Raw genomic sequence first — 55,054 nt, forward strand, 5'->3', positions numbered from 1 at the left:
AAAATCAGAATTGTTATCACATTGATTTCTGTTTGATTGCCCGTTAAAATTGCCATTAAATCTTTCATTAACAGATATAATACACTGACACCACCCATAACAACAATATTAACGATGACTGTCCAAAATGTTCCTTTTTTAACATTCTGAACGCCTTTATCTGTTAAGGCATATTTACGCTTAAAATTTGTCCCAAACATCTATAATGCCTCCTTTCCACTTGTGATTTTCCATTTGACTGCCTGATTATAATCAGTCCACATCTTATGATACAGACCATTTTGATTCAACAGTTCTTTATGAGTCCCTTCTTCCACAATATGTCCATCTTCTAAAACAATGATTTTATCCGCATTAACAACAGTTGACAAACGATGAGCAATCATAATAACTGTATGATCCTTACATAAAACACTGAGTGCCTTTTGGATAAGAACTTCATTTTCAGGATCTGCAAAAGCAGTGGCTTCGTCCAATACAACAATAGGAGCATTTTTCAAAATAGCACGTGCCAAAGCAATACGTTGCTGTTCTCCTCCCGAAAGGTATGTGCCTTCATTTCCAATAACTGTATCAACGCCACGAGGCAATTTTTCAATGATGTCCTCACATCTTGCCGCTTTCAAAGCACGCATAACGTCATCATTTGAAGCATTTGGATTAGCAATTTTTACATTTTCTAAGATTGATGTTTTAAAAAGTCTTGTATTTTGAAAAACAAAAGCAACTTGATCCATCAAAACATGTTGATCGATTTCTTTAACATTCACATGTCCAACTTCAACAACACCGCTGTCTACATCCCAAAAACGTGGTATCAGACTGGCTGCAGTTGTTTTTCCTCCACCAGATGGTCCAACAAGTGCAACTGTCTGACCCGGTTCTACTTGAAAAGAAATATGTGATAATGCAGGAACACAAGAATCCTGGTAAGTGAAACTGACATTCTTAAAAACAACGCTATTGTCTATTGGCATTTTCGGATGAACACATTTTTCAAGCGTTGGAGCTTTCATAACCAAATCGATACGGCTTAAAGCTATATTTGCCAACATAATACCTGATGAAGCAAACATGATTTTTGCGAGTGAAGTTGAAATGATTGCTGAAAAAACAGCATAAAATACAAAGTTTGTCACTAACTCACTCAAACGTCCAGTTTGTAATGCACTTGGAAATAGAAAAATGACAACAGGTACCAAAAAGATAAAAGCTCCTTCTGTAAAAGTCAAATTCAATGATTGAGGAATACGACAAACTTTTCCCTGATAGTATTCAGCTTTATCACTGTATTCTTCTATAGCTTTTTTAAAAGTTTTAAACGAATAAACTGTCTGTTGAAAAATTTTCACAACGGGAATTCCTCTAACATACTCTGTTCCAGCTTTTGTCATTCTATCCTGAGCAGCCTGATATTCTTCCATAATTTTAGCATTTTTGCCACCCATCATGGAAAACATAGCCATGATGGAAATAACCGCTGATAAAAGACATGCCACCCCCATACGCCAATCAAATACAAACATTAAGATGATCATCCCAACAAATAAGACGATGGTTCCCACAATATCAGCAAGATTATGTGCTAAAAGTGTTTCTGTATCATTAGCAGCACTATCCAGTCTTCCTCTAATGAGTCCTGAAGCATTGTTATCAAAATAACCAAGTGGTGCTTTCATAATATGATTCATTCCTATTTTTCGAATATTTTCAGCCGTTCTAAAAGCTGCCAAATGCGTACATAATAAACCAACAAAATACAGTCCAATACCTAGCACAGCAAAACCAAAAGCAATCCATCCATATGTTTCTACATTTTGAACTTGACTGAAATTTGGCATCGCTGCAATCAAATCTCTTACAACAAGCCAAATACAAACATATGGCACAATACTACAAAGCATTGAGATTGCAGATAAAGCAAGACCAATAAAAGTCAAAGCTTTATAGTTTCCAGCATACGCCAATAAAGTCGTAAGTGCACTCTTTTTCTTTTCTTCCATCTTAACCCTCCTCTATCAATATTCACAGTTGTTAGTATAAGCTAACTTCAGAGGTAAAAAATTGCAGGTTGCTGCATTTATTTTTCTCCCATTAATGCTAGCCAACCAGCAGTATAAAATGCTCGAAGCTGTCCTACATCACGCATAGCTTGATCTTTAGGAATATCATGAATAACAACTTCAAAAATCCCTCCAAACATACCACTTGCAATAATATGACATAAAGTTCTATCCAGTTGAGGTACTGTGTGTCCTAACTCCCTTAAAACATCCATATATTTAAGAGTATATTCGACTTCAACTTCAACAATATTATGAACAAAATTTTCATAACTCGTTCCTTCAGCTTTTAATAATAAAAGTTTAACAGGCTCACGATGGTCACAGATATAATCAACCATCCAGTTCACACATGAACTTGATTCAATTCCTATATGTGAAGGTTGTTCATCTTTTGGTAAGTCAGCAAACTGAAGCTGAGCTTGCATAAAATGTTCCATTAAAGTCTGTGCATGTGGTTCCACAATCGAAGCGAACAAAGCTTCCTTACTGGAAAAATAACCATAAAAAGCTCCTGTCGTCACTCCTGCATGTTTAACAATTTGACGTAAAGAAGCACCTCTAAATCCTTTCTCCAAAAATTCATCAATGGCTGCCTGTTGAATTTTATTCAGTGTTACATTTGATGTATCTTGCATTTTTACCTCCTTATATAACAGTGTTATATAACACTGTTATAATACACCCATAGGCTTCCTATTGTCAATATCAATATAGTTATCTCTATAAAATTATAAATCATCTCATCTATCATCATATTTCATATCTATCATAATCGTTAACTTATTATCTTCTATACAGGCATTAATAGACCAACCGTGAATTTCAGCAATCTGTTTCACAATTGACAACCCTAATCCAGTAGAATTCTGATGTCTTGATAAATCTGCTTGATAGAATCTATCAAATAAGCGATCGACTTCAATTTGTTCACAATTTTGTACTTTATTGATAAAGAAGATCTTGTTATCTATTTCTTTAATTTCAAAGTCATCACAACCATGCTTTAATACATTATTGACCAGATTATGAATCATTCTGATCAACATATCCTGATTGGCCGTGACTCTCAAGTGTTCATTTGAAAAATGAATGATGGGCTCTATATTTTTCTTTTCGAAATCATCATAAAATGATGCCACGACCTTACAAATTATTGGAAATATTTCAACACTTTCTTTTTTTAATTCATATTCGCTATCACTTATCTTTGAATGGACAAATAAATCTTCCAGCATTGACCCTAATGTATCCAACCTATATTCAACAATATCATAATATTTTTTTCTTTCTTGATCATCATCGGCTTCCTCTATCAGTTTCAGATAGCCTTTGATACTTGTCAGAGGTGTTCTTATATCATGAGATATACCCGACATCAGTGTTCTCATTTCTTTTTCTTTTTTAGAGGCTCGTTCTTCAACTTCATTGATATTTTCATAAAGCTCATTGATTTCCAGCTGTAGTTTTTTGATGGAAGGAAGACTACTTTGAGTAGAAATCTCAAAATGACTATTGGTCTTATTCTTATAATCAATTTGTTTGAGCATATCTTTTATATCACCTAAAAAAATAAAAAGAGATATCAGACTTATAACAGTCATTATTCCAAAAACAAGACATAACACCATCATACCCTAACACCTCCATAGATAATCAATTTATATAACAAGTATACTATAAAATAGATAACTTCACTATCATTAACAATTATCAATTGATTTTTATTTAAATATCTCTCTTTTGCGTAATAGCTATACTTATAGCATTATAAACTATGACATAGCACAAAGAAGTGAAAATGACTTTGATAATATTATTCTCTTCCACCAAAGCACTATTTAAAAAAAGCGAAGATAATGTATACTCTGATAAAAATGATAGATGAATGAAATCAAATAATGATGTCAAAAAAGGCTGTAACATACCTGATGAAATTAATAATACCAAAATGATACCTGCTATTTTATTTCTAAATACAGTTGTTATAACAATAATCAGACTAAACAACGCTAAAGTCATAACGAACATGACTGTTGAAGATTTCAGTAGAACATCCATAGATTCAACAATAAACCCATCGATAAGGATATGACCAAGTATCAAGCCAATTCCATAACATAATAAAATAATAATGAAATCAATAAATGCCGCTACAACAATTTTTGAAATAATGATTGCAAGTCTACCATTAGGTAAAGTCACAACATTCTTAATATAACCACTGCTGTATTCATTACATACAAAGATAGCCAAGTAGATACCTAAAATTAAAGTGCCAAAAGAATGACCAAACATTGTTGCAAAAGAATTTAATGATTTGACCACGATATCAATAGAAATATAAAATCCTGGTTCTGGTGCACTATTTGTTGGAGAAAATGTGCCTGTTTCCTGTGCTGAAGTTTGCATAAAAATCGATATAACATAAATGAAAATGAATATAACTAAAGAAAACCAGAAACCTTTACTTTTCAGTAATCTTTTGATATCAGATTTTATCATATTAATCATGATTGTTCACCTCCACATTTCTCTAGAAAATAAGATTCTAAATCCTGTTTTTGATAATAAATTTGATTAACTTCTACACCATTTTGTGCAAGTTGCATTGAAACATCAGAACTTTTCACATTATCATAAATCCATATCTCATTATTTTCATGAACAGTATAGTCTTTTATATTCAAATTCTTTTCAAGCAAAGGTATAGCCTTTTCCGCCTGATTGACTTTCAATGACAAATAATTTCTACAGCGTTTATCCAATTCTTTAGCTGTGATTTCTTCTACCACATGACCATCTCGAATGATTCCATATTTCGTGGCAATCTTGCTGAGCTCTCCTAATATATGACTGCTGATAATGATTGTCATTTTCTTCGTATCGTTCAGATATTGAATAATTTCTCTCACTTCTCTAATTCCTTCTGGATCCAAACCATTAATAGGTTCATCTAATATCAGCAAATCTGGATTTCCTAATAGTGCCAAAGCAATTCCTAATCGTTGTTTCATACCCAACGAAAACTTTTTCACAACTTTCTTACTCTTTGCATCAAGTCTTACCAAACTTAACAACTCATTGATTTTATTTTTACTATCAATCCCCATTGCAATAGCTTTTAACTCCATATTGTCATAAGCCGAAAGATTTGGATATAATCCAGCCGTTTCAATCAATGATCCGATTCTTCGAGACGTCAATGCATTGCGTTCTTCACCAAACAACTTGACTTCACCAGATGTTGGAAAAATCAAACCTGTAATCATTTTTAATGTTGTTGATTTCCCTGCACCATTTTTCCCAATAAAGCCATATATATCACCCTTTTTAATGTTCATATTCAGATGAGATACAGCTTTTGTATCTTTATATGTTTTACATAAATCATAAAGCTCCAATACGTTTTCTTCCATATCATGATACCTCCTTCATACAATTATGATTATAAAAATCAAAGTTAAAAAAAGTGCCAAGCAAATATAAAGAAAGTATAAAGAAAAAACTGAATATTATTCAGCCATTTTAAATCCAATACCCCACACTGTTTTGATATATTCATCATTAGTATATTGTTTTATCTTTTTTCTAATATTGCTAATATGAACATTGATAGTCTTATCATCACCATAATAATCATCATTCCATACATATTCATAAATTTCCTGTTTGGTAAAAACTCTTTTGATATTCTTCATCAAAAGTTCTAAAATCAAATATTCATGTTTTGTTAAATGAAGGGGTTGATGATCAATAAACCCATCATAAAGAGATTGATTGAGAATCAAATTCTTAAATGTTATATTCTCATAATTGTTTTTATTTCTTTTTCTTAATTGGACTTGTACTCGTGCTAAAAGTTCTTCCAGTTCAAATGGTTTGCAAAGATAATCATCTGCTCCTGCACCCAAGACTTCAACTTTACTATCTAATGTATCTTTAGCAGTTAAAATAATGACAGGCAAATCAGAACTTTGACGTATATTTTCTAAAAGAGATTCTCCAGTCATTCCTGGTAACATCAAATCTAAAATAATCAGATCATATGTATTCATTTGAAAATACATCAACGCTTCTGTACCAGAAAAAGCCTGTTCACAATGATATCCAGCTTTCATCAAATAATTCTTAATCATATGATTAATATCAGTATTATCTTCCACAATCAATATATTCATCATTTCTATTCTCCTTATCATCTGCCATTTTCTCTTTGAAAACATTTTCCATACTCACATCAATCTTTATTTATTAAATATACTTACTTGCTTCCTTAATGCTTAATTTATTCATCTGTCCTTCATATTTATTTATAAATTCTTTGACCCATGCAGGATTAGTCTTAGAATAATCTCTTAAAGCCCAACCAATAGCCTTATTTATAAAAAACTCATCACTTCCAAAATTATTCACTATGATTTGTTCTAATAGGGCTGGGTTTGTTTTTTCTTTTCTGCATAATTGATGATCAATAGCGAGTCTTCTGATCCAAAAATCCTTATCTTGGGACCATTCTAACATCAAAGCATTGACTCTCTCATCTCTCAGTCCAATTTCTCCAATGACTCTATCTAAACTATCTATGGTATCCCACCACTGTTTGATTTTTGCATATCTTTTGATTTTTGGAATATCTTCATAGCTTAAATATTTGTTCATCACCATCAAATAATCACAAACAAAATATTGAAATTCTCTATGTTCATCTTCGTAACATATATCTAGAAAATGCCAATCAATCTTTTTTTGTTTCTTCTCATTCTTCATAAATTCTTTATAGATAGCTTTTCTTTTTGAAGCAGGTAATCCATAAAAGGAAAATAGATTTCTCATATACTTTGACATAGATATAGCATTATCTTTATCTTCATTGGCTTCAAACTCTTTTTTTATTTCTAAATATTTGTCCATCATTATCTCCTTTTATCTACATTATCATTCTATTGATATCTTTACATTCTTTAATATTGTAACGATTTTATTCTTTCTTCAATGTCTTTTATAACTTTTATAAACTCATCATCACTTTTCCCAGTAGGATCATCTAAATGCCAATTATCATCAAAATCTTTCCCTATATATGGACAACTCACATTGCATCCCATAGAAATAGCAATATCCACTTGAGGAATATCCTGGACTAATTTACTATATTGATCTTTTTCCATATCAATTTGGTACATGTCTTTAATCAATCTGACAGCATCTTGATTAATTTGAGGCTTTAATTCTGTTCCACATGAATAGAAATCGTATTGATCACCCATAAACTTTTTCCCTAATGCTTCAGCTACCTGACTACGACATGAATTATGAACACACACAAATGCAATTTTGAGTTTTCTTTTCATCTATTGATCATCCTTTCATCTTTGTTCATCATATATGTTTGACTTCACTTTTCAAAAAACTTCTCTCATACTCATACGAGTATTCACATAAGATTCTTCATCTATAACTTAGATATTACGATAAAATACAAAAGCAATAAAAATTATAAGAATTGATATCTTTTTCAAGATAAGATGTATTCATACAATGTGAATGAATTGTTTATAATCATTTTTTCCCATTTCTTATAAACTCTATAATCTCATCTTCCGTATCAAACTGATCATAATCTCCTATATGCTTGTTCTTATAATGATATTTAATTCCCTTTTTATGATTGTCTGCTAAATGCTTTTTTAAATCTTTTTCTCCATATCTTTGAATATATTGACAAAATGTTCTCACTCTTAACTTATGTAAAATACTATCATGGCATGGAAAATCCGGACATTCAAAACAATACTGATAATTTTGAGATGTGCAACATTGATAGTTTTTACAAGAATCTTTTTCAGGACATCCGCCTTTTTTACAACCTACACAACCTGGAGTATCTTGACAATAATCACAAGCTAACCCACAATAGCCAAATCCTTTTGTATTCATAATATCTCACTTCCTTAAGGAATATTATAGCATATTCTTCAAATGACGAATATATTTCCTCCACAGGTAGATATTCTTTTGCGATCAACTTCATTATTTTATATAACTCATTGAACAAAAAAAGAGCGATAAATCGCTCTTACTTTCTCATGGCAGGGGCGGCAGGAATCGAACCCGCGTCCACGGTTTTGGAGACCGATGCTCTACCATTGAACCACGCCCCTATATTGGTGACCTGTACGGGATTCGAACCCGTGAATGCATGCGTGAAAGGCATGTGAGTTAACCGTTTCTCCAACAGGCCAATTGATTTTGCCATGTAATAATAACACAGAAAATATAGAAAAGCAATAGAAAAAAGAAAGAAATAATGATATTATAGTTAGGTATTGGAGGATAAAGATATGTTTGGTTTTGGAAAAAAAATAGAAATTAAAAAAATAGATATTAATGAAGGATTTCGTCAATACGAAAAAAGTCCTGATCAAATCACAATTATCTGTGTAGATGAATTAAAAGACTATGACGATTTGCATATTGCAGGTGCAGAATGTTTCCCATTACGTCTTATAGATAGGTTTGAGGAAAATTATCCTGATAAAAGTAAAAAATATTTTATTTATGCAGTTAATAAAGCAATTAGTGAAAAAGCATGTAAAAAACTCATTCAAAAAAATTATACAGTTTTTGATTTAGGAAGTTTTTTAGATTATCGCGAAAGAGAAGAAGGTCTTCTTGCGACAAGAAAAAATCGCAGAAGAAAGAAATAATCAAAACATTTCTTATAGTAGAAAATGAAAATAATTTATCAAGATATACTGATTCGTGATGCCAAAGAAAAGGATGTCTCTATTCTTACACAATGGCGAAATGACGGAAAAGTGATGGCTCATGCCGGATTTCCAAATGATATCAATACAACAATTCAAAAAGTTAAAGAACAACTACAAGAAGAACTCAAAAATTATAAACAACGCCTTATTATTGAATATAAACATCAGCCAATTGGAGAAATGTGCTTTTTCCCGTTTGATGACGCAATTGAAATTGGTATCAAAATATGTGAAATAAATATGCAAAATCATGGATTAGGTCAAAACATACTCACATTATTTATTCAAGAACTATTTCATATGGGCTATTCAAAAATTATTTTAAGTACAGATTTGAATAATCTTCGTGCTCAACATGTTTATGAAAAACTTGGTTTTAAAAAATATGATATTCAATACAATAGTTGGCAAGATCCTCAAGGGGATATGCACTCAACTATTTTTTATGAACTCTTTCCTCAGAACTTTATTCAACAACTTAAATAATAAAAAAGAGAACAGCTCAAATCGATTCTTTTTGACTTTAGTGTTATACTGACAAGGAGAAATTCTTATACTATTGATGAAAACAATAATATGAGAATTCTCCTATTTTTATATATCTATTAGTAACTAAAAAATCTGAAATTGCTATTCTCTTATTTGTATTTATGCATAAAAAAAGCCCTTGAAATAAGGGGCAGTTTTTATAACACTTTTTGTCCGTTGTAAGTTCCGCAATGTTTGCATACTCTATGAGATAATTTATATTCTCCACATTCAGGGCAAACAACTACAGCTGGTACTGTTAACTTGTCATGTGTTCTTCTTTTGTTTCTTCTTGTTTTAGAAACTCTTCTTTGTGGTACTGCCATAGGTACACCTCCTTATTCCTTATCCTTAAAATAATCTTTAAGCTTCGCTAAACGAGGATCAATATAATCCTCATCCTCACGTTCATCTTCTTCACTTAATACTTTCCATCCATTACCCTCTGTTTTCAAAGAAGCCCCCTCTTTAACAACTCTCATAGGAACTTCCATCATAATTTCTTGAAAAACAACAGGTGTCAAATCAACAGTGTTTCTCTTGACTTCAATAACCTCTTCATTTTCTTGAGGTTTATAAAAAGCAAATATAGCACTTGATTCAATCTCAAATGGATAATCGACATCTTCCAAAGATATGGCACATGGTAAAATCATGAGTCCATGAATTTGAAAATCAACGTATAATTGATGATTTCTCATATCCAAACGACCATCTCCCTCAACACGAATATCTTTCAATCCATTAATTTGGGATAAATTATGGAACATTTCAGGTGGAAAATTCAATGTTTCGTCAAAATGAAAACATCCATCTTTCTGTTTAATAATCCATTGTAAATTCCATTTCAAGAAAATCACCCTTTACATCGCATAGCCAATTATATATAAAAGTCAGAAATATGTCAATTGAATTTTAAATTTTTCGTTGAATATTTCTTATCTTTTCAAGTAAAACTATGTTTATTTCTCAAACTATGCTAAACTATCTCAAGGAGGTTAAACATATGAAAGTACTAGGATTAATCGTTGAATACAATCCATTTCATAATGGACATATTTATCATATTCAAAAAGCAAAATCATTGGATCAGTTTGATTATACAATTGCTGTGATGTCTTCATCCTTTGTTCAAAGAGGTGAACCGGCTATCATTGATAAATGGAAACGTAGTCAGCTGGCCATCGAATTTGGTGTGGATTTAGTCATTGAGCTTCCTTTTGTCTATGCCTGTCAAAGTGCTGATTATTTTGCGAAAGGTGCTATTGAATTACTGGCTGCTATTGGAGTTACTGATATCTGTTTTGGAAGTGAAGATGGACGCATTTCGACTTTTATTGATATTGCAACAACAATTTTCACACACCAGCAAACCTATGATGCATATGTTAAAAATGCTATGAAATCAGGTTTACGTTATGCTGATGCCTGTAATCAGGCTCTTTCGCATATTATGGGCAAAGAAATTCGAACACCCAATGATCTTTTAGGACTCAGTTATGTGAAAGAAATTATCGCTCATCAATATCCTATAACACCCCATTGTCTACAAAGGACCAACACTTATCATGGACTTGATTTAAATAATATTGCCAGTGCTTCTGCAATTAGAAAAGCTATTTTTAGCTATCAGGAATACGCTCATACATTACCTCATCCTCATCTCTATCAAAATGAAATCTATCAGCTCCAAGATTTTTTTCCATATTTACGTTATCAGATTCTGACATCATCACTAAAAGAGCTTAAAAACTATCATATGGTAGAAGAAGGTTTAGAACATTTATTATATAAACATATTTCGAGCTGTTCAACGATTGAAGAATTCATTGATTGCTTATCTTCTAAAAGATATACACGTCCTCGTATTTCAAGAATGCTGATTCACATTTTAATGAAAAACACAAAAGAAGATATCAAAAACGCCATAAATGTTGACTATTTGCGTATTTTGGCTATGAATCAAAAAGGAAGAGAATATTTATCTCGCATCAAAAAAACATGTGCCTATGTCTTAGTGACCAATTTTGCCCGTCATCACCACCCTGCTTTAGATATTGAACTCAAGGCTACACGTTTATTATCATTATTATCATCTTCGCCAGAAACACTTATACACGAAGAATTTTCACATATTCCCCTAATTGATTCATTTCATGATGAAATTTCATAAGATTTATGTTATAACTGTTTATTGCGAGGTGAAAACATGAATGAATTAGAAATTCTCCAACAAATTAATAAAATTGGTCAACTTCTTTTAAAACATGGTGCAGAAATTTATCGTGTTGAAGAATCATTAAAAAGAATGTGTGAAGGATTTGGTTTTCAGGATATAGAAGTTTTTGCTATTCCTTCTTATTTTACATTATCATTAACACTCCATGACGGAACACCTTATCAATCTTCAAGACGCTCTCGTAGCAATCGTACACATTTAGATCATTTATATGAATTAAATTGTCTTGTCCGTCAAATCAGTAATCAGGAATTGACTTTAGATGAAATCAAAACAATCATCCATAAAATAGAATCTGAAAAACTGAACTATCGTTTAATATTGATTGGATACGTTGTATCTGCAGCTATGTTTTGTGCCTTTTTTGGTGGACATCTCACTGAAATGCTTGTTTCTGCATTGATTGGCTTGATTTTATATTATTTTATCTATCTTTTAGAAAGACTTGATGTCAACGTCATTGTTCGTACAATTCTTTCTAGTATGGTTTTGGCCAGCATTGCGATTATTGCCCAAAAAACACAATTCATCACCAACCAGCAATCTGTTATTACTGGAACATTAATGTTATTGGTTCCCGGTATTGCCATTACAAATAGTTTAAGAGATATCATCGGAGGAGATTTCGTCTCAGGACTTTCCCGTATGATTGAAGCTATTTTACTTGCTGCCAGCATTGCCATTGGTGTGGGAATTATGATGATGGTCTTGAAAGGAGTCTAACATGGAAGGATTTATACAATGTTTATCTGCCTTTATAGGATGTTTTGGTTTCACCTTTATCTTTAGAATTCAAAAAAACATACGTTTTTCATTGATAGGTTCTTTTCTAGGAACTTTAGGATGGTTTGTTTATTTAGTTTTTGCATCATTAGATAATATTTTCTTACAGAGCTTTATCGCTATGTTATGTGTTTCATTGTTATCAGAAATCATGGCGAGAGTTTTTAAAGCACCTGCAACAATTTTCATTATTATTGGATGTTTCCCATTAGTACCTGGAAGTGGTATTTATTATACAATGCTATATGCTGTTCAAGGAATGAATGATTTATTTATGGAAAGTTTCTTATCAACTTTAGGAATCAGTATTTCTCTAGCTTTAGCTATCTTGATCTCATCAACAGCTTTTCAAGTCTATAAACGCATCAAAACAAAAAATTATATCGACATGGGTTAACAAATAAAAAGAGTTATTTAAAAAATGAAATCTATAAATATCATTTTTCTAAGATAACTCTTTTTTATTATAATGTCTAATCATATCATCAATAAAACGACAAGATTGTTCTTGATTCACAATAATATCTTCATATAAGTTTTCTATTTGTAAAAGCTTCATATAATCGAATAATTGTTCAATGATACTCTGCTCTTTAAAATTGATATATTTTAAAGAACTTTGATAATCCGATAATAATATATACCCAAATACAGGTGTCACAAAGATATGAAGATTTTCACTCATTTTTTCATATTTTTCCGTCAAAATCTTGACATTTCCAGATTTTATTTGCTCTTTTAATCTTTGCATCAAAGCAAATCTATCCTTTAAATCTACTGTTTTCAAACAATATTCAGGAAATTCTTGTACACGACCAGTTTCTATAAAGTTTTGAATGCCAGATAGAGTCCTATAATAATAAATTTTATCCTTATTAATAAATGTTTGAACAGTTTCAATATATTCTTGAAGTTGCATATATAAATTCTGATTTTCTTTTAAAATTGGTTGAACATATTTCATCAACATATCTTTATCAATCAACGCTACTAGGCAAGGTTCTTTAGACAAAAAATATCCCTCTTCTATCTTTTCTTTCATAATCAGTTGTCCAACAACTTCATATTGGTCATCTAAAGAAGTGACAATATCTATTAATGGTTGTGTCTCCATTTCATATTGGTAATAGATATTCATCAAAAAATCAATAACCTCTTTTTGTGTATAAAACAAGCCATATTGAAAATCATCAGTAAAAGTGATTCCTCCACATGAGCATACCAACATATGATTAAAAAGATTCATATTCCTAAAATGCGAACATGTATTATCATAATAAAATCTAGGAAAATAATGAGGAATATGGTTAGACAGTAAGATTGATTTTTCTATTTCCTGCATATTTTTCATCATCATTTCATTTTGATTATCTAAACATAAAATTTGATAGAATGAAAAACATTCATGTGTATAGCCAACATTCATCAAAAAATCCAATAAAAAATCATACTGATTTTGTCCTATATAATAAATTTGAGGATGCTCCAACAATAATTCCTGTTCTAATAAGTATTGCATATAATAATTTAAAGATTCCTTACCTTTAATGACAATTATGTCCTTCATTTTATTATCTTTATCATGAGATATTCCTTCCCATTTTAAATATTGTGGAATCTTATAGTGTAACAAGAAACTTTCAATTTCTTTATACTGTCTATATCTCCTCTCCCCAATAAGAGTACAGTAGTATGAATAAAAATATTTTTGCCTTTCTTGAGGCGATAATTTAAAGAAATAAGCGATATTATCAACAAGTTCTTTGTTTGATGGATTTCGTTTCCCATTAATGATTTTATACATTGTTGATCTATCAATATGTAAATACTCTATCAAAGAAGCAACCTTAATATTGTTTTCATGTATATATCTTCGTAAATATTCTGAATAAAGTGACATAAATAACTCCTTTATAAAAAAAACGAAAAGTGAAACACTTACGTTTCACTTTATTATCTTATTTTTTCATCAATTTTCTACGATTTATCATAACACATCCTACACTTGCAAGCAATAATCCACCATATAAATAAGGTAAAGATGTATCAGATGTTTGAGGCACATCCTTTTGAACCTGTGTTTCTTGTGGTTGATCTGTTTGTGTTGTCGTTGTAGGTTTTTCTTGAACAGATTGGCTAGGTTGAGTTTCTTCTTTTGAAGGTGTAGATGTTTCTGATTGTGATGGAGTCTGTTGCTTATTAATATCTACAGTGATTGTAAAAGAAATCACACCATTTTCATTAAGACTATATGTTGCTGCTTTTGGTGTTCCTGTAATAGTTGCTTGTCCATCTCCTACAAAAACAAGTTCATCACCATCTACTTTGATAACTTTTTCATCACTACTTTCCCATGTATAGTTGGAAACAGTCCATAATGCACTATCTGGTTCTAAGAAATCTAAAATATTCTGTCTTGCATTAATATTGACTTTCACATTTGTATCCTTAGCAACAACATCACCAACAGTTGCCTCTGGATTTCCTACATGGACATGGATAGTATGTTTTTCATTTCCGTGATAAATGTACACATTTGTTTCTCCTGCCTTTTTTCCGGCAATTAAAAAATTATCTACTCCAGTAAAACCAAAACGTGCTATACTCTCATCATCACTTTTAAAATCTGAAAATCCAAATGCCGCATTTAGATCTCCTTGTTCTACAAATCCATATGGATTCACAAACATCAAATTTTCCATACTTTGATGTTCATCTGTTGAAGCTGGTAAATAAAGTTCAGATGGCAAGTTCCATGCCTTAAAATATTCATCAGCTGAAGCAGGGTTACCAGAATATGCTACTGAATATAAATTACATTGTGATAATAATGAAAAATCTGTAATTTGATTATTTCTTAAATCAATATGCATATTCTTTTTTATTGCCGGTATTATAGGTGAAATATCACTAATTTGATTATCAGAAAAATCATATCCTCTTCCTGCACCAGGATCCGCTACTAAATCTGCATTCTCCATCCCAACTAAACTTTTTATACCTTGTCCAGATGCATCTAGCGTATGAAGATTCTTCATTTCTTCCTTAGATACCTTTCCATCTCCATTGTTATCAACTTGTTGTAAAACAAGCTTCTCGAGAGTCTTATCTTCAAAATAAACCATATCAGATTGATCTTCAGCAAATACAAACTGACAAGACATACTTGTACAAATTGCAAATGCACATAGCATTCCTATAATCTTCTTCATAAATCTTTGTCTCCCTTCTTTTGAATATTTTTGTATTATAACATACCTATTTTCAAGAAAATAGAGTGGCAAAAATTGTGGACAACAAAAAAGGAGAACTAATTTCTCCTTAATCATCAATCATAATAGCTTGAGATTCCATATCTTCAAATGCTATTTCAAAAGCATCGCGTTCCCAAATAGTTAATCCTTGTAAAGGATTGTTTAAAACAACATGTTCTTCGTCAAAACCAATCAGCACAAGACAATGTTCACTCACTGGAAAAGTCACCGTTTCATCAGTATACTCACCATCAAGTGTCTTAATATACCATTCCTGTTTCCCTGATTGTTCATAAGTCTGTAAGGATGCTGTTGCCCATATTTGAATAGGATGCCCCATTTCGACATAAACCAACAAATCTTCCAGTGAGGATCCCGTCAGATTTGTGACAGTATGTTGCCCATTCTGTTCATCAATCATATTTTCTAGAACTTCAACCATCGGTTCTACATAAATGCCATAACCACGTGAGGACATACTCCCTGTAAAAGCTTCATGTGGATTAGCTCCATATAAACGTCCATCTTTATATTCTAGAGGAATTATAGGAACTTCTGCGATGACATCTTCAATGGTCACATCATATCCATAATATTGTAATAACATTGTTGATGAAGCCGACTCACAACCATTGTAATAATCAGGCAACTGCAAGACCATAGGAACATCTGATATACGATAAGACGTTTCTCTTTCTTTAACAACGACGTCTCTCTCTACAGTGGTCTCATTGCCAGATTGATCACTGACTGTATAAGTCAGTGAGTATGTCCCTGCCTGTTGTGTATTTACTTCACCAGAAACTTCTATTTGATCTGTACAGTCTCCATCAACATCATCAGTTGCAGAAACTTCATATAAAGGATCAAATGTTTCATTTAAATAAGCAATCTGAGGTTTTATACTTATTTCAGGCGCTTTTAAATCCAATACTTCCACTTCGAATGTTTCTTCCTGAACATTCTCATAGGGATCTTCAGCACGGACATGAACCGTATATGTTCCCATCTTTGAAACATCTACATCTCCATCAATTTGAATATCACATTCCTCCTGTGAATTATCGCTCACAGTGATGAGATCTTCTATTTGAAAAGATGATGTGCCATAAGCAACTGATTCCTGACATTCCACAACTGGAGGTGTATCATCTGAAACTTGAATCGAAATAGGATAAGTTTCATCATGATATGTAATCGTTCCTTCATACTCTCCAATTTGAGGACATCGGTTTTCAGAATCCATATATTTGATTTCACTAAAAGTCAACTGACATTCTGAAATAATATTTTCTCTTTCAAAAGGTAAATACCAGGTTAAATTCAAATAATCCTCAACATCTTGACTTAATTCTTCCCCAACCTGCATTGTTATTGTTCCACCATCAACCAGCTTTAATCCAAGTCTCCAGATCATGATATACACAGCCATAAAAAGCAGTAGTACACCAAATACAGCAATGCCAACACGTTTTTTTGAAAGTTTTCTCATATAATAGGCAATTAAGCTCTTAAATAAGCATTATAATCTTTTTTCACCACATTTAAAATGTGTTCGATTGCAGCATTAATTGTTGCTTCATCCAAAGTCTTTGAAGCATCCTGGAATGTTAAAGCAATGGCTACAGATTTTTTACCAGATTCAATATGTTCCCCTTCATAAACATCAAAAATCTTTGTATCAACGATTAAACGACTTGCTTTACAGATAGAGCGTACCACATCATAAACAGGTATATCTTTATCCATAACTAATGCAATATCTCTTGTAACAGCTGGATATTGTGGTATAGCTGTGAAATGAATCGCGCGTTTTTTCAGATTTAATAATATAGATAAATTCAACTCTGCAACGTATACATCTTTCACATCATATTTTTTTGCAAGACGAGGATGGACTTTGCCAATGACACCTACAATATCTTGACCCATCATCAGATATCCACTTCTTCCAGGATGGAAATTCTGATTATCTTCTTCTACAGGTTTCAATGTATAACGTGATTCTTCAATTCCCAATTTTTTAAAGATTGTTTCCACCAATCCTTTCACAAAATAGAAATCAGCTTTTTGTTGTAGCTGTTGCCATGCCACATCATGATACATACCGGAACATGCAATAGCTAAATTTTGAATTTCACTATCTTGTGAATAGGTATGTGAAATCTCATAAATAAAGACATCTTTTTGGGCATGAGCCAAATTATAGTTAACAGCTTGCAATAATGAAGGAATCAATGATTTTCTTGTCACACTTCTTTCTTCACCTAATGGCAACATTAAAGAAATAGAGTCACCCTGATGGAAAAGATTGAAATCATTAACCATAGATGGTGAAGTTAATGTATATGTAATGACTTCATGCAATCCTAAATCAGCAAGTAAATGTCTGATCCATCTTGTCTGACTTTGAACAGGTGTTAAAGCCCCTTTTGTCATTTCCATCAGTGGTAATGTTGATGGAATAGAATTATAACCAATCATTCTTGCAATTTCTTCAATAACATCAGCATCCATACTCATATCATTACGATATGTTGGAACTGTAACATGAAATAACTCATCTTCCAATGTATATTGGAAATGTAATCGATCTAAAATATGTGATATATCTTCTGTTTGAATAGATGTTCCTAATAAATCATTAACTCTTGAAGTTGATAATGTAATCACTTTTTCTTCAACTTGGTATGGTGTCATCACACTTTGATAAATTTCTTGAGCATCAGCCAATTCCTGAAGTAATGCCGCACAACGATTCAACACTCTTGGTGTATTTGCTGTATCAATAGCACCTTTAATATAATGCTGTGAAGCATCTGTTAAAAGATTTAAACGACGTGCCGTATTTCTTAAGCTTGCTCCATGGAAAGTGGCAGCTTCAACGACAATATTCACTGTATTGTCATCAATCTTTGTATCATCTCCACCCATCACACCAGCAACACAGCCAATTCCTTCATCTGTAGAAACAATGATATCTTCTGGTAAAATTTCATATTCTTTACCATCAAGTAATTTTGCTTTTTGATGGAAACCTGTTTTAATAACAAAACGTTTTTCTTTTAATTTATCATAATCATACATATGAATAGGTTGACCTGTTTCCAACATCACAAAATTAGAAATATCAACAACATTATTAATTGGTTTAATACCACTTGCCATCAAAAATGTTCTTAACCATTCAGGTGATTCTTTTGTTGTGACACCTTTCACTAATTTTGCACCAAAGAATGGACATAAATCTGTTTCCACATCAATTTGAATATCACTTTCTTTTTCATTCAAATCTTTTAATGGTGGAATCTGAACTTCACGACTTAATAAAGCACCAACTTCATAAGCTAAAGAAATCATAGCCATACAATCAGCTCTATTTGGTGTTAATCCAATTTCCAAAACAGTATCATCATATCCCATATATTTTAAGGCATCTTCACCAACTGGCGCATCATCATCTAAGACATGAATTCCAGCCTTATCTTCCTCACGTAATAATCGCTGATCAATACCTAATTCAGCAATGGAACAGATCATACCATTAGATTCAACACCACGGATTTTTGTTTCCTTGATTTTAAATCCATCCCCTAAATCACATCCTGGTAAAGCCACAATGACTTTTTGCCCAGCATCAACATTAGGCGCACCACAAACAATCTGTTGAACCTGACCATTTCCTATGTCCACCTGACAAACATTCAGATGATCACTATCAGGATGGGCTACTTTTTCTTGAACATACCCCACAACAAGCTTATCCCCTCTTGCAAAAGCATGCATTCCTTCAACTTCATGACCAATTGATGTTAACTGATCAGCAATTTCCTTTGCTGATAAATCATCAACTTTGACATATTGATTTAATAATTTTAAACTCGCTTCCATATGTTTAATCCTTTCTTACAAATTGATTCAAGAATCTTAAATCACCACTATAAAAATCTCTAATATTATCAATACCATATTTCAACATGGCTACACGTTCTAATCCAATACCAAATGCAAATCCTTGATAGACTTGACTATCAAATCCACACATTTCCAAAACTTTAGGATTAACCATTCCAGCTCCTAAAATTTCAATCCATCCTGTATGCTTACACATGGCACATCCTTTTCCATTACAGTTATGACATGAAATATCAACTTCTACACTTGGTTCTGTAAATGGGAAATATGATGGTCTTAAACGAATTTCACGTTTTTCACCAAACATCTTTTTCGCAAATAATTCTAATGTTCCTTTTAAATCTGCCATCGTAATATTTTTATCGATAACCAATCCTTCACATTGACTGAACTGATGTGAATGTGTTGCATCATCATCATCACGACGATATGTTTTTCCTGGACAAATGACCTTGATTGGCCCTTTTCCATTTGCTGCCAGCATGACATGAGCCTGTACTGGCGAAGTATGTGTTCTCAACAATGTATTTTCATCGATATAAAAAGTATCTTGCATATCTCTGGCTGGATGATCTTTTGGCAAATTCATCAATTCAAAGTTAAAATGATCAGATTCTACTTCTGGCCCCTCTGCCACACTATATCCCATACCTATAAATAAATCTTCCAATTCTTCTCTAATCATAGAAAGTGGATGAATTGTTCCTAAAGGCAAATGACTTCCTGGTAAACTAATATCAATTCTTTCATTTTTAATTTTTTCAAGCATTTCTTTTTCTTCCAAGATTTTTTTCTTATCTTCAATAGCTTGCGTTATATCTTGTTTGACTTTATTAGAAACCTGCCCAAAAGAAGCACGTTCTTCCTTTGACATATCTTTCATTGACTTCATTGCAGATTGCATTGGGCCTTTTTTCCCTAAATAAAAAACCCTTAAATCATTCAATTCTTTCAATGATGAACAATCTTGAATTTTCAATAAAGCTTCCTCTTTAATCTTTAATAATTCGTCCATAATTTCCTCCTTAAAATAAAAAAATCGTTCCACATAGGAACGATTAATCGCGGTACCATCCTAATTCATAACCAAAGTTATGCCCTTTAATGCAGTAACGTTGCATAACGGCGATGATTAGTCGCACTCCAAGGTGAATTCAATAAATGCATTGTAAGAAAACTTTCAGCATATGTTTTCCTCTCTGATACAAATTCTTTATTTACTTGTCCTCTTCATCGTGTTAACGCTATTATTATAACCAACTTTTTTTAGAAAAACAAGTTTTTTATCACCGATATTCTTGAAACATATTTATTCTTTTAACGCCTCTACTGTATTCATTTTCAAAATATAAAGAAGTGGTGGAATCTGACTGCATAAAACAAGAATATCACTGATTAAAAAAACAAATAACATCAATGGCCAATCTAATTCTACTCTTAATGTCTCTATTTCAAACATTTGTTTGATAAAAGAATTGATGATTTGAATCACCTGATAATAAAATAGGAAACACAATATCTGTGAACAAATAACAATCTGTATTGATTCATATAAAACAATTCTTAAAATATCAAATGTTCCTGCTCCAAAACATTTCATCACTGCTAAATCTTTTTTCTTTTGAATCACATTCAAAAACATAATTTCACCAATCAAAAATAAAGATGATAAAATAGCCAGACATGAAAATAAAAATAAAATCATATTCACCTGTTCAATAGTTTGTGAAACATTTTGTGATGTAGACTCTCCAATAGCCATAAACCGATAGTCTGGATATTGTTTTTCCAGTTGTTTGATAATATCTTGTCTTTGATAATCGGGATGAACATATAAAATCCCTAAATGTGATGAGATTTGATCCAATTGATAATGATAGACGTCTTTCAACAAATAAATATAAGCATGATCCATCTGATAGAATGTATCTAATGTTGTTGTCTGCGTGGTAATACCCACAATATGATAACAGATGGATTTCACTTCCCATTCATGCTGATACCAGGCATAAATAGATTTTCCAATCAGTGAAGAGACATCCTGTGTATCTACAAGATGCTGAGCGGTTGATAAAGAGAGGACAATCTCATTATGTGATTGAGGCAATCTCCCATATTTTAATGAAAGATAAGTATATGGAGAAGTGTCATCACCGATAAATAAAGTCTGTGATTGTTCGTATCTTTCCTCGTGAAAACCTATTCCTAGACACTCATAATCATCTAGAAACATTTCTGCTTTTAAAATACCTTCCTGTCCTTTCATCTGTGATAAAAGTTCCAAAGACAAGGACTGTTGATAACGTGACTGAAAACTAATACCAGAAGCAGGTACCATGGAATAAATGTATTGATGAAACTGTTTTTCAAGATGACGTGTTAAAGTCAAAGCAACAACGATGCATAACAACGATAATAAAATGCCTATCATTAATTGAAAAGAACGTCCTTTATGAGAACACAATGAGGCAAAAGAAAGACGCAAATGAGGAAAAAGATATTTTCTGCTTCTTTCTTGTTGAGGTAATATCTGGGGACTTTGTGAAAGAATCTGATGAGCAACAATTTCTCCATCTTTCATCGTATAGATTTCATCACTATATTTTTTAACCAGACATTCATCATGAGAAACCAAAATAACCAGACGCGTTTGTGATTCTTCCTTTAATAATTGCATAACACTATCAGCATATTGAGGGTCCAATGAACCTGTTGGCTCATCACACAAAAGGATATCACTGCGATGAAAATGGCTACGCAAATAAGCCAATCTTTGTCTTTGTCCCATTGAAAGAGAAGCCATGGACTGATGTTGCAATTCTTGTAACGATAGAGATAAAGACATTCGAGGTTGACGATGAAAAAAGCGTGGTAAGCTGACATTGTGTTTCATAGAAAGCCACATAATCAAATGAAACTGTTGAAAAATAAAACTGACATGTCGGCGACGATAACGTGTTAAATGTCGTTTAACACTTTTGTGATTCCATAAAAGATCTCCTTGAAAATCTTTATCAAGTCCACCCAATATATGCAATAAAGTTGTTTTACCACAACCCGATGGTCCTACAATAGAAATCAACCCACTGTCAGGAAAACATAAATGAATATCTTTAAGAACTTTTTGATAATGATATCTTTTATTTAATCGACAAACTTCAAGCATGTTATTCCTCCCTCAATACTTCAATCTTATGCACTTTCATCATTTTATGAATGGGATGCAAAACAGATAAAATACTCATGCAAAGATAGATAAAGAAAATAAAAAAATATATATCATATTTTGAAAAAAAGACAGGCTTTAATGATAATGAAAAAGATAACAATGACTCTATATCAATCACACTATTCAAATAGATATAAACAACAACGGATAAAAAAGAACCACCTACAGAAATAATCATTCCTAATAAAAAAGCTTCTATTAATGATAGACACAATAATCTTTGCGAAGATATTCCCAGTGACAACAAATAAGCAACATCATGCTTTCTTTCAAAATAAATGATAGATTCAACCAATCCCAGCAATAACAACGAAATAATGAGACTTATGCCAATAAAAAACACAGCAACAAGCTGTGCTAAAGAAAGCAATGTCTGATAACTTTCAATACGTTCTATGATTTCACTATAAACGTGATAATCCACTGATAATTTCTGATATAAATCCTTATTTTTCATTGGTGAACTTTCTACAATCAATTCTCTAGAATTCATCAGTTCTGGAATGTCTTGTTGAAAAGATGGCTCCAGATAAATGTCTTCTTGCGTAAAAAAATCTTTTTGAAGCACTCCAACAACAGATAATGTCAGATGTTTTTGTTGGTATGTTATTTCTATTTTTTGATTAGGATGTTTCTGATCAAATGAATAACTGACAATGACTTCATATTTTGTTTGTGGAAATCGTCCTTCCTTTAAAACGATATGTGATGTCTGATCAGGCAAAAAGAATAGCGTTCCTTCCCATTCTTTTTGTGACACATAAACCTGACATTGTTCTAACTGATAATTATAACCAATAGAAGCAATATCCTGATCAACAGGCATTGTTTCAAAGGGTCTACCATCTTTGTTTTCTAAGTACATGACATTCTTTAAAACAGCTTGTTGTTCACTATCTTCAATCGCATCAAAAACACCAAACATAGCTGTCACAATAACAAAAAAGGCGACAATGACAATCCACTGAAATAAAAAAAGAAACATTAATTTGTTTCTTTGAAAGAAAAGCTGTCGCAAAGGATAAAACCAAAGGCTATGATGTTGATGTTTCTTTGAATATGATAATGATTTTTTTGTTTTTGGCAGACGACCTTTTAAGACTCCTTTTTCTAAAGTCAAAACACTATCACAATAATCCTGTATCAATTGAGAGTCATGTGAAACAATAATAACCAAAGCATTTTGAGATATTTTTTTCAAATATTTCATAACTTCTTTAGCTTGTTCATGATAAAGAGCACCTGTTGGTTCATCACATAATATAATGTCAGATTGTTTTAATAATGTTTTGGCTAACGAAGCTCTTTTCCTTTGTCCGCCTGAAAGTTGAAAAGGATAGCGTGATAACAAATCCTGAATATCTAATTGAGAAACAATTTTTTTAAGCATTGCTGGTGTATAGTATATATGACTGATATGATTAGGTAAAATAATATTTTCCTTTACGGTTAATGAAGAAATAAAATCTTTATTTTGCATCATAAAAGAAATATGTTCACATATAAATGCTTTTTTATCTTTGATTTTCTCACCATTATAAACAATATCACCCTGATAATCATCATCTAATAACCCTATAATATATAACAGTGTACTCTTGCCACATCCGCTCGTTCCCTGAATACCAATCAAACCTGTATCAGGAAAACTTATGGATATATGATCAAGTATCACTTTTTCATCATATTGCTTGCAAATATCTTTTAACTCTAACATTATGTCCTCCTTTATGTTATAATTCTTCTCGGGTGAAAATATGAACAAATTTCCATATACATTTGATAATAAACGTTATCATACATATAACTATTTTTTAAAAACAAAATATCATCATAAAGTTGCGAAAGTCTCACTCAACGCTGGCTTTACTTGTCCTAATCGTGATGGCACATGTGGCTATGGGGGCTGCATTTTCTGTTCCGATAAAGGCTCTGGAGATTTTGCTGGTGATGTTCAGGATTCTTTGCAAAAACAATTTCAGGATATTTCCTCACTGATGCGCCAAAAATGGCCGGATTGTCAATTTATTGCCTATTTTCAGGCTAATACAAACACATATGGAACCATCCAGCAGCTTCAGGAAAGATTTGAACCTTTTGTCTGCATGAAAGATGTTGTAGGGATTGCTATTGCGACTCGTCCTGATTGCTTAAGCGAAGAAATCTGTGATTATCTTTATCAGTTATCACAACGCTGTGATCTTTATATTGAACTGGGCTTACAGACCATTCATGATGAAACTGCTCGTTTGATCAATCGCGGGCATGATTATCAGACTTTTTTAGATGGCCTTTCACGTTTAAGACAAAGACATCTGGACGTATGTGTTCACATCATCAATGGCCTACCTTTTGAAACCTATGATATGATGCTTGAAACAGCCAAACAGGTAGGACAATTAGATATTCAAGGATTAAAGATTCATAATCTTTATATGTTGAAAAATACAGCACTTCATAGATTATATCAACAAAAACCATTTCCAATATTATCACGTGATGAATATATTTCCTTAGTTGTCGATCAGCTACAATATATTCCTCCTCATGTTGTTATTGAAAGATTGACTGGTGATGCTCCTATTGATGATCTTATTGAACCTTTATGGTCTATAAAAAAAGTCACGATCTTAAATGATATTGATAAATTAATGAAAGAAAAAGATATCCACCAGGGATATCTTCTCTCAAGCTCTTTATAGAGCTTTTTATTGTGTTTCAATTAATCCATAACCACCATTATGTCTCTTATAAACAACGCTGATAGAATTTGTTTCAACATCACGATATACGAAAAATGAATGTCCGATTAATTCCATCTGCATAATCGCTTCTTCCATATCCATTGGTTTAGGACTAATTGTTTTTGTTTTGACAATAACGTCTTCCTCTTCATGTTCTAAAGGTTCAATAGAAGCAATATTAAATGCGAGTTTATTATCTTTAGATTTACGACTTAATCTCGTCTTATATTTTCTAATTTGTCCTTCTAGTTTGTCGATAACCAAGTCAATAGCATTATAAAGATCATTATCAACAACCTCAGCTCTTAATAATACATATTCTGTTGGAATAGTCACTTCAATTTTTTGCCCAACTGGATAAGTTCTAATTAAAACTTTTGCTTCAACATTGTCACTCATGATGAAATATTTATCCAACATGCTTAACTTTTTGTTGATTTTTGCTTCAATCCCTTCAGTTAGCGCAACATTTTTTCCTCTTATACTGACTTTCATAAATATTCCTCCTTCTGTTAATTTTATTATACCATTATTTCATGATAAAAAACACTGATTTCCACCAAAAAGTAAAAAAGCCCCAATAGGAGCTTATAAATATTTTTGAAGACATTGAATACGATCAAGCTTTTCCCAAGGGAAATCCATATCCCCTCGACCAAAATGACCATAAACAGCAGTTTTCTGATAAATAGGACGTAACAATTGTAATGTGTCTATAATGCCCTGAGGTGTTAAATCAAATTCATGATGAATAGCATTTAAAATCACATCACGCGATACTTTTTCACTGCCATATGTTTCCACATAGACACTCGTTGGTTCTTTAATACCTATCGCATAAGACAATTGAATTTCTATACGATCGCAAAGCCCTGCAGCTACAATATTTTTAGCCATATATCTTGCCATATAGGCTGCACTTCTATCAACTTTTGAAGGGTCCTTACCAGAAAAAGCCCCGCCACCATGACGTGCACTGCCTCCATAAGTATCGACAATAATTTTACGACCTGTTAAACCAGTATCTCCATGAGGACCACCAATCACAAAACGTCCGGTAGGATTGATAATCACTTTATAATCAGTATTCATCTGATATTTGTTGACGACATCTTTCATGACAACATTTTGAATATAATCTTTAAAAATCTTTTCATCAAAAGTATCATCATGTTGAACAGACATCAAAATCGTATCAATACGTGGACAAGTTGCATCAGAATAATCAATCGTCACTTGTGATTTCATATCTGGTCTAGCCCATTTAAACTCTCCGCTATGACGTTTTTGTGTCGCATAACGTACAAGATGATGAGCTATAGAAACAGCCAATGGCATATATCCTTCTGTTTCACGACAGGCATATCCAAACATGATTCCTTGATCTCCTGCACCACCAACTTCTTTATTTGTTCCTAATGCAATATCACTTGATTGTACCCCAATCACATTGATAATTTGACATGTATCAGCATCAATTCCAATATCAGCACGTGTATAGCCAATACGTCTTAAGACATCTCTTGCGATGGCTTCGTAATCAACTTGTGCATGTGTTGTGATTTCTCCACCAATCACTAACAAATTTGTTGTAATAAAGCATTCACAAGCAACACGTGAATACGGATCCTGTGCTAAACAGGCATCTAAAATAGCATCACTGATCTGATCACAGATTTTATCAGGATGTCCTTCAGAAACAGATTCTGACGTAAATAAAATTTTGTTCATCATTTTTCTTTCCTCCCACTTTGCCAATAAAAAAAGCTTTCAAGAGGAAAGCTATTCTTTCCTCTTATTGTTCAAGTTAAACTTGCTAGGTAAGGCACCTTCTTGATAATAAGGGTTGCCACCACTTCATCGATCCTCATCTCGTGGTTCTTAATAAGAGCTTCTATTATTGATATAATTTTTTTAATTCTTCATGACTTAAAGAAGTCATGGCTTCAATCAATTCCATTTCCAATCCTAAATCATATAGAATGGCTGCAATTTTCATTTGATCTTGTTTTCGACTCATTCTTATCACCAGTCTTATTTTAACCGCAATAAGTAGACATTATTCTACAAAACAAGACTTTTCAAGTATATATGAATAACAGTAATAAATCAAGTGATATTATCACATAATAAAATTATAGCATGTTTTTCATCATTTTTTTCTCAAATTTATCTCATTTTAAATAGCCTGAACTTCTAATACTCCTGGAACTTCTTCAATTAAAATTTGTTCAACACCATCTTTTAAAGTTGCATCCAACATCATGCATCCTGCACATGCTCCATGCATTTGTACATAGACAATACCATCTTCAAACTTTACAAATTCAATATCTCCACCATCTCTTTGTAAATAAGGTCTTAATTTATGTATAACTTTTTTGATTTCTGCTTCTTGATCCATGATAATAGCCTCCTTTATAAATCCTTATTATTATATCATATTTTTTAAAATATAAAAGTCCAATGCTTGGATTTCACTTTCTTCTCATTTGACTTTATGATATAATTGTTGTGATTGGAGGGCTGGCAATGGAACATCGTGTCAAAACTGGTGATATCATTGATGTAACCATTACGGGAATTCAACCTTATGGTGCTTTTGCATCTTTACCTGATCACTCTGCTGGTTTAATTCATATTTCTGAAATTTCTGATAAATTTGTAAGAAATGTTGAAAATTTTGTCCATGTCGGAGAAGTCATTCGTGTGAAAGTTATTGATATTGATCATTCAACACACCAAGCAAAACTTTCTTTGAAGGCTGTTCATCTCGCCAAAAGAAAGTATAAAAGGGCTTATAAAAATCAGAGAGAAAAGATACAGGAAACACCTTTAGGATTTTATCCATTACAAGAAAAATTGCCTGAGTGGATATCTCTAGGCGTAATCAAGGAGGAAGAATGATGATTAAAGTTGATTTATCTCAAGCAAAATTAACTGAAAATATGGATTCATATAAAGATCAAGTTTCTCAAATCCATGATATGATCCATAACAAAACTGGTCAAGGAAGCGACTTTTTAGGTTGGGTTGATTTACCAGTGAACTACGACAAAAACGAAGTAGAAGCAATCAAAGCAAAAGTTAACGAACTTAAAGATGAAATTGATGTTTTATTAGTTTGTGGTATTGGAGGTTCTTATCTAGGAGCAAGAGCTGCTATTGAAGCATTAAATGGTTTATATCCAAATCATCCAGTTCAAATTATTTATATTGGAAATACATTCTCTTCTAACTATTTAGCTCAAGTGAAGGAATATGTGAAAGATAAAGAATTTGCTATTAATGTTATTTCTAAATCAGGAACAACAACAGAAACTTCTATCGCTTTTAGAATTTTTAAAGAATTACTAGAAGAAACAAAAGGAAAAGAAGTTGCAAGAAAAAGAATTGTTGCAACAACTGATAAAGAAAAAGGTGCATTAAAAACTTTAGCAACTAATGAAGGATATACAACATTTGTAGTTCCTGATGATGTAGGTGGACGTTATTCTGTTTTAACTGCAGTTGGTTTATTCCCTATCGCTATGGCAGGAATTGATATTGATGCTATGATGAAAGGTGCTGCTGATGCAAGAGAAGAATACAGTAATCCTAATTTATCTGAAAACAGTGCTTATCAATATGGTGTTGCTAGACAAATGTTATCTAAACAAGGTTATCCAGCTGAAATGTTTGTGACTTATGAATTACAGTTAGCACAAACTGCTGAATGGTGGAAACAATTATTTGGTGAATCAGAAGGAAAAGAAGGAAAAGGTATTTTACCTACAAGTGCAACATTCTCAACTGATTTACACTCATTAGGACAATTCATTCAAGAAGGAAGCAAAGTTTTATATGAAACTGTCTTAAAAATTGAAAAACCAATTGCTGATTTAGAAATTCCTAGTGATCCAGATAACTTAGATAACTTAAATTATCTTGCAGGTAAAACTGTTGATTATGTCAATAAAAAAGCATGTGAAGGAACTATTGATGCTCATGTGAACACTGGTAATGTTCCTAATATTCAAATCACACTTGATGAATTGACTCCATATTCATTTGGATATATGGTTTATTTCTTTGAAAAAGCTTGTGCAATGTCTGTATATCTATTAGGTGTCAATCCATTTAACCAACCAGGTGTAGAAGTTTATAAGAAAAACATGTTCAAATTACTAGGTAAACCTGGTGTTTAATAAATCATTGAATAAAACAAAAGAAGGATGCAAACCATATGAGTTTATGTATCCTTCTTTTTTAGAGAATCTCATTTGTTATATGCTTTTCCAAAACGATTCTATCTTTTGGAAAAGCTTTTTTATTTTCTAACATAATAATGAAAATCGGATAAAATCATTCTTATTCAAATAATCACATTATCCATAACATCAATAACAAATTCTTCATCGATATAGTCTCAGTTCTGAGTTCTTATTTTGATAAATAATAGTATAATCTCCCGAATCATCTAAATGATATTGTCTTATCTCTTGAATATGATGATCTGAGTTATCAATTTTGTATTGATATCCAGAATATTCTCCTGATAATAATGAAAAATATGCTTTGATACTATAAACACCTTTTTCTATTTCTTCTAACTCAGACTTTTTAAAGTAACCCACTGAAGTTCCTGAACTCATCTCTATGATGATGTCATCATTGAATACTTCGACGTCATTTTGATCGACAACAGTCACATAAGTTGTTTGTTGATCTACAAAAACAAGAACAACAATAAATATCAACAGACAAACGATAACTAATAATATTTTCTTTAATTTTAACATTTGAATTCCCTTCTTTAAAATTATCTCTTCATTTCTCGTTAATGTTAACTAATATGTTTTATTGTTTAGCAATAAAGTTGCCTGCTTCTCTTTTTTCAATATAAAAGCTTATGATGATAAAAAGAATGGAAATACATAACTGTATCACATATTCCATTAAAGATTCTTCTACTATATAGGTATTCATCTTAAAGATATTAAACCACATTGGATATGGATATGCTTGTGTAAATACAAATACATAAATAATTATACCAACCAAACTTAACAGTAGATTATGCCCTACAACATTGAGAAAATAGAATAATGCAGTTAAAAAGAGTTCAATAAGAAGCAATATCTTCATAAAAGATAGGAAAATGGATGTTCCTAGTAAAAACAAGATGATTCCATATATTAGCATCAAAACAATCTGTATAAAGACAAAGATATAAAACATATAAATCAGTCCTGTTTTGGATGACATGCTTCTAAAAAGTTCCTGCGATCCTGCATCCATACGATGATGCATGAAAATAAAGAATATAAATACCAGAAAGAGTGGAATGAACATCTGAAGCTCATCCAGTATGACCTGTGCATCTCCCTGTATCTTCATAATTGATATGATATGATTAACGAGATATGAACTAAAGATTCCCCATAAGAATATCAGGTAGATAATCAACGCTATGACATTGTTTTTAAGCTCTATCAGGAAGAGTTCAAGCTGATTTTTCATTTAAAAACGGTCCTTTCAATATATACATATAGCCATCCTCAATCTCAGGTTGCATAGCTTGCCCATTGTCTGGTCTTTCATCACAGATAATACGATAATATTTTTTATCATCTTTTGTGAATATACGAATGACATAATGAGAAATTGTCAGTTGTTTATAATCTTCTTCGGCAAGCTCATAGACATGATCCTTAGCTTTTTCACATATACGAGCTGGTGTATCCTTGCATCGTATTTTTCCACGACTCAAGATAATCAGCTCATCACAAACCGATTCCACATCCTCTACAATATGGGTTGATACGATGATTGGATAATCTCTTTTCTTCAATAGAATCTGTTTGAATCTTAGTCTTTCTTCAATGTCTAATCCTGCCGTTGGTTCATCTAACAGGACATAGTCTGGCTGTCCTAAGAAGGCCTGTGCAATTCCTGCACGTCTGACCATTCCTCCTGATAAAGAACCACACTTTTGATTCATATCTTCCAGATTGACATCTTCAAGAACACTTTTAATGTTTTCAGCTCTATCAGATTTTGGAATTTCCTTTAATACAGAATAATAATACAATTGATCATAAAGTGTCATCTCTTTAAACACACCATATTTTTGTGGCAGATATCCTATCATACCTTTTTTTTCAGTGTAAATGTTTCCTTCATCTGGTTTGAGAACACCAGCTAAGATTCTTAATAATGTCGTCTTTCCACTACCATTTGGACCAAGAAGTCCATAGATTTTATTGTCCAGTTCAAGATTGATATGGCTTAACGCCTGTACATGTTTATACGACTTAGAAATATCATTGATTTTCAGCATCTTTAATCACTCCTCTTAGAAACTCTTCATCATTGGATTCTTCACTAAAAGCATACTGGACCATTGCCTTCAAAAGTCCATCTGCTCCAACCTTTTGATAGGCTTCTTCCACCAGTTTCGCCAGTTCTTCAGCTCCTTCTCTTTCATCGCTTTGTAGGTACATGAGCATGTTTTGGCAAATCTCCTCTGAATCATTTGAGAAAAATCCTCCATTTCTAAAACAGTCCCATAAAACAGTGACCTCTCTGGTTGAAGAAAGTATATAATAATTCAAAATTGGGCTTTTATACATTTCATCACTACTATAAGGAGATTCAGATAAAAGAATATAATCATCAAAAATAGCTATACCGTTTCCATTGTTTGTGTTTCTTATCATATCATCATTGACAAGAAAGAGTCTCTTCTTCATCAATTCTTCCTTTTTAATATCTAGATATTGACTGGCGAACTCAACATCCTTCTTATAATTGGATTGTGTTATTTCAAATAGATTATCCATATTATCTAAAGGCAAATAGGATGCAATCTGTCCTTCGTTAACAGATTCTATATTGCCATCAAACAGACTGATACTATCAGTCACACCTTCATAAACATGACTCTTTCCTTCACTGAGATTAGTCACATAGCTGCGATCTGTATGCAGTGTTATACTGGCTGGCTCGATATGGTTATAGTAATTATATCCACCAAATCCAAATACACTATTTTTGTTGCCTGAAAGGCTGAAGAATATCTGCCTTTCTCCTGCCATCGGATACCATGCAAAATATCCTGGAAGCATGGCAGCATTATAATTGGAATAGAAACGAGGATGATAGCCATGATAAGCTATGGATAGTGTAACCTGACTTTGTGGCTCTTCAAAATGAAGCTTTACATGATCATCATCTCTTTGATAGGATAAGCTGACCTCTGATTCTATCTCATCGATATGATAAGTGCGATATAATGTAAATGTAAAATCCTGTCGTGGCTTTTCAGATTCCAAAACCAGCTTTCCATCAACATTAAGTATTCTTGAGCAGCTTAGATTCAAATCATACTCACTAAATGTATAGTCTATCTCCTTCTCCTCTTGAAGATTATCCCATTGTACAGTCCTTAAATCATACATATATCCATCCCATGAATCATTAATTCTCAAACGACTGGCAGGCAGATACGCAAAAGCTCCCAATGATAAACATAGAACTGTAGATAGAATCACTATTACCTTTCCCCTTAACTTTCTGATGCCTTTTCCTGATTTCAGATAATAGATAATGAAAGCTATCATCATCCACATGATCATCAGTGCCAGACGTTGTGGTTCACACTGCAAACCATACATCACATCAATATCCCATTTCCTATTCTGATACAGAATTTCAAATGGAATCTTAATGATTCTATAAATCTGGTCAATTGGAAAACTAGGCTGTTCACTCCATACTATCAGTTCTGAAAGTGGAGAGATCATGAATATAAAAGCAAGTATAAATAGTATAGATATTTTAGATGCAAACAAAGATAGAACAAGTCCTATTGCTAGACTAACTCCTTGAGGCAAAATCATATTATACAGATAAGATTCCATAAAGACATTCAAAAAAGCATAATCCTGTCTAAATAAGGCAACACCTAAAAACAATAGAATAAATACAATATGATATACAGCTATAATCAGTAATAAAACAACGAATAGATTTCTTTGAAATGAGAACTTTCCTCCCATTGTATCAATCAGTTCCAGCTGATTTGTCCTTGTTGCAGAAGTCAGCAATATATAGCTCATAAAAATTAAAATGATACATAGAAGATAATTATTCTTACTTAGAAAAGAAAGAGCTGTATATAAATCTATCAATCTTATAAGGAAAAAAAAGAACCCATAACTCACAAGTAAACTCAATAAAACAATACCTAATATGACGCGATTAGACTTTAAAATACGCAGATAAATCTTCATTTTTTCTAATTTCATATCACTTTCCCCCATAACAAATCGTAAAAGATTTTTTTATCAACATAATCAAATATTATTATGCTTAAATTTATTGTTTTTTCATATTAACTTTGTCCCATCCATATGAATAAATATAAATTTTAAAAATTTAACATATCCATATAATAAGATAACCTACTTGTTTCAATAATGATTAAAAAATATTCATAAATATTGTTGAGATACACTTTCTCATAATAACGATGTTTTTTTAATTGTTTTTATCTTTTAAAAATATCATTTGGAATATTATTTGTTTTTATTATTTAATGATTGATTCTTTTCATTTTGAACATTTATTATAATTCCTCTATATTCCACTAAAAAAATCAGAAACATTAAAATGGAATTAGAGACATCATAATTTTTACGATGATTTACTTTTTTATTAAAATAAGTTTATATAAGAATATCTTTTCTAGATTCATTATAACATTTTGAGTATATCTGAAAAAGTTCTTTCAATAGTTTTAATAATTATTTTGATATTAAAAAAATAGCTCTTTTATTTTCCATTTTTATTTTTCTACAGTTATCAATAACTTTTTCCCAACCTCCTCCTGTCTTTTTCATTTCTCTTATCAAATCTTCATAGTTAAAATCAATGCGATAATAATAATACGCAAAAATGAGCAATCCTCTTCGTATGCTTCTATATTCATATGAGGTATAATTTCTTTGATTTCCATTTTCTATACAATTCATTAATAATTCTTTTTTAGGTATTTTATTTAAGACTAAATCTATTTCATTTTTATAGAGACCATTCTGATAACTTCCTAGATATGCTAGAGCTTCCTTTTTCACACTCCATCCACCACGTTTTTTGATACCTTGCTCATATTTGAGATATGTTGGATAGTCATCTATTGTATAGTCAATATCATCATCTAAGACTGTAAGCATTTCATATGATTTATTAATAATTTTAAAAATATTTTGATTTTCCTCCCTTATAGCAACAATCTTTTCTCCTTCAAAATATATCCTGAAGAGATTTGGACTGTTTTCATGTATTAATAATGAAAGTAAGTAATCATATTTTTTGATCAACCGATGATTTTCCTCTTCATTTTGCAATTCCAACAACATATGTACATTTTTTGTATTCATCATTTTATTTTTATCCACTTTAATTAGGGAACTACTCAAAGATTGCAATCTTTCTAAATAGTTCATAGGATCATAGGATATAGCTTTAAATATGCATAATGTTTAAGATTCATTTTTACACATTCAATAGCATCATTTCTTTTGAGTTTTAAATTTTTTATAGTTAAATCATCCATATATTAACCCTCCTTCAGCAACAAAACACAAAAAAGCTATGTTGATTCCAACATAGCTTGTAAATAGTTCTTTTATTTAGTTTGTCAAATCCAAATTTTATTAATATACTCGACCCTTATATTCCTAAAAAATGGAGCGGGTGATGGGAATCGAACCCACGTAGTCAGCTTGGAAGGCTGAAGTTCTACCATTGAACTACACCCGCAAAAAATGGTGACCCGCAGGCGACTCGAACGCCTGACCCTCTGATTAAAAGTCAGATGCTCTACCTACTGAGCTAGCGGGTCAAATGGCTGGGATACCTGGATTCGAACCAGGGAAATGACAGAGTCAAAGTCTGTTGCCTTACCGCTTGGCTATATCCCAACTGAAATGGTGGGGAGGGGCGGATTCGAACCACCGAACCGAAAGGAACTGAGTTACAGTCAGCCGCGTTTAGCCACTTCGCTACCTCCCCGTATATATGGTGCCGGCTAAAGGACTTGAACCCTCAACCTACTGATTACAAGTCAGTTGCTCTACCAATTGAGCTAAGCCGGCATAAATGGTGGAGGTTAACGGGCTCGAACCGCTGACCCTCTGCTTGTAAGGCAGATGCTCTCCCAACTGAGCTAAACCTCCAATTTCTAGTGCCCTCTTATAATAGCATACGTCTATGAACTCGTCAAGAATAAAATTGAAAAAGAAACAGAAATATCTTTTCTTCAATATCTTTCTGTTTCCTTTCAATATTCATATAAAATAGAATTATACAACGTTTATTTCTTCCTTTAGTTTTTCATAAATATCCTGTGTCTGTTGTCTATTTTTTCCACTCACAACAAAAATCTCACTATCCGTATAAATAATCACATATTGTAAACTATTCGTATATCCATAAAGTCGATAATCATTAAACTCATCATTTCGATATCTTCCCGCTTCAATAACAGCATTATTGATACCATTTTTCTTATGTCCTATATCAATATTTTCACGAAACTCTACTTCGGTAATATCAGCATACGAAATTTCTGAAGAAGATACCAATGTTCCAGATAATTGTATGGAATTGTCATGATACTGAATATGAATATCACCAATAAACATAACCACTATCACAAATCCACCAATAACGATTGTCAGTAATATACTAATGATCATCGAAGATTTCATTTTCTTGGTATTATGCTCTAAACTAGCATATTGACTACCAATTAGAATTATAGCCATACCTATGATAAATAAACCAATCATCACATAAAGTCCATAAGTTTCTAGCATCATCAATGAAAACAACCCACAAGTGATGATAAAAAAGCCTAATCCTACAATACGACATAACTTCTTTTCATTATACTTTGCCTTTTCATCTGCACTTGCTGTGTTATATCCAGCAATTAAAAATGAACCTTTTCCCATTAATAAGAAAATAGAAATCATCAAAAATATGACAGGCATAATAAATTTCATGATTGACTCCCTCCTAAAAGATACCATGATTATATTTAAATTGAGCATAAATCATAACTAAAACGCCCATAAAAATGCCAATAAACATTATGATATCACTAAATAGATACAATTGTAATAAACGCAATAATAAAGCTAATGTACATCCTACTCCAATGATCAACATACCAACTCCAAAAGTTTTTGCGTAGGCTATCATATCCTTTTGTGCAATTCTACTTTTATGATAACTGTGAACCAAAGAGACATTTCCTTGAAAATGACCATATGCAAAGACAAAACAGACAATTGCTAATATGGCATATGTGATATTTTGCTTCATTTCATATACAGCCCCATTAATTCATAATTCTGATTGAAAGTGATCGTGTATGTCACACTACGCAATTCATATAATGCAACAACCTCTCCTACAACACAAACATCATTATTTTGTTTGACTTCAACATATCTTTGACTGGTTATGCGTTGATAATTGCCTAATTCTCCTAAAGATGAAACAGATTCTTTCAAAAGACTCTCTGTCATGGTTTCTTTCATCTTTTCATCACACTTTTTGAGTATCGCTTGAGTATCTAGATGAGAAACATCTAGAATAACCTGTTCCATTTGCTGCTCAACAGTGTCTTGCTTAAATAATCCTGATGTTCCCAGCTCCTGATATTCTGGCATAATGGAACGGATAAAGAAAAAAATGCCTAATCCCAATACAACCACAATACCAATAACGATTCCTATAATTTTCTTATAAGAGCGACGTAATGAAACACCCATATTCTCATTAAATTCCTTTGCAACAGCTTCAGGTGTTCCCATTCTTTGAATAATTTCTTCTAATGATTCACCATTTTTCAATGCCATATCAATATCATTTTCTAAATCTAACTGAATTATTTTCTTTTGTTGTTTTGAACATCTTAATAATTTCAAAACGCCTTTGATATATTTATTCTTATTCATGTTCATTCTCCTCTAAAATCTCATTAACAACCAATGAAAAATCTTTCCATAACCTCTTTAATTCTTCCAACTGTTTTTTCCCTTTTTCTGTTAAACAATAGTACTTTCGCGAAAGTTCCTTCTTTTGAGGCTGTGTCCATTGACTTTTTACCAATTCATCATCTTCTAAACGATATAGAATGGGATAGAGTGTCCCTTCTTTCATCTCAAACATTCCATGACTCTTCTCCTTCATGCATAAAATCATCTGATAACCATACATTTGTTCTTTTGATAAAAGTTGCAAAACCAAAATTTCTAAAATTCCTTTTTTTAATTGCCTTTCATATCTTTCATTCATTGAACCAGCTCTTTTCTATTTAGTATTACTAAATATATTGTTATACTTAATTCTATAAATGTCAATATAAAGTTAATATAAAAGTCATATTGAAAGGTAATACTGTAGGTGGGTGATAAAAATGGCAAAAAAATTTGTATTCGATGATGAAATAGAAAATCATGAAAATAAGTATGATAATGAAGAATTTCCATATGAAACTTTTTCTTCACAGCCCGACTCTATTGTAGATAGAGAACCTCATCAGGAACCTATCTATCACAAAGAACATCAAAATGAGGATTTCATATCTCAGCAAGATTCTAATCAAAAAACATCTTTTCAACAGGACAATCAGGATAACGATGAAAAAACGGACAACAAAACCAAAAAAGCAAAACCTAAGACTAAGAAAAAAGTCAAAAAAAGAACAAAAAGAAAGACAAAACAACAAACAAAAGTCGTTAAAGAAAAAAAGACACATTCGTTTCTTGGAAAATTTTTCTTATTCATTATCATCACATTGATTATAGCTGTATTATGTGTTGGTGGATATATAGGATATCGATATTACATCCAACAACAAAATGAAATTGAAAATCTCCAACAGCAAATCAATGAACAATCTCAAGATCAATCTTCACAAAATACCAATGAAAGCTCACAGTCATCTGTTCCACAGACAGATAATACACAAGATAATAACAATCAGGAAGATTCTCAAAACTCATCGGATGATACCTCAACTCCTGATACAAACGAAGAAACAACACCACCAATTTCTAATGAAAACAATGAATCACTTCAAGGAACAACACCTGAAAGTCAACAATAATGACATGAAAAAACCTGCTTCATCAAGCAGGTTATTTTAATTGCATAATAAAGAAATAAAACATATTTTTACCACGTGGAATCTCATAATGTTCCACAAGATTTAAATAGCCTTCCTGTAATCTAAGATTCTTTCTCACCAAAGAGATTTCGCTTGTATACAAGAAAACATATCCTTTTGGTTTTACCAAACGATGAATACGTTCAAAGAAACGATCATAAAGCTCCTGTAACTGCTGATAATCATTCATCTGTGGCAATGTTGGCATATCAGTTATAATTTCATCAAACATCTCATTATTCACAAAACGCAAAGCATCTTTATGAACATAATAAATATTTTGACCAGCTGCCTTTGTATTTTTTTTGGCTGCTTCCACACCTTTACCAAATATATCTATACCCATCGCAAATTTTGAAGGTACAACATAATTTTTTTCAATCAATAAAGTTCCACATCCTACAAAAGGATCCAGTACCTTCCCATGATCTTTCATATATGGCTTCGCTAATTGAACCAAAGTTGCTGCTACATAAGGCTGCAACGAATTAGATATCACTTCTTTACGATAATCAAAACGTGTACTTTTCAAATGAGTTAATCTCAAATAAGCATTAACTTTTCCACGTCTAATTTCTTTTAAAACAATTTCAATATCATATCCTTCTGTTGTATTCAATAAACGATCTGGAAAAAGTTCAAAAAGTTTTTGAGAAATCTTACGTATCAACAAAGGATGTTTATCTCTTGTCTCATCAGCAACTCTAAAATAGAAAGCAGAATGATCATCATATAACTTATCTAAAATATCTTCTAAATGACATCTTTGAAATCCTGATAGAATACTTTCCAGGTCAATTTCCATACCAGAAGCCCCAGAAAGAGGAATCAGCATATCACGATATGTTCGAATATTTAATAAATCATAAAGCGATTCAGTGCGTACCAGAACTCCTTGAGTCACAGGTTTATATTTGAAATGCAAAACAGATTCAAATAAAACAAACTGATAATAAGGCAAAGATGTTAACACGACATCTACCGGTTCATGTTTAAGTTTAATGATTTTACGTTTGTGCATCTGATTTTTTAAAATAATAGGATTTAATATTTTTAATTGAGCCTGAATATGTTTTGTGACTTCATCAGCATGAATTAATCTTTTTTGAATATCTTTTAATTGCTGAATATAAGGACGGCAATTTTGTGAAGCCATTCCCATTAAATATGCTTCTTTCACATATTCAGTCTTTTCATGTTCGTAAGCTTCTAATAATATTTCTATTGTATCTTGATATTTTCCTAATAAGATAGCACTATTTTTGCGAATTTTAGGATCTTCATGAGATAAAAGCTCAATCAGTTTCTGTTTTAACTGTAAATCTTGTTGAATGAAGGAATCACATTGATCCATTGATTTTAAACGAATTAAAGATTCCCTAATATGTTCATTACTTTTAATACTATTTACCAAATCCATAAATATAACCCTTTCAACTAACTGTGCTTACAATATTATACCATATTTCAACGATTTATCCAACTGATTTTAGGTAGTGTCACATAAAAAGATAAAACCTGAAAAATTTGACGATTCATTTGACGTTCTTGTTCTAATCCAAAATAGAAGTAGGAAATCTTTTTTTCATCCATCGTTTGTTGTAAAAGGCATTGAAAAAAGTAGGATGGATATAGCATCCTCGCATAAAGATAAATAATTTCATAAACATCAAAATATTCTTTTTCTAATAGTTCCTGAAGCTGAAAAGTAGATAAAAGCTGGCTTTTGAAAAGACATGCTAAATGTCGCATACGTGTTGAAAAGATATACATACACGGATTCAACAATTCATAGACATATTGAGAAACAGGTTGTGATAAAGATAATGTGACCGGCAATGACGCACTCTGATGAATTTGTAATATATAATTAAGGACATTGATACTGTTTTCACCAAGACCACAATAATAATAAATCAATGATATAATATCCTGATCATGTTTAAAACTATATGCATAATCTTTGACCATATCTCTCGCTTGATCAATCTTACAAATCCATTGTTCTTTAATTGACTGGACTTTCATTTTAGGAAATGGATAGAGCTGCATCACATGATGGAGATAAGTTTCAAAAGAAAAAGATTCTTTATAATAAATCAACAAGACATAATTTTGCGAAAAAATATCCTGATGAACGTTCTTCACAATTCTATAACCTGTTATTCCACATTGATGCATAATAAAGCGATAATAATGATAAATATTTAAAAATTCATTTTTATCTTTAACACAAAATAAATAATACAATTGTGGTCCAACATAAAAATAACCAATTGAATCTATTGTACAATCTATTCCATAATATATTTTGATCAAATCTTTCATGATCATTCTCCTTTACATTAAGAATAAACCAACGGAACTTGTCCTTGAAAAATTTCTAATAAAACAGGTATTGTAATCACTTGTGTATGATATTGTTCAAAAAAAGGATAAATCATTGTTATATTCATTTTAATGTCTATTGACAACTCAATCATCACATGATTGACACCATAATTTTGAATGTTTTTTTGAACAGAGCTTCCAACACTGGAAAGATGTTTATAAGTAACTGGGATACTTGGTGATAAAAAAGAAAAAGCTGGTAAATCTAATAATGTCGCAATGGGAATAGAAGAAATAATTCCTGTCTGACTAACTTCTTCCATACGTCTTTGATAATAACTGTCATCAGATGCCTGAAAAGTGCCTTCTTCTATTTGAGAATACGTATTTTCTATATCCGAAACAATATCTGCAGCCAATTGATTAACTTTTACCATATCAAAATCAAGGAGTTCAATATCCTGATTCTCATCCCTTTCAATAATCACAAGATCGTCATACTGTTTCTCATCTGTAAAATAGCTATGTGAAATAATGAGTTGATTGAAACGTTCAATCTCCATTTGTCCATATGTCTTTAAAGTTGGTATTGCCTGAATATAGACAATGCCTGTACTCATAACAATCAAAAAACAAAGTACCCCTACAATAATTATCCATTTTTTCATCATATTTCACCAAAATATTATATGTTTATCAAAGAAAAAAATACCATATCACTATGGTATTTCATGAATGACTTCATCAAGTCTCTGATCAAAAACATCATGTTGAATCTGATCAACATATTGAAAAGAAAAGGCTAATCCTATTTTATAGCCATGAAAATCAGATTGAAAATAACGATCATAATATCCTTTTCCATAACCTACTCGATAACCCAATGAATCATAGGCAAGTAAAGGGACAAGCATACAATCTATTTCTTCAGGCATAATCATCTGACTTGTGATAGGTTCTAAAACATGAAAATGTCCTGGTTTTAATTCATCAAGGGATAAAATTTCATAAAACTGCATATGATTGCCCTCAACTTTGGGTACACAGATACGTTTATATGGCAATAATGAATCAATAATTTGAAGTGTATCTACTTCTGATGGCAATGAAACATAACAACCAATCATCTTAGCATTTTGTACTTGTGGATGGCGTAGAACTTTCGAATAAATCTGCTGGTTATATAAAGAAAACGTCTTAGCTGATAACTGAAGACGTTTATCTTTCATTAAACAACGAAGTTCATTTTTATCCAATGCTATTTTCTCCCATATCCAGCTTAATAAGCTGATTCAATTCAACAGCATATTCCATTGGTAATTCTCTTGAAAATGGTTCGATGAATCCCATGACAATCATTTCTGTCGCCTGTTCTTTTGTCAATCCACGACTCATTAAATAGAAAAGCTGATCTTCAGATACCTTAGATACAGTTGCTTCATGTTCAATAATAGATTCATTATTCATCATCATATTTGTTGGAACTGTATCACTGGTAGACTTTTCGTCTAAAATCAATGTATCACATTCAACTTTACTTTTGGCACCTGTAGCATTTTTCTGATGTCTAACCAATCCTCTATAATTAACTTTTCCACCATTTCTAGAAATAGATTTAGAAATAATTTGACTTGATGTATGAGGTGCCAAATGAATCATTTTCGCACCTGAATCTAAAATCTGATGACTATCTGCCACAGCAATTGTAATACATGTTCCCTTAGCGCCTTCACCTGCTAATATACATGTTGGATATTTCATAGTGACGGCTGAACCAATATTACCATCAACCCATTCCATAGAGCCATTTTTAGCAACTTTCGCACGCTGTGTGACCAAATTATAAATATTTTTAGACCAGTTTTGAATTGTCGTATAACGACATTTAGCGCCTTCTAAGACAACAATTTCAACAACCCCTGCATGTAATGAATCCTTTGAATAAGAAGGTGCTGTACATCCTTCTACATAGTGAATATCTGATCCTTTATCAACAATAATGAGAGTTCTTTCAAATTGTGCCATTCTTTCACTATTAATTCTAAAATATGACTGTAATGGCTTATCTAACTTTACTCCTGGAGGTACATAAATAAATGACCCTCCTGACCAGACTGCACCATTCAATGCTGAAAACTTGTTATCATTATAAGGGATAACAGTATCAAAATATTTTTTAAAGATTTCTGGATATTCTCTTAATCCACTATCAATATCTAAGAAAATAACGCCTTTTTCTTTCACTTCTTCAAGCATATTATGATAAACAACTTCTGATTCATATTGAGCTGAAGCTCCTGCTAAAAACTTTTGTTCTGCTTCAGGAATACCTAACTTATCAAAAGTATTCTTGATTGTTTCAGGAACTTCATCCCATTTATCAGATAAACGATCACTTGGTCGATTATAGTATGTATATTCATCAAAATTCATTTGACTTAAATCTACACCCCATGTAGGCATAGGTTTTTCTAAAAAACATTTTAAAGATTTCAAACGATATTCCAGCATCCATTCAGGTTCATTTTTAATAGCTGAAATTTCTCTGACAATGTCCTCATTTAACCCTTTAGGTGTTTTAAATACAGAAACATCTTCATCTTTAAAATCATAATCAATATGTGTTGTAGGAATATCAAGATTTTTTGTTGCCACTATTTATTCCTCACTTTCTTTCATTAATTCAATCAGTCCGTTCCATCCTAGTGTTGCACATTTAATACGATTGGCCTGTTTATGTGTATTTTGAAAAGCAATCGCTTCTTCTAAGATTTCTGGATCATAATCTCTCTCATAAATCATATTCATATAATTATCTATGATTTTTTGAGCTTCTGCTTTCGTTTTTCCTTTCACAAGTTCACTCATAATAGAAGTTGAAGATGTACAAATCGCACATGCTTCTCCATCATAACGCACATCTTCAATTTTATCTCCATTAAATTTAACCTGAATATCTAAATCATCAATACAAGTTTCTGAATTCATATTGACTTTTAAATATGAATCATCATCAACCAATCCACGATTGCGTGGATGTTCATAATGATCCATAATAATTTCTCTCAATAATTGAGGATCATTTAAAGAACGCATCTAAAAAGTCATCTCCTTTTTTACACACTTCTACAAAGGCATCAATTTCTTCTTTTGTATTATAGAAATAAAATGAAGCACGTAAAGTTGTTGATACCTTTAAAAACTCATCAAGAATTTTTGCACAATGCTGTCCTGCTCTTATTGCAATTCCATAGCTATTAAATAAGCTGGCAGCATCTTGTGAAAATACACCTTTAATATTGAAGGCAACTGCCCCCTGTGAATCAGGATTATAGATGTCAACATTATCTAATTTTTGCATTTTTTCAATACAATATTGACGCAATTCTTCTTCATATTGATAAATATTGTCCATTCCTATATTCATCAAATACCCCATGGCACTTGCCAAACCTATTGCCCCTTCAATATGTGGTGTTCCTGCTTCAAAACGATAAGGTGGTTTTTTCAACGTCACAACACCACAGCTATTATAACGAGAATTTGAACCTCCACCTAATCGTGTAGGTTTCATATCTTTTAAAAGCTCATATTTTCCATACATGACCCCAATTCCTGTAGGCCCACACATTTTATGTCCTGAAAAAGCTAAGAAGTCAACATCCGTTTCCTGAACATCTGTTACCTGATGAGGAACACTTTGTGCTCCATCAGCTACAACAATAATACCACGGCTATGTGCCCACTCACAAATGTCCTTCATAGGCGCATGATAACCCAAGACATTTGTCACTTCTGCAACAGCAATAATCTTTGTTTGATCTGTTGTCGCTTTTTGAACATTTTCCAAAGTCAGGCGACCTGTTTCATCTAACTCTATATAGTTGACAACAGCGCCACATTGACGTGCCACATCAAACCATGGCAAAGTATTAGAGGCATGTTCAGCAACCGTAATCAGAATTTCATCGCCCTGCTGCAAATGCGTCAAACCATAACCATAGGCAATCATATTCAATGAATCCGTTGTGCCTGAAGTAAAAACAATTTCTTCTTTTCTTTTGGCATGAATAAATTTTTGAACAATTTCTCGACTTTTTTCATAATGTTCATCTACTTCATGAGATAAATCATAGTCTCCACGATGCGCATTACCTGAATAATTGGTCAGATAGTCACAGACACTGTCAATGACAACCTGAGGTTTCAATGTTGTGGCTCCATTGTCCAAATAAACCAATGGATGCCCCTGCATTGTTTTTCCATTTAACATGGGAAAATCTTTTCTAATCTGAGCAACATCTAACATTTTAAGCACCTACCTTTGATAAGGAGTTTTCAAAATGTTTTTTAATCATTTCATTATCAATCACTTCAACAACTGGCATTAAATAGCCATAAGTAATCAACTGCATAGCCTGTTTCTTTGTCAATCCACGACTTTGTAAATAATACAAATGTTCTTCATCCATTTTTCCAACTGCGGCAGCATGGGATGCCTGAACATCATAATCATCTATATATAAATAGGGATTGGCACACGCATGACATGCTTCATCAAAAACCATAATCTTATTTGTTTGATGAGCTGCTGAGCCATGTTGCCCTTTGGTAATCGTTCCAATACCATCAATAACCAGCTTCCCACTATCTTTCACAACACCATAATTATCCATTTGACCATAAGTCATCGGCTGGTTATGTTGAATTAATATTTCATAATGTTTATTTTCCTGGTTTTTAGAAAGAATTGCTGTTCTGACTTGCGCACGTGCTTCCACTCCATCTAAATAAAAATGATAGATACCTTCAAAAGAATCATCAGAAAGTTCAGAATAACCATACTGGCATTGTGCATATGATTGAAGATACACATCTTCATGACTGCTGGCAGAGTGCGAAAGATTTTCACTAAAGACATGAACTTGTGCACCTTCATCCAATGTCATTGTTTTATGTAAGCAAGCTTTTACATCCAATGTTTTCACTTCTATTAAATCAACCTGAGTATAAGCCTCAAAATGTATATGCAATGATAATTCATCTTTTCCATCATAAATAATATAGAAAGTCATTGGATTTTGATTGCGAAACTTCAAAACATGATCCTGATAAGAAACATCCTGTGGAAGATGTGATTCCATAGGAAATGATGATGAAAGAATCATATAATAAGGTTGATGATCTGTTGTCAAATCAATCATGGGTTTTATTTGATTTAATAACTGTTCTTTCGTCATTTTAAGCTTTCCTTTTTCCCACAGGCTTCTAATATAATAGGCTGTCTTTCATTTTGTTCCCATTCATAACCTAATTCTTTTACCCATTCATATCCATCCTGATCAATCTTTTCAACCAATTCATATCCACCACTCATCACAATCTGACCTTGAACAAGGACATGAACATGCGTTGGTTTAACCAGTTCAAACATTCTTTCATAATGTGAAACCATAATGCATCCAAAATCATCACTACGCATTGAATTAATAGCTTCCGCAACAACTCTTAATGCATCAACATCCAAACCAGAATCAATTTCATCTAATAATGCAAAACGTGGCTGTAAGAGCTTCATTTGTAAGATTTCATTACGTTTCTTTTCTCCACCAGAAAACCCTTCATTTAAATAACGATGAGCTAGATTTTCATCCATTCCTAATTCTTCAATGTTTTTATCCAACATTCTAATAAATTTAAATAAAGATATGGGTTCATCTCTTTTAGCATTAATAGCTGCTCTTAAAAAATCAGAGTTTGTAATTCCTGGAATTTCTTGAGGATACTGCATTCCTAAAAACAATCCAGCTCTGGCACGTTCATCAACACTCATTGCGAGAACATCCTGATCATCAAGAGTAATGCTTCCTTGAGTCACAATATATTTAGGGTGTCCCATAATCGTAGAAAGCAGTGTTGACTTTCCATTTCCATTAGGTCCCATAATCGCATGGACTTCACCCGTTTTCACTTCTAAATTAAGTCCTTTCAGGATTTCTTTATCTCCTACTTCGACATGCAAATTTTCTATTTTTAAAGTCGACATAAAATCGCCCCTTTCGAAAGTATATTTTACGTAAAATGACTGTTCAGTCAAGTAATACGATAATTAAATTTATTATATCCGTTTTTTTCAAATACTTTCTCAAAACAAAAGAGACAGCCAAAAAGCTGCCTTCTTTTACACTAACAAATACCACAGATAATAACCAGTAAAATAAACAAGACTAAAATAAGTGTAAAAGACCCCTGATGTGCTAACATATCCATTCCCCTTTCCTATAAAATATAAAGCCAAATATGAATAATAAAATAAATAATACCAATATTTTCTCATCGTTGAATGTTTTCTGCTCTTTTGCCATTTCATTTCCTCCTATGCACACTATATATTATGGTAAAATAATTGTAAATTTTGTGTTATTGCCCACAGAAGTTGAAAAAATCAAAAGATTGTGTATAATATTATTGTTTATATCAAGGAGGTTCTTATGAAACAAAAAAAGCTTATAGGCTTTGCGCTGGCAAGCATTTTATTATTAAGTGGTTGTAGTCGTCAAACTGTTCAGCAGGATGGCAAAGACGTTGTGGCATCTATCGATGACGTTAATCTTCTTGCTGATGATTTATATCAGGATTTATCTGAATCCACACAAGGAAAACAAGCTTTATTTTCGTATGTGCTCGATCAATTAATTAGAGCCAATTTCCCAGCAACAGATGATATGAAAGAAAATGCTGATGAATTAGTTGAAAATATTCAGGCCAATTATGAATCACAATATGGTGATAGTGCTGAAGAAGAATTACAAAGTGCTTTAGAGCAATCTGGTATGGAAAATATTGAAGCTTATCGAGATTCTTTAATTCAATCTTTACAATATGCTGAATTCTTAAAAACATATATCAAAGATCATTTCGATGAAGTCTTTGATGATTATTATACGCAGACTTCTCCTCGTATGATCAGCATCATTAAAGTCTCTATGAGTGATCCAGAAAACCCAACTGATGAAGAAAATGAAAAACTTGAAGAAGTTCAATCCTTATTAGATACAAATAAAAGCTTTGATGATATCGCATATGATTATTCAGATGATGATAATACCAAAAGCGCTAAAGGAAGTTTAGGAATTGTTGATTCCCAAACTGATTTATCAAGTACTTACGGAAGTGAAGTCCAAACAGCAGCACTTGCTTTAAAAAACGGAGAAGTCAGTGAAGCTATTCAAGGAACTGATGGATGCTACTTCTTAAAATGTACAAATACTGATAAAGAAACAATTAAAAAGGAACTGGAAAATGTTGATGTGGATTCTCCATTATTAACATATGATGACTATATGGTTTATTTGGCATTTAACACTTATGAACTTCAATATAACGATGATACAATCAAAGAAACAATTCAAAATATTGTAGATGAAAATCTAGATATTCGTAATGATTTAAGAAAGGAGAACTCATAATGAAAAAACTTGTCTTATTGCTGTTATGTGGTGGATTATTATATGGATGTTCTTCTTCTACTTATAGTGTGAAAGTTTCTGACAGTGATCAATCTTTAATTAGTGGTAGTGAAATCAATATTACAAATAAAGACTATTTTGAATATCTCTTACAAAACTATGGTGCACAGGAAATTGTTTCATCATTATTGACTTCTATTGCTGATAAAGAAATTACTGATCAAGATAAGATAGATGAACTTGTTCAAGAAAGAGAAGATCAATACGCTGAATATGCTGATGGAGATTTAGAACAATATGCTATTAATCTTGGTTATGAATCAAAAGATGACTATATTAACAATGCTTTGATTCCTGAAGTGAAACAGGAATTATTACGTCAGAAATATATCACTGAAAATCTGGATACATTGATGGAAGATTATGAAGTTTGTACAATGAAGAAAATTGTTGTTGAAAAAGAATCCGAAGCTTTAAAAATCATTGAAGCATCAACTGATGAAGAAGCTTTTGATAAACAGATGGAAGATTATGGCAGTGATGCTGAAGATGCTGGTGTTGTCACAAAAAATTCTTCTTTAGATGATAATCTTAAAGATAAGTTATCCGATTTAAATCAAGTGACAAAAGATGGTGTTTATAGTCAAGCCATTAAATTAAGCGATGATAATTATGCTGTCATCTATCTTTATGATACTGCTCATAAAAATACAGACAATATCATTTCAGCATTAGAAAGTGATGGCGAAGTACAAGAAGAAGCTGAAGGAGCTTACCTCAAGAAATATCATTTCGCTGTATATGATGATTTGTTAGAATCAGAAATCAAAGATATTTCTGATAATTATTTGGAATAAGGCTTTCCCTTATTCCTTTTTTATTGTAAAATAATAGAAATAGGAGGTATATCAATGGATAATTGTATTTTCTGTAAAATTGCTCATCATGAGATTCCTGGAAAAATTGTTTATGAAGATGATTTATGTATGGCTTTTTTAGATTTAAGTCAAACAACAGATGGTCATACATTAGTGGTTCCTAAACAACATTTTTCAAATATTTTAGAAGTTGACCATCAAACATTATCTCATATGATGGAAGTTGTTCAAAAAGTTGCTTTACAAATTCAAGAAAATTTACATGCGAAAGGTTTCAATATGATAACGAATATGAATGAAGTTGCTGGTCAAACTGTTCCTCATTTTCATATTCATATTATTCCGAGATATCAATCTGATGATGGATTCCAGGCTACATATCATGATCGTAGTCAGGAAGTTGACTTAGATGGTATTTATCAAAAAATAATGAAATCAGAATAAAACAAGAGTTATCATACTCTTGTTTTACACTTCTGTTTTCAAAACAAAATATTAAAGGAGAAGATTATGCATAAAATAAGAATTAACATGTTATCCAATGCTGATAAAGTTGATGGTCAAGGTGTGGGGAGTGCTTATCTTGAACAAGTAGCTCTTGTCAGAGATGAACTCAATGAATACTTTGATGTTGTTATCAATGATTCTAAACCTGCAGATATCATTCATTGTCATACTATCTTACCTCAATATCTTATCAAAATGAAAACAAATAAAGGCATCAATGTTGCCTATGTTCATTTTTTACCAGATACATTAGATGGTAGCATCCAACTACCTCATTCAGCTTTAGTTGTTTTTAAAAAGTATATCACACATTTTTATAATACAGCTGACTATCTTATTGTTGTCAATCCTATCTTTATTAAAGATCTGGTTAAAATTGGAATACCTCAAGAGAAAATCAGATATATTCCTAATTTTGTATCTAAAGACACTTTCTTTAAACAATCTCAAGATCAAATTATCAAAACGAAAAAACACTATCAGATCAAACAAGATGATTTTGTTGTGCTAGGTGTTGGTCAAGTTCAAACAAGAAAAGGCGTTAAAGATTTTGTAGAAGTTGCCAAAAGTCTTCCAGATATCACATTCGTATGGGCTGGTGGATTTTCATTTGGGAAGATCACTGATGGTTATGAAGAATTAAAAGAAATCTATGAAAACCCTCCAGAAAATGTTCGTTTCATAGGTATTGTTCCTCGTGAAGCCATGAATGATATTTATAACATGGCTGATATTCTTTTTATGCCTTCATATAACGAACTTTTCCCTATGTCCATATTAGAAGCTATTAATAGTCAAAAACCCTTACTATTACGAAATTTAGAGCTATATGAAGATATCTTATTCAAAAAATATCTTACAGCAGATAATAACAATAACTTTGCAAAAAATATTCTTAAATTAAAAGATGATTCTTCTTTCTACCAGCAATATCAACAATATTCTTATGAAATCAGTCAGTATTATTCTAAAGAACATGTCAAAGAGATGTGGAAAGATTTTTATCTAGGTATTTATAATAAAAAAACAACAAAAAAGAAGCTATAACACTTAGCTTCTTCTTTTTTTAATCATACATTTTCGGTTTATAGACAGTACGATTTTCCAGTGAGAAAACACGTTTTGATGTTTCTCCTGGCTCAATTGTCTCTAAAGCTTTATTAAACATATTCATTCTGGCATCCATATTATCAATCAAATGTAACATTTCTGCTTCTCTGATTTGAGGAAGTACTGGTGAACCATATTCATTCTTTCCATGATGAGATAAAATCATATGCTGCAATAATGTGACTTCTTCTCCTTCGATGTTCAATTCCTGAGCGGCTGCATAAACCATCGATTGCGCAATAGAAATATGTCCTAACATTTGTCCTTCAAATGTATAAGTCGGTACAACTGGACCACTCAATTCCACTGTTTTACCTAAATCATGAAGTAAAATACCTGCATATAATAAATCAGCATTTAATTCAGTATAGACATTCATCAGCTGATCTGCCACTTTTAACATAGATAAAGTATGAAAAGCCAATCCTGATACAAACTCATGATGATTTTTACTTGCTGCTGGATAAACCATAAATTTTTCCATATGCTTTTCATAAAGGTGTTTTGTTAATACATATAATTTTGTATTGGAAATACGTTGAATATATTGCTTGATTTCTTCTTGCATTCTCTCTTGATCAATCGGTGCTTTTGCTAAAAATTGCACTTGCTGTGAACGTTGATAAGAGACATCATCAATAGAAATAATTTTCATCTGACGATCATCACTATATTTAATGATATCCCCTTTTCCTCGCACAACAGCACCATTTTTCAAAGTGTCAATATGTTCCTGACTCGCATTCCATAATTTAGCGTCTATTTTTCCTGTCTCATCCTGAAAAACAATACTTAAATAATTTGTTTTATGAGCACCATTTGTTTTACCTAATGTGATATGTGAAATCATAGCAGTAAATTCCACATTATCATCACCACATTTCATATCTTTGATTTTAATCATCTGTCTCCTCCCATAATTGTTGAATAATTTCTATAACATCATCATATTCATATCCTTTTTGTACTAAAAAAGTAATAATTTTGCTTTTAAGTACATTGGAACTATATCTATTTTTATAACGATTATAAACACGATTGTATTCTTTTGTTAATAAATTCATGGTATGTTCTTTAGGCATTGAAAAATCAAAATTTTCAATAGCTTTTTCTACAACATCTTGAGAAAATCCTTTATTAAACAATTTATTTCTAATATTTTGAATCAGAGCATACTGAGGTCTCGTTGTATTTTCACGATAAAGTTTCTGTACAATTTCAACAGCTTTATCATATTCTACATCCTGAGAGTACTTTTCTAAAAATTCATCAATCACAAAAGGAGAAACACCTTCATTTTTTAAATGATAAATAATCTTATTCATTCCTAAACCCAATCGTGTTGCCTTTTGAAAATAATTTTTTGTATATTCTGCATCATCAATCAGATTCTTTTGCATTAATAAATCCATCGTCATTTCAATTTGGATATCATCAAAATCTCCCTTATCATTGAGTTTCTTTTGCATTTTTGCATACGTATAGTCTTTGTAAGTCAGATACTTTAATGCCAGCTTATAAGCTTTTGATACTTGTTCCTGATCCTTTAATGCATCCAATTCTTCTCTATCAACAACCTGTCCTACAAACAAACCATATCTATCAATGACCTGACCAGATAATGTCATTAAAATCTGATGATGATCAAATTGAAAAGCAACAGTATATTGATGATCATTTTCTGGGATTATCGAAACAACCTTATAACAGTAATGATGTTTAGATAAAGCCTGTTCATAAGTCTGTAGAATCTTTTGATAAAAATTTTCACTGCTATATTGTTGAGCATCTTCAATAGCTGCAGCAGACAATTGACTTAAATCACTTTGAGAAAGATCTATAATCTTTTGAACCAAATCATCTTTATCCTTGAAAAAATAACCATTTCTGCCATCACAAATGACTCCATCAAGATTTTTATCATATCTTGCTAAAACAGGAATACCACTTGCCATAGCCTCAATAAAAGTTAATCCCTGTGTTTCCGTTACTGATGCAGAAACAAACAAATCTGATGCATGATAGAATGATGGTACATATTGACTTTCTTTAGGTCCAGTAAAATAAATGTATTGTTGGAGATTTTTCTTTTCCACAATATCCTTTAATTCATCTAATTGTGGCCCTCCACCAACAACCATCAGACATATATTGTCTTTGACTTTCACAATATCTTCCATCGCATCAATCAAGATATCAATACTTTTTTCTGGTGCTATTCTTCCTAAGAAAATAACTACAAACTTATCCTGTAACTGATATTCTTGTATAATCTTATTAATTTGTTGCTGTTTCTTATTTTCTATTGAAAAATCATCTAATTCTAATCCTGTAGGAATCACATGGATTGAATTAGAAATTCCATAACTGATTAAAGCATCAGCAGTTTTTTGAGATGGAACAATAAGTTCTGAACAGCTATTTCCATAAATCTTTGAAATCTTCTCAATAACCTTTTTTGCAGCCTGATCAACAGCTTTGATATTCCCAGGGGCAATATAATGAGAATAATCCGCCCACATTGTATGATAGGTATAACAGACAGGCACATTAAGAATCTCACCTGCAATTTTTCCAAATATTCCTATTCCAAATTCTGTCTGAACATGAATAATATCTGGCTGAAATTCCTTCAATTCTTTCATTCCTTTAAATGAATAAATATTAGAAGCACGATAACCATATAATTTTTTTAAATCAATACCTGGTAATCGTAAAATATCATTGTCCTCATCAATATAATCACTATCATGTGGCAATATTGTTGTCACAACCAAAACATGATGACCATGTTTTTTTAGTTCTTTTTTAAGAATATGTGTAGAAGTAGCTACACCATTAATGTCTGGTAAATAAGTATCACTAAACAAAGCTATATTCATATCATTACTCCAATCTACTACGATTTATTTCTTTATCCAAAGAAAAAACCAGTGCTCCAATAATCAATCCCATATAATAAGACATAAAACGCCATAAAAACATCGATGAAGAAACACCAACAGAGCCCAGAAAACTAAAAATTAAAAGGTAAACACCTTCACTCCCGCCACTAGATCCTGGAATTGGTAAAAAAGCATTAATTAAATAAATACAAGAACAAAGACCTATAAAGTTGAAAAAATCTCCTATATTGACATTAAGATTTAATGCTTTTGCACTAAAGAAAGGCATACTATAAAGAATAGTTAATTTTAAAATATTGCAAACACTTGAACGGATTAATACAGGTTTATTATTTTGAAGAAACTTTAACTGATCACGAAAATCAGATAAATAAGTATCTACCTTAAAACATGTTGATTCATAATCTTTCACAAGATGTAGTTTATTTAAAATCTTTAATACACTATGTGTTAAAAAATGATGTAAGAATTTTGATTTTGCTCCACCGAAAAGTGCCAAAATAACAACAAAGTTAATCAAAAATCCAAGCATTACCAAGCTAAAAACAGCGGGCTGATCCAAAAAATACTGATATTTAAAAATAAGAACAACTCCAGTATAAATGACTAATATACTTTGATAACAGATAAAACACATTAAAAGAATGCTTGCTGAATAGGTAGGAGCAATACCCTGCTTATTAAAAATATAAACCTGAGCAAATTGTCCACCACTTGCAAAGGGGGTAATACCATTAAAAAAGATTCCACTAATAGAATTCACAAAAGATTGCTTATAGGTATAATCTTTCTTATAAACTCTTCCAAAATAAAGCAATGAAAAGGCATCAAAGATATAATACAATAACATCACAAAAGCCATCACAACAATCCACAAAATATTCGCATGACGAAAAGCATCGATAACCAGATCAAGCTGATTGCCTATAGAAAGATAAATGACTAAGCCACCTATCAGCAAAATAATGGCTATATTTAAAAGATATTTTCTTTTACCTTGCATCATTTTAAAAACTCCTCCCTTCTATAAGTAGCCAATTTCCTATATACATTTTACTACAAAATAAGGGAATAGTGAAATAAAAAAAAGGGATAAA

General features: G+C 31.8%; 58 protein-coding genes, 8 tRNA genes, 1 riboswitch and 1 other annotated feature (1 of these 68 running past the window's edge). Of the genes, 13 read left to right on the plus strand and 53 right to left on the minus strand.

Features of this window, described 5'->3' with window-relative positions:
* From ACZYT4_RS04610 to ACZYT4_RS04665, 12 genes are all read right to left on the minus strand, one after another.
* Positions 1–200, minus strand: the beginning of a protein-coding gene (locus ACZYT4_RS04610; protein ID WP_463782880.1) for an ABC transporter ATP-binding protein. The gene continues 1,558 nt to the left of window position 1, outside the view; only the first 200 of its 1,758 coding nucleotides appear in the window; it begins with the start codon at positions 198–200; its stop codon lies beyond the left edge, outside the window.
* Entirely contained in the window at positions 201–2,003 is a 1,803-nt protein-coding gene (locus ACZYT4_RS04615; RefSeq protein WP_463782883.1) for an ABC transporter ATP-binding protein, read from the minus strand.
* A gap of 77 nt (positions 2,004–2,080) precedes the next feature.
* Positions 2,081–2,701, minus strand: coding sequence for a TetR/AcrR family transcriptional regulator (locus tag ACZYT4_RS04620; RefSeq protein WP_463782886.1), 621 nt, complete (start codon positions 2,699–2,701; stop codon positions 2,081–2,083).
* A gap of 105 nt (positions 2,702–2,806) precedes the next feature.
* A complete protein-coding gene (locus ACZYT4_RS04625; protein WP_463782888.1) occupies positions 2,807–3,697 on the minus strand; it encodes a sensor histidine kinase in 891 nt (296 codons plus the stop codon).
* Between the two features lie 94 nt (positions 3,698–3,791).
* Positions 3,792–4,577 carry an ABC transporter permease gene (locus ACZYT4_RS04630; RefSeq protein WP_463782890.1) on the minus strand — a complete coding sequence of 262 codons (786 nt, stop codon included), beginning with the start codon at positions 4,575–4,577 and terminating at the stop codon, positions 3,792–3,794.
* Positions 4,574–5,482: an ATP-binding cassette domain-containing protein gene (locus ACZYT4_RS04635; RefSeq protein ID WP_463782891.1), complete on the minus strand. Its 909-nt coding sequence runs from the start codon at positions 5,480–5,482 to the stop codon at positions 4,574–4,576. Before ACZYT4_RS04635 ends, ACZYT4_RS04630 begins: the two co-directional genes overlap by 4 nt.
* Before the next feature lie 96 nt (positions 5,483–5,578).
* Complete coding sequence (locus ACZYT4_RS04640; RefSeq protein ID WP_463782893.1) at positions 5,579–6,247, minus strand: response regulator transcription factor; 669 nt, start codon at positions 6,245–6,247, stop codon at positions 5,579–5,581.
* A gap of 70 nt (positions 6,248–6,317) precedes the next feature.
* Positions 6,318–6,977, minus strand: coding sequence for a DNA alkylation repair protein (locus tag ACZYT4_RS04645; RefSeq protein WP_463782896.1), 660 nt, complete (start codon positions 6,975–6,977; stop codon positions 6,318–6,320).
* A 50-nt stretch (positions 6,978–7,027) separates the two neighbouring features.
* Positions 7,028–7,417, minus strand: a complete 390-nt coding sequence (locus ACZYT4_RS04650) for an arsenate reductase/protein-tyrosine-phosphatase family protein (protein WP_463782899.1) — start codon at positions 7,415–7,417, stop codon at positions 7,028–7,030.
* Between the two features lie 208 nt (positions 7,418–7,625).
* A complete protein-coding gene (locus tag ACZYT4_RS04655) occupies positions 7,626–8,003 on the minus strand; it encodes a DUF3795 domain-containing protein (protein ID WP_463782902.1) in 378 nt (125 codons plus the stop codon).
* A gap of 150 nt (positions 8,004–8,153) precedes the next feature.
* Positions 8,154–8,227, minus strand: a tRNA-Trp gene (locus ACZYT4_RS04660).
* Positions 8,228–8,231: 4 nt separating this feature from the next.
* A tRNA-Glu gene (locus tag ACZYT4_RS04665) sits at positions 8,232–8,307 on the minus strand.
* A 100-nt stretch (positions 8,308–8,407) separates the two neighbouring features.
* Between ACZYT4_RS04665 and ACZYT4_RS04670 the strand changes: the two genes are divergently transcribed.
* Positions 8,408–8,773 (plus strand): hypothetical protein, encoded by a 366-nt coding sequence (locus ACZYT4_RS04670; RefSeq protein WP_463782904.1) that lies wholly within the window; start codon positions 8,408–8,410, stop codon positions 8,771–8,773.
* Positions 8,774–8,797: 24 nt separating this feature from the next.
* A complete protein-coding gene (locus ACZYT4_RS04675; RefSeq protein ID WP_463782906.1) occupies positions 8,798–9,322 on the plus strand; it encodes a GNAT family N-acetyltransferase in 525 nt (174 codons plus the stop codon).
* 200 nt (positions 9,323–9,522) lie between these two features.
* On the opposite strand, the gene rpmF is transcribed toward ACZYT4_RS04675, so the two are convergent.
* Both rpmF and ACZYT4_RS04685 read right to left on the minus strand, forming a co-directional pair.
* Positions 9,523–9,690 carry a 50S ribosomal protein L32 gene (gene rpmF / locus ACZYT4_RS04680; protein WP_008790438.1) on the minus strand — a complete coding sequence of 56 codons (168 nt, stop codon included), beginning with the start codon at positions 9,688–9,690 and terminating at the stop codon, positions 9,523–9,525.
* Between the two features lie 12 nt (positions 9,691–9,702).
* Complete coding sequence (locus ACZYT4_RS04685) at positions 9,703–10,224, minus strand: YceD family protein (RefSeq protein ID WP_463782909.1); 522 nt, start codon at positions 10,222–10,224, stop codon at positions 9,703–9,705.
* A gap of 146 nt (positions 10,225–10,370) precedes the next feature.
* On the opposite strand from ACZYT4_RS04685, the gene ACZYT4_RS04690 reads away from it, so the two are divergent.
* From ACZYT4_RS04690 to ACZYT4_RS04700, 3 genes are read left to right on the plus strand one after another with little or no spacing between them, the layout of a single operon-like run.
* Complete coding sequence (locus ACZYT4_RS04690) at positions 10,371–11,537, plus strand: nucleotidyltransferase (RefSeq protein WP_463782911.1); 1,167 nt, start codon at positions 10,371–10,373, stop codon at positions 11,535–11,537.
* 36 nt (positions 11,538–11,573) lie between these two features.
* On the plus strand, positions 11,574–12,326 hold the full coding sequence (locus tag ACZYT4_RS04695) for a threonine/serine exporter family protein (protein ID WP_463782912.1): 753 nt from the start codon (positions 11,574–11,576) through the stop codon (positions 12,324–12,326).
* Position 12,327: 1 nt separating this feature from the next.
* Complete coding sequence (locus ACZYT4_RS04700) at positions 12,328–12,783, plus strand: threonine/serine exporter family protein (RefSeq protein ID WP_463782914.1); 456 nt, start codon at positions 12,328–12,330, stop codon at positions 12,781–12,783.
* 48 nt (positions 12,784–12,831) lie between these two features.
* Here ACZYT4_RS04700 and ACZYT4_RS04705 read toward each other — a convergent pair whose 3' ends face one another.
* The 7 genes from ACZYT4_RS04705 to ACZYT4_RS04735 all read right to left on the minus strand — a co-directional run bounded on the left by ACZYT4_RS04705 (position 12,832) and on the right by ACZYT4_RS04735 (position 24,501).
* Entirely contained in the window at positions 12,832–14,286 is a 1,455-nt protein-coding gene (locus ACZYT4_RS04705; RefSeq protein ID WP_463782915.1) for a helix-turn-helix domain-containing protein, read from the minus strand.
* Positions 14,287–14,344: 58 nt separating this feature from the next.
* Positions 14,345–15,598 carry a hypothetical protein gene (locus ACZYT4_RS04710; RefSeq protein WP_463782917.1) on the minus strand — a complete coding sequence of 418 codons (1,254 nt, stop codon included), beginning with the start codon at positions 15,596–15,598 and terminating at the stop codon, positions 14,345–14,347.
* Between the two features lie 109 nt (positions 15,599–15,707).
* Positions 15,708–17,132, minus strand: a complete 1,425-nt coding sequence (locus ACZYT4_RS04715; protein WP_463782919.1) for an immunoglobulin-like domain-containing protein — start codon at positions 17,130–17,132, stop codon at positions 15,708–15,710.
* A gap of 11 nt (positions 17,133–17,143) precedes the next feature.
* Positions 17,144–19,531, minus strand: a complete 2,388-nt coding sequence (gene pheT / locus ACZYT4_RS04720) for a phenylalanine--tRNA ligase subunit beta (RefSeq protein WP_463782921.1) — start codon at positions 19,529–19,531, stop codon at positions 17,144–17,146.
* A gap of 4 nt (positions 19,532–19,535) precedes the next feature.
* The gene (gene pheS, locus ACZYT4_RS04725) at positions 19,536–20,570 is read right to left on the minus strand and encodes a phenylalanine--tRNA ligase subunit alpha (protein ID WP_463782923.1); all 1,035 of its coding nucleotides are present in this window, start codon (positions 20,568–20,570) and stop codon (positions 19,536–19,538) included.
* Positions 20,571–20,602: 32 nt separating this feature from the next.
* Positions 20,603–20,798: a binding site (T-box leader), on the minus strand.
* Between the two features lie 66 nt (positions 20,799–20,864).
* The gene (locus ACZYT4_RS04730) at positions 20,865–22,721 is read right to left on the minus strand and encodes an ABC transporter ATP-binding protein/permease (RefSeq protein WP_463782927.1); all 1,857 of its coding nucleotides are present in this window, start codon (positions 22,719–22,721) and stop codon (positions 20,865–20,867) included.
* A 1-nt stretch (position 22,722) separates the two neighbouring features.
* On the minus strand, positions 22,723–24,501 hold the full coding sequence (locus ACZYT4_RS04735) for an ATP-binding cassette domain-containing protein (protein WP_463782929.1): 1,779 nt from the start codon (positions 24,499–24,501) through the stop codon (positions 22,723–22,725).
* A gap of 40 nt (positions 24,502–24,541) precedes the next feature.
* Here ACZYT4_RS04735 and mnmL point away from each other — a divergent pair, with 40 nt between their 5' ends.
* Positions 24,542–25,486: a tRNA modification radical SAM protein MnmL/YtqA gene (mnmL, locus tag ACZYT4_RS04740; RefSeq protein WP_463782933.1), complete on the plus strand. Its 945-nt coding sequence runs from the start codon at positions 24,542–24,544 to the stop codon at positions 25,484–25,486.
* 6 nt (positions 25,487–25,492) lie between these two features.
* On the opposite strand, the gene hpf is transcribed toward mnmL, so the two are convergent.
* The 4 genes from hpf to ACZYT4_RS04760 all read right to left on the minus strand — a co-directional run bounded on the left by hpf (position 25,493) and on the right by ACZYT4_RS04760 (position 27,932).
* Positions 25,493–26,023: a ribosome hibernation-promoting factor, HPF/YfiA family gene (gene hpf / locus ACZYT4_RS04745; RefSeq protein ID WP_463782935.1), complete on the minus strand. Its 531-nt coding sequence runs from the start codon at positions 26,021–26,023 to the stop codon at positions 25,493–25,495.
* 93 nt (positions 26,024–26,116) lie between these two features.
* Positions 26,117–27,262 (minus strand): methionine adenosyltransferase, encoded by a 1,146-nt coding sequence (gene metK, locus ACZYT4_RS04750; RefSeq protein WP_463782939.1) that lies wholly within the window; start codon positions 27,260–27,262, stop codon positions 26,117–26,119.
* A gap of 58 nt (positions 27,263–27,320) precedes the next feature.
* A riboswitch (SAM riboswitch) is annotated at positions 27,321–27,419 on the minus strand.
* Positions 27,420–27,425: 6 nt separating this feature from the next.
* Entirely contained in the window at positions 27,426–27,548 is a 123-nt protein-coding gene (locus ACZYT4_RS04755; protein ID WP_463782941.1) for a hypothetical protein, read from the minus strand.
* Positions 27,549–27,707: 159 nt separating this feature from the next.
* A complete protein-coding gene (locus ACZYT4_RS04760) occupies positions 27,708–27,932 on the minus strand; it encodes a NifU family protein (RefSeq protein WP_087243082.1) in 225 nt (74 codons plus the stop codon).
* Positions 27,933–28,060: 128 nt separating this feature from the next.
* On the opposite strand from ACZYT4_RS04760, the gene ACZYT4_RS04765 reads away from it, so the two are divergent.
* Entirely contained in the window at positions 28,061–28,435 is a 375-nt protein-coding gene (locus tag ACZYT4_RS04765; RefSeq protein ID WP_463782947.1) for a CvfD/Ygs/GSP13 family RNA-binding post-transcriptional regulator, read from the plus strand.
* Positions 28,435–29,715, plus strand: a complete 1,281-nt coding sequence (locus tag ACZYT4_RS04770) for a glucose-6-phosphate isomerase (RefSeq protein ID WP_463782950.1) — start codon at positions 28,435–28,437, stop codon at positions 29,713–29,715. Before ACZYT4_RS04765 ends, ACZYT4_RS04770 begins: the two co-directional genes overlap by 1 nt.
* A gap of 207 nt (positions 29,716–29,922) precedes the next feature.
* Here the strand turns inward: ACZYT4_RS04770 and ACZYT4_RS04775 are convergent, their stop codons facing one another.
* The 15 genes from ACZYT4_RS04775 to ACZYT4_RS04845 all read right to left on the minus strand — a co-directional run bounded on the left by ACZYT4_RS04775 (position 29,923) and on the right by ACZYT4_RS04845 (position 37,882).
* Positions 29,923–30,309, minus strand: a complete 387-nt coding sequence (locus ACZYT4_RS04775; protein ID WP_463782953.1) for a hypothetical protein — start codon at positions 30,307–30,309, stop codon at positions 29,923–29,925.
* 58 nt (positions 30,310–30,367) lie between these two features.
* Positions 30,368–31,030 carry a hypothetical protein gene (locus ACZYT4_RS04780; protein WP_463782956.1) on the minus strand — a complete coding sequence of 221 codons (663 nt, stop codon included), beginning with the start codon at positions 31,028–31,030 and terminating at the stop codon, positions 30,368–30,370.
* Positions 31,014–31,850 (minus strand): ATP-binding cassette domain-containing protein, encoded by an 837-nt coding sequence (locus tag ACZYT4_RS04785; protein ID WP_463782957.1) that lies wholly within the window; start codon positions 31,848–31,850, stop codon positions 31,014–31,016. Before ACZYT4_RS04785 ends, ACZYT4_RS04780 begins: the two co-directional genes overlap by 17 nt.
* Positions 31,834–33,819 carry a hypothetical protein gene (locus ACZYT4_RS04790; RefSeq protein WP_463782959.1) on the minus strand — a complete coding sequence of 662 codons (1,986 nt, stop codon included), beginning with the start codon at positions 33,817–33,819 and terminating at the stop codon, positions 31,834–31,836. Before ACZYT4_RS04790 ends, ACZYT4_RS04785 begins: the two co-directional genes overlap by 17 nt.
* Positions 33,820–34,317: 498 nt before the next feature.
* Entirely contained in the window at positions 34,318–34,956 is a 639-nt protein-coding gene (locus ACZYT4_RS04795; RefSeq protein ID WP_463782961.1) for a hypothetical protein, read from the minus strand.
* A 305-nt stretch (positions 34,957–35,261) separates the two neighbouring features.
* A tRNA-Gly gene (locus ACZYT4_RS04800) sits at positions 35,262–35,335 on the minus strand.
* Positions 35,336–35,341: 6 nt separating this feature from the next.
* A tRNA-Lys gene (locus ACZYT4_RS04805) sits at positions 35,342–35,417 on the minus strand.
* A gap of 3 nt (positions 35,418–35,420) precedes the next feature.
* A tRNA-Gln gene (locus ACZYT4_RS04810) sits at positions 35,421–35,496 on the minus strand.
* 7 nt (positions 35,497–35,503) lie between these two features.
* Positions 35,504–35,587, minus strand: a tRNA-Tyr gene (locus ACZYT4_RS04815).
* A gap of 7 nt (positions 35,588–35,594) precedes the next feature.
* Positions 35,595–35,670, minus strand: a tRNA-Thr gene (locus tag ACZYT4_RS04820).
* Positions 35,671–35,675: 5 nt separating this feature from the next.
* A tRNA-Val gene (locus ACZYT4_RS04825) sits at positions 35,676–35,751 on the minus strand.
* 126 nt (positions 35,752–35,877) lie between these two features.
* On the minus strand, positions 35,878–36,582 hold the full coding sequence (locus ACZYT4_RS04830; RefSeq protein ID WP_463782963.1) for a DUF3784 domain-containing protein: 705 nt from the start codon (positions 36,580–36,582) through the stop codon (positions 35,878–35,880).
* A 13-nt stretch (positions 36,583–36,595) separates the two neighbouring features.
* Positions 36,596–36,904 (minus strand): hypothetical protein, encoded by a 309-nt coding sequence (locus ACZYT4_RS04835; RefSeq protein WP_463782966.1) that lies wholly within the window; start codon positions 36,902–36,904, stop codon positions 36,596–36,598.
* Positions 36,901–37,542, minus strand: coding sequence for a DUF3887 domain-containing protein (locus ACZYT4_RS04840; protein WP_463782970.1), 642 nt, complete (start codon positions 37,540–37,542; stop codon positions 36,901–36,903). The genes ACZYT4_RS04835 and ACZYT4_RS04840 overlap by 4 nt, the downstream gene beginning before the upstream one ends.
* Positions 37,535–37,882 (minus strand): PadR family transcriptional regulator, encoded by a 348-nt coding sequence (locus ACZYT4_RS04845; RefSeq protein WP_463782973.1) that lies wholly within the window; start codon positions 37,880–37,882, stop codon positions 37,535–37,537. The genes ACZYT4_RS04840 and ACZYT4_RS04845 overlap by 8 nt, the downstream gene beginning before the upstream one ends.
* A 121-nt stretch (positions 37,883–38,003) precedes the next feature.
* On the opposite strand from ACZYT4_RS04845, the gene ACZYT4_RS04850 reads away from it, so the two are divergent.
* Positions 38,004–38,696 (plus strand): RodZ family helix-turn-helix domain-containing protein, encoded by a 693-nt coding sequence (locus ACZYT4_RS04850; RefSeq protein ID WP_463782975.1) that lies wholly within the window; start codon positions 38,004–38,006, stop codon positions 38,694–38,696.
* Between the two features lie 31 nt (positions 38,697–38,727).
* Here the strand turns inward: ACZYT4_RS04850 and ACZYT4_RS04855 are convergent, their stop codons facing one another.
* The 10 genes from ACZYT4_RS04855 to ACZYT4_RS04900 form a co-directional block, all read right to left on the minus strand.
* Complete coding sequence (locus ACZYT4_RS04855) at positions 38,728–40,176, minus strand: methyltransferase domain-containing protein (RefSeq protein ID WP_463782977.1); 1,449 nt, start codon at positions 40,174–40,176, stop codon at positions 38,728–38,730.
* Between the two features lie 47 nt (positions 40,177–40,223).
* Positions 40,224–41,084, minus strand: coding sequence for a hypothetical protein (locus tag ACZYT4_RS04860; RefSeq protein WP_463782979.1), 861 nt, complete (start codon positions 41,082–41,084; stop codon positions 40,224–40,226).
* Between the two features lie 17 nt (positions 41,085–41,101).
* Positions 41,102–41,755, minus strand: a complete 654-nt coding sequence (locus tag ACZYT4_RS04865) for a sporulation protein YunB (RefSeq protein WP_463782982.1) — start codon at positions 41,753–41,755, stop codon at positions 41,102–41,104.
* A gap of 51 nt (positions 41,756–41,806) precedes the next feature.
* Entirely contained in the window at positions 41,807–42,343 is a 537-nt protein-coding gene (locus ACZYT4_RS04870; protein ID WP_463782985.1) for a 5-formyltetrahydrofolate cyclo-ligase, read from the minus strand.
* A complete protein-coding gene (gene sufB / locus ACZYT4_RS04875; RefSeq protein WP_463782987.1) occupies positions 42,336–43,742 on the minus strand; it encodes a Fe-S cluster assembly protein SufB in 1,407 nt (468 codons plus the stop codon). The genes ACZYT4_RS04870 and sufB overlap by 8 nt, the downstream gene beginning before the upstream one ends.
* 3 nt (positions 43,743–43,745) lie before the next feature.
* On the minus strand, positions 43,746–44,183 hold the full coding sequence (gene sufU, locus ACZYT4_RS04880; RefSeq protein ID WP_463782989.1) for a Fe-S cluster assembly sulfur transfer protein SufU: 438 nt from the start codon (positions 44,181–44,183) through the stop codon (positions 43,746–43,748).
* Positions 44,167–45,396 carry an aminotransferase class V-fold PLP-dependent enzyme gene (locus ACZYT4_RS04885; protein WP_463782991.1) on the minus strand — a complete coding sequence of 410 codons (1,230 nt, stop codon included), beginning with the start codon at positions 45,394–45,396 and terminating at the stop codon, positions 44,167–44,169. The genes sufU and ACZYT4_RS04885 overlap by 17 nt, the downstream gene beginning before the upstream one ends.
* Position 45,397: 1 nt before the next feature.
* On the minus strand, positions 45,398–46,327 hold the full coding sequence (locus ACZYT4_RS04890; protein ID WP_463782993.1) for a SufB/SufD family protein: 930 nt from the start codon (positions 46,325–46,327) through the stop codon (positions 45,398–45,400).
* The gene (sufC, locus tag ACZYT4_RS04895; RefSeq protein ID WP_463782996.1) at positions 46,324–47,133 is read right to left on the minus strand and encodes a Fe-S cluster assembly ATPase SufC; all 810 of its coding nucleotides are present in this window, start codon (positions 47,131–47,133) and stop codon (positions 46,324–46,326) included. The genes ACZYT4_RS04890 and sufC overlap by 4 nt, the downstream gene beginning before the upstream one ends.
* Before the next feature lie 140 nt (positions 47,134–47,273).
* Positions 47,274–47,357: a YjcZ family sporulation protein gene (locus ACZYT4_RS04900; RefSeq protein ID WP_087245613.1), complete on the minus strand. Its 84-nt coding sequence runs from the start codon at positions 47,355–47,357 to the stop codon at positions 47,274–47,276.
* A 221-nt stretch (positions 47,358–47,578) separates the two neighbouring features.
* Between ACZYT4_RS04900 and ACZYT4_RS04905 the strand changes: the two genes are divergently transcribed.
* The 4 genes from ACZYT4_RS04905 to ACZYT4_RS04920 all read left to right on the plus strand — a co-directional run bounded on the left by ACZYT4_RS04905 (position 47,579) and on the right by ACZYT4_RS04920 (position 50,988).
* Entirely contained in the window at positions 47,579–48,556 is a 978-nt protein-coding gene (locus tag ACZYT4_RS04905) for a peptidylprolyl isomerase (RefSeq protein WP_463782998.1), read from the plus strand.
* Positions 48,556–49,413, plus strand: coding sequence for a hypothetical protein (locus tag ACZYT4_RS04910; RefSeq protein ID WP_463783002.1), 858 nt, complete (start codon positions 48,556–48,558; stop codon positions 49,411–49,413). The genes ACZYT4_RS04905 and ACZYT4_RS04910 overlap by 1 nt, the downstream gene beginning before the upstream one ends.
* 54 nt (positions 49,414–49,467) lie before the next feature.
* A complete protein-coding gene (locus tag ACZYT4_RS04915) occupies positions 49,468–49,878 on the plus strand; it encodes an HIT family protein (protein WP_463783004.1) in 411 nt (136 codons plus the stop codon).
* Between the two features lie 66 nt (positions 49,879–49,944).
* Entirely contained in the window at positions 49,945–50,988 is a 1,044-nt protein-coding gene (locus tag ACZYT4_RS04920) for a glycosyltransferase family 4 protein (RefSeq protein ID WP_463783006.1), read from the plus strand.
* 19 nt (positions 50,989–51,007) lie between these two features.
* On the opposite strand, the gene ACZYT4_RS04925 is transcribed toward ACZYT4_RS04920, so the two are convergent.
* From ACZYT4_RS04925 to ACZYT4_RS04935, 3 genes are read right to left on the minus strand one after another with little or no spacing between them, the layout of a single operon-like run.
* On the minus strand, positions 51,008–51,955 hold the full coding sequence (locus ACZYT4_RS04925; RefSeq protein ID WP_463783008.1) for an HD domain-containing protein: 948 nt from the start codon (positions 51,953–51,955) through the stop codon (positions 51,008–51,010).
* Complete coding sequence (locus ACZYT4_RS04930) at positions 51,948–53,933, minus strand: glycosyltransferase (protein ID WP_463783010.1); 1,986 nt, start codon at positions 53,931–53,933, stop codon at positions 51,948–51,950. The genes ACZYT4_RS04925 and ACZYT4_RS04930 overlap by 8 nt, the downstream gene beginning before the upstream one ends.
* Positions 53,934–53,937: 4 nt before the next feature.
* Positions 53,938–54,963 (minus strand): lysylphosphatidylglycerol synthase transmembrane domain-containing protein, encoded by a 1,026-nt coding sequence (locus tag ACZYT4_RS04935; protein ID WP_463783011.1) that lies wholly within the window; start codon positions 54,961–54,963, stop codon positions 53,938–53,940.
* Between the last annotated feature and the right edge of the window lie 91 nt (positions 54,964–55,054).

Source organism: Massilimicrobiota sp. mt181 (assembly GCF_055420065.1).

What these genes read in the sequence shown, in the direction of transcription:
- metK (WP_463782939.1), bottom strand. Translation starts at nt 27,262, where the DNA reads ATGATGAACAAAATTTTATTTACGTCAGAATCTGTTTCTGAAGGACAT.
- ACZYT4_RS04780 (WP_463782956.1), bottom strand. Translation starts at nt 31,030, where the DNA reads ATGAAAAATCAGCTTGAACTCTTCCTGATAGAGCTTAAAAACAATGTC.
- sufU (WP_463782989.1), bottom strand. Translation starts at nt 44,183, where the DNA reads ATGCGTTCTTTAAATGATCCTCAATTATTGAGAGAAATTATTATGGAT.
- ACZYT4_RS04615 (WP_463782883.1), bottom strand. Translation starts at nt 2,003, where the DNA reads ATGGAAGAAAAGAAAAAGAGTGCACTTACGACTTTATTGGCGTATGCT.
- ACZYT4_RS04885 (WP_463782991.1), bottom strand. Translation starts at nt 45,396, where the DNA reads ATGTTAGATGTTGCTCAGATTAGAAAAGATTTTCCCATGTTAAATGGA.
- ACZYT4_RS04935 (WP_463783011.1), bottom strand. Translation starts at nt 54,963, where the DNA reads ATGATGCAAGGTAAAAGAAAATATCTTTTAAATATAGCCATTATTTTG.
- pheS (WP_463782923.1), bottom strand. Translation starts at nt 20,570, where the DNA reads ATGGACGAATTATTAAAGATTAAAGAGGAAGCTTTATTGAAAATTCAA.
- ACZYT4_RS04760 (WP_087243082.1), bottom strand. Translation starts at nt 27,932, where the DNA reads ATGGATCAAGAAGCAGAAATCAAAAAAGTTATACATAAATTAAGACCT.
- ACZYT4_RS04705 (WP_463782915.1), bottom strand. Translation starts at nt 14,286, where the DNA reads ATGTCACTTTATTCAGAATATTTACGAAGATATATACATGAAAACAAT.
- rpmF (WP_008790438.1), bottom strand. Translation starts at nt 9,690, where the DNA reads ATGGCAGTACCACAAAGAAGAGTTTCTAAAACAAGAAGAAACAAAAGA.
- ACZYT4_RS04715 (WP_463782919.1), bottom strand. Translation starts at nt 17,132, where the DNA reads ATGAGAAAACTTTCAAAAAAACGTGTTGGCATTGCTGTATTTGGTGTA.
- ACZYT4_RS04775 (WP_463782953.1), bottom strand. Translation starts at nt 30,309, where the DNA reads ATGTTAAAATTAAAGAAAATATTATTAGTTATCGTTTGTCTGTTGATA.
- ACZYT4_RS04860 (WP_463782979.1), bottom strand. Translation starts at nt 41,084, where the DNA reads ATGAAAGATTTGATCAAAATATATTATGGAATAGATTGTACAATAGAT.
- ACZYT4_RS04865 (WP_463782982.1), bottom strand. Translation starts at nt 41,755, where the DNA reads ATGAAAAAATGGATAATTATTGTAGGGGTACTTTGTTTTTTGATTGTT.
- ACZYT4_RS04620 (WP_463782886.1), bottom strand. Translation starts at nt 2,701, where the DNA reads ATGCAAGATACATCAAATGTAACACTGAATAAAATTCAACAGGCAGCC.
- ACZYT4_RS04850 (WP_463782975.1), top strand. Translation starts at nt 38,004, where the DNA reads ATGGCAAAAAAATTTGTATTCGATGATGAAATAGAAAATCATGAAAAT.
- mnmL (WP_463782933.1), top strand. Translation starts at nt 24,542, where the DNA reads ATGAACAAATTTCCATATACATTTGATAATAAACGTTATCATACATAT.
- ACZYT4_RS04700 (WP_463782914.1), top strand. Translation starts at nt 12,328, where the DNA reads ATGGAAGGATTTATACAATGTTTATCTGCCTTTATAGGATGTTTTGGT.
- ACZYT4_RS04920 (WP_463783006.1), top strand. Translation starts at nt 49,945, where the DNA reads ATGCATAAAATAAGAATTAACATGTTATCCAATGCTGATAAAGTTGAT.
- ACZYT4_RS04900 (WP_087245613.1), bottom strand. Translation starts at nt 47,357, where the DNA reads ATGGATATGTTAGCACATCAGGGGTCTTTTACACTTATTTTAGTCTTG.
- ACZYT4_RS04910 (WP_463783002.1), top strand. Translation starts at nt 48,556, where the DNA reads ATGAAAAAACTTGTCTTATTGCTGTTATGTGGTGGATTATTATATGGA.
- hpf (WP_463782935.1), bottom strand. Translation starts at nt 26,023, where the DNA reads ATGAAAGTCAGTATAAGAGGAAAAAATGTTGCGCTAACTGAAGGGATT.
- ACZYT4_RS04925 (WP_463783008.1), bottom strand. Translation starts at nt 51,955, where the DNA reads ATGATTAAAATCAAAGATATGAAATGTGGTGATGATAATGTGGAATTT.
- ACZYT4_RS04690 (WP_463782911.1), top strand. Translation starts at nt 10,371, where the DNA reads ATGAAAGTACTAGGATTAATCGTTGAATACAATCCATTTCATAATGGA.
- ACZYT4_RS04640 (WP_463782893.1), bottom strand. Translation starts at nt 6,247, where the DNA reads ATGATGAATATATTGATTGTGGAAGATAATACTGATATTAATCATATG.
- ACZYT4_RS04765 (WP_463782947.1), top strand. Translation starts at nt 28,061, where the DNA reads ATGGAACATCGTGTCAAAACTGGTGATATCATTGATGTAACCATTACG.
- ACZYT4_RS04930 (WP_463783010.1), bottom strand. Translation starts at nt 53,933, where the DNA reads ATGAATATAGCTTTGTTTAGTGATACTTATTTACCAGACATTAATGGT.
- ACZYT4_RS04855 (WP_463782977.1), bottom strand. Translation starts at nt 40,176, where the DNA reads ATGGATTTGGTAAATAGTATTAAAAGTAATGAACATATTAGGGAATCT.
- ACZYT4_RS04630 (WP_463782890.1), bottom strand. Translation starts at nt 4,577, where the DNA reads ATGATTAATATGATAAAATCTGATATCAAAAGATTACTGAAAAGTAAA.
- ACZYT4_RS04645 (WP_463782896.1), bottom strand. Translation starts at nt 6,977, where the DNA reads ATGGACAAATATTTAGAAATAAAAAAAGAGTTTGAAGCCAATGAAGAT.
- pheT (WP_463782921.1), bottom strand. Translation starts at nt 19,531, where the DNA reads ATGGAAGCGAGTTTAAAATTATTAAATCAATATGTCAAAGTTGATGAT.
- ACZYT4_RS04840 (WP_463782970.1), bottom strand. Translation starts at nt 37,542, where the DNA reads ATGAATAAGAATAAATATATCAAAGGCGTTTTGAAATTATTAAGATGT.
- ACZYT4_RS04695 (WP_463782912.1), top strand. Translation starts at nt 11,574, where the DNA reads ATGAATGAATTAGAAATTCTCCAACAAATTAATAAAATTGGTCAACTT.
- ACZYT4_RS04655 (WP_463782902.1), bottom strand. Translation starts at nt 8,003, where the DNA reads ATGAATACAAAAGGATTTGGCTATTGTGGGTTAGCTTGTGATTATTGT.
- ACZYT4_RS04755 (WP_463782941.1), bottom strand. Translation starts at nt 27,548, where the DNA reads ATGAGTCGAAAACAAGATCAAATGAAAATTGCAGCCATTCTATATGAT.
- ACZYT4_RS04835 (WP_463782966.1), bottom strand. Translation starts at nt 36,904, where the DNA reads ATGAAGCAAAATATCACATATGCCATATTAGCAATTGTCTGTTTTGTC.
- ACZYT4_RS04905 (WP_463782998.1), top strand. Translation starts at nt 47,579, where the DNA reads ATGAAACAAAAAAAGCTTATAGGCTTTGCGCTGGCAAGCATTTTATTA.
- ACZYT4_RS04625 (WP_463782888.1), bottom strand. Translation starts at nt 3,697, where the DNA reads ATGATGGTGTTATGTCTTGTTTTTGGAATAATGACTGTTATAAGTCTG.
- sufC (WP_463782996.1), bottom strand. Translation starts at nt 47,133, where the DNA reads ATGTCGACTTTAAAAATAGAAAATTTGCATGTCGAAGTAGGAGATAAA.
- ACZYT4_RS04845 (WP_463782973.1), bottom strand. Translation starts at nt 37,882, where the DNA reads ATGAATGAAAGATATGAAAGGCAATTAAAAAAAGGAATTTTAGAAATT.
- ACZYT4_RS04710 (WP_463782917.1), bottom strand. Translation starts at nt 15,598, where the DNA reads ATGAAGAAGATTATAGGAATGCTATGTGCATTTGCAATTTGTACAAGT.
- ACZYT4_RS04675 (WP_463782906.1), top strand. Translation starts at nt 8,798, where the DNA reads ATGAAAATAATTTATCAAGATATACTGATTCGTGATGCCAAAGAAAAG.
- ACZYT4_RS04770 (WP_463782950.1), top strand. Translation starts at nt 28,435, where the DNA reads ATGATTAAAGTTGATTTATCTCAAGCAAAATTAACTGAAAATATGGAT.
- ACZYT4_RS04795 (WP_463782961.1), bottom strand. Translation starts at nt 34,956, where the DNA reads ATGATGAATACAAAAAATGTACATATGTTGTTGGAATTGCAAAATGAA.
- ACZYT4_RS04635 (WP_463782891.1), bottom strand. Translation starts at nt 5,482, where the DNA reads ATGGAAGAAAACGTATTGGAGCTTTATGATTTATGTAAAACATATAAA.
- ACZYT4_RS04890 (WP_463782993.1), bottom strand. Translation starts at nt 46,327, where the DNA reads ATGACGAAAGAACAGTTATTAAATCAAATAAAACCCATGATTGATTTG.
- ACZYT4_RS04790 (WP_463782959.1), bottom strand. Translation starts at nt 33,819, where the DNA reads ATGAAATTAGAAAAAATGAAGATTTATCTGCGTATTTTAAAGTCTAAT.
- ACZYT4_RS04915 (WP_463783004.1), top strand. Translation starts at nt 49,468, where the DNA reads ATGGATAATTGTATTTTCTGTAAAATTGCTCATCATGAGATTCCTGGA.
- ACZYT4_RS04785 (WP_463782957.1), bottom strand. Translation starts at nt 31,850, where the DNA reads ATGCTGAAAATCAATGATATTTCTAAGTCGTATAAACATGTACAGGCG.
- ACZYT4_RS04735 (WP_463782929.1), bottom strand. Translation starts at nt 24,501, where the DNA reads ATGTTAGAGTTAAAAGATATTTGCAAGCAATATGATGAAAAAGTGATA.
- ACZYT4_RS04670 (WP_463782904.1), top strand. Translation starts at nt 8,408, where the DNA reads ATGTTTGGTTTTGGAAAAAAAATAGAAATTAAAAAAATAGATATTAAT.
- ACZYT4_RS04730 (WP_463782927.1), bottom strand. Translation starts at nt 22,721, where the DNA reads ATGCTTGAAGTTTGTCGATTAAATAAAAGATATCATTATCAAAAAGTT.
- ACZYT4_RS04830 (WP_463782963.1), bottom strand. Translation starts at nt 36,582, where the DNA reads ATGAAATTTATTATGCCTGTCATATTTTTGATGATTTCTATTTTCTTA.
- ACZYT4_RS04650 (WP_463782899.1), bottom strand. Translation starts at nt 7,417, where the DNA reads ATGAAAAGAAAACTCAAAATTGCATTTGTGTGTGTTCATAATTCATGT.